At 39.4% G+C, this 57671-nt stretch carries 49 protein-coding genes and 1 pseudogene (2 of these 50 running past the window's edge); 21 read left to right on the top strand and 29 right to left on the bottom strand.

The window, feature by feature from the left end; genetic code table 11:
* On the bottom strand, window positions 1-199 hold the start of the coding sequence (locus GQR45_RS03695; RefSeq protein ID WP_007581940.1) for a hypothetical protein. Its footprint begins 317 nt before the window's first position; only the first 199 of its 516 coding nucleotides appear in the window; the start codon lies at window positions 197-199; its stop codon lies off the left edge, out of view.
* A 118-nt stretch (window positions 200-317) separates the two neighbouring features.
* Between GQR45_RS03695 and GQR45_RS03690 the strand changes: the two genes are divergently transcribed.
* Window positions 318-1244, top strand: coding sequence for a manganese-dependent inorganic pyrophosphatase (locus tag GQR45_RS03690; RefSeq protein WP_165725160.1), 927 nt, complete (start codon window positions 318-320; stop codon window positions 1242-1244).
* Window positions 1245-1443: 199 nt separating this feature from the next.
* Here GQR45_RS03690 and rpmG read toward each other — a convergent pair whose 3' ends face one another.
* The 3 genes from rpmG to radC form a co-directional block, all read right to left on the bottom strand.
* Window positions 1444-1599 (bottom strand): 50S ribosomal protein L33, encoded by a 156-nt coding sequence (gene rpmG, locus GQR45_RS03685; RefSeq protein ID WP_004335545.1) that lies wholly within the window; start codon window positions 1597-1599, stop codon window positions 1444-1446.
* A gap of 11 nt (window positions 1600-1610) precedes the next feature.
* Window positions 1611-1847: a 50S ribosomal protein L28 gene (rpmB, locus tag GQR45_RS03680; protein WP_004335549.1), complete on the bottom strand. Its 237-nt coding sequence runs from the start codon at window positions 1845-1847 to the stop codon at window positions 1611-1613.
* Window positions 1848-2121: 274 nt separating this feature from the next.
* Window positions 2122-2796 (bottom strand): DNA repair protein RadC, encoded by a 675-nt coding sequence (radC, locus tag GQR45_RS03675; RefSeq protein WP_007581936.1) that lies wholly within the window; start codon window positions 2794-2796, stop codon window positions 2122-2124.
* 144 nt (window positions 2797-2940) lie between these two features.
* Here radC and coaBC point away from each other — a divergent pair, with 144 nt between their 5' ends.
* The 3 genes from coaBC to GQR45_RS03660 all read left to right on the top strand — a co-directional run bounded on the left by coaBC (window position 2941) and on the right by GQR45_RS03660 (window position 7741).
* Window positions 2941-4134 carry a bifunctional phosphopantothenoylcysteine decarboxylase/phosphopantothenate--cysteine ligase CoaBC gene (gene coaBC, locus GQR45_RS03670; RefSeq protein WP_165725159.1) on the top strand — a complete coding sequence of 398 codons (1194 nt, stop codon included), beginning with the start codon at window positions 2941-2943 and terminating at the stop codon, window positions 4132-4134.
* A 110-nt stretch (window positions 4135-4244) separates the two neighbouring features.
* Window positions 4245-4832, top strand: coding sequence for a nucleoid occlusion factor SlmA (gene slmA / locus GQR45_RS03665; RefSeq protein WP_007581932.1), 588 nt, complete (start codon window positions 4245-4247; stop codon window positions 4830-4832).
* A gap of 140 nt (window positions 4833-4972) precedes the next feature.
* Window positions 4973-7741, top strand: a complete 2769-nt coding sequence (locus GQR45_RS03660) for a prolyl oligopeptidase family serine peptidase (RefSeq protein ID WP_165725158.1) — start codon at window positions 4973-4975, stop codon at window positions 7739-7741.
* A 76-nt stretch (window positions 7742-7817) separates the two neighbouring features.
* On the opposite strand, the gene GQR45_RS03655 is transcribed toward GQR45_RS03660, so the two are convergent.
* From GQR45_RS03655 to GQR45_RS21550, 4 genes are all read right to left on the bottom strand, one after another.
* Window positions 7818-8975, bottom strand: coding sequence for an ROK family transcriptional regulator (locus GQR45_RS03655; protein WP_007586058.1), 1158 nt, complete (start codon window positions 8973-8975; stop codon window positions 7818-7820).
* A gap of 74 nt (window positions 8976-9049) precedes the next feature.
* Window positions 9050-10291, bottom strand: a complete 1242-nt coding sequence (locus GQR45_RS03650) for a DUF4147 domain-containing protein (RefSeq protein WP_165725157.1) — start codon at window positions 10289-10291, stop codon at window positions 9050-9052.
* A 10-nt stretch (window positions 10292-10301) separates the two neighbouring features.
* Window positions 10302-11882: a sodium:solute symporter gene (locus tag GQR45_RS03645; RefSeq protein ID WP_165725156.1), complete on the bottom strand. Its 1581-nt coding sequence runs from the start codon at window positions 11880-11882 to the stop codon at window positions 10302-10304.
* A gap of 196 nt (window positions 11883-12078) precedes the next feature.
* Window positions 12079-14520: a TonB-dependent receptor gene (locus GQR45_RS21550; protein ID WP_165725155.1), complete on the bottom strand. Its 2442-nt coding sequence runs from the start codon at window positions 14518-14520 to the stop codon at window positions 12079-12081.
* A gap of 196 nt (window positions 14521-14716) precedes the next feature.
* Between GQR45_RS21550 and GQR45_RS03635 the strand changes: the two genes are divergently transcribed.
* The 4 genes from GQR45_RS03635 (at window position 14717) to GQR45_RS03620 (ending at window position 19717) form a co-directional block, all read left to right on the top strand.
* Window positions 14717-16018 carry a trehalase family glycosidase gene (locus GQR45_RS03635; RefSeq protein ID WP_165725154.1) on the top strand — a complete coding sequence of 434 codons (1302 nt, stop codon included), beginning with the start codon at window positions 14717-14719 and terminating at the stop codon, window positions 16016-16018.
* Between the two features lie 16 nt (window positions 16019-16034).
* A complete protein-coding gene (locus tag GQR45_RS03630) occupies window positions 16035-17012 on the top strand; it encodes a carbohydrate kinase (protein WP_165725153.1) in 978 nt (325 codons plus the stop codon).
* Window positions 17009-18208, top strand: a complete 1200-nt coding sequence (locus GQR45_RS03625; RefSeq protein ID WP_165725152.1) for an AGE family epimerase/isomerase — start codon at window positions 17009-17011, stop codon at window positions 18206-18208. The genes GQR45_RS03630 and GQR45_RS03625 overlap by 4 nt, the downstream gene beginning before the upstream one ends.
* 231 nt (window positions 18209-18439) lie before the next feature.
* Window positions 18440-19717, top strand: coding sequence for a cytosine permease (locus GQR45_RS03620; protein WP_165725151.1), 1278 nt, complete (start codon window positions 18440-18442; stop codon window positions 19715-19717).
* Between the two features lie 12 nt (window positions 19718-19729).
* Here GQR45_RS03620 and GQR45_RS03615 read toward each other — a convergent pair whose 3' ends face one another.
* Window positions 19730-20260 (bottom strand): Lrp/AsnC family transcriptional regulator, encoded by a 531-nt coding sequence (locus tag GQR45_RS03615; protein WP_165725150.1) that lies wholly within the window; start codon window positions 20258-20260, stop codon window positions 19730-19732.
* Window positions 20261-20455: 195 nt separating this feature from the next.
* Between GQR45_RS03615 and GQR45_RS03610 the strand changes: the two genes are divergently transcribed.
* The 3 genes and pseudogenes from GQR45_RS03610 to GQR45_RS03600 all read left to right on the top strand — a co-directional run bounded on the left by GQR45_RS03610 (window position 20456) and on the right by GQR45_RS03600 (window position 25065).
* On the top strand, window positions 20456-22597 hold the full coding sequence (locus GQR45_RS03610) for a TonB-dependent receptor (RefSeq protein ID WP_165725149.1): 2142 nt from the start codon (window positions 20456-20458) through the stop codon (window positions 22595-22597).
* A gap of 75 nt (window positions 22598-22672) precedes the next feature.
* Complete coding sequence (locus tag GQR45_RS03605) at window positions 22673-23779, top strand: DUF917 domain-containing protein (protein WP_165725148.1); 1107 nt, start codon at window positions 22673-22675, stop codon at window positions 23777-23779.
* A gap of 182 nt (window positions 23780-23961) precedes the next feature.
* Window positions 23962-25065: pseudogene (locus GQR45_RS03600) on the top strand (GGDEF domain-containing protein).
* A 2-nt stretch (window positions 25066-25067) separates the two neighbouring features.
* Here the strand turns inward: GQR45_RS03600 and GQR45_RS03595 are convergent.
* Window positions 25068-26252, bottom strand: a complete 1185-nt coding sequence (locus tag GQR45_RS03595) for an NAD(P)/FAD-dependent oxidoreductase (RefSeq protein ID WP_165725147.1) — start codon at window positions 26250-26252, stop codon at window positions 25068-25070.
* Between the two features lie 328 nt (window positions 26253-26580).
* Here GQR45_RS03595 and GQR45_RS03590 point away from each other — a divergent pair, with 328 nt between their 5' ends.
* The gene (locus tag GQR45_RS03590) at window positions 26581-28356 is read left to right on the top strand and encodes a S8 family peptidase (protein ID WP_165725146.1); all 1776 of its coding nucleotides are present in this window, start codon (window positions 26581-26583) and stop codon (window positions 28354-28356) included.
* A gap of 104 nt (window positions 28357-28460) precedes the next feature.
* Here GQR45_RS03590 and GQR45_RS03585 read toward each other — a convergent pair whose 3' ends face one another.
* The 7 genes from GQR45_RS03585 to rplU all read right to left on the bottom strand — a co-directional run bounded on the left by GQR45_RS03585 (window position 28461) and on the right by rplU (window position 33210).
* On the bottom strand, window positions 28461-28934 hold the full coding sequence (locus GQR45_RS03585; RefSeq protein ID WP_165725145.1) for a peroxiredoxin: 474 nt from the start codon (window positions 28932-28934) through the stop codon (window positions 28461-28463).
* Between the two features lie 188 nt (window positions 28935-29122).
* The gene (gene galU / locus GQR45_RS03580) at window positions 29123-30007 is read right to left on the bottom strand and encodes a UTP--glucose-1-phosphate uridylyltransferase GalU (protein ID WP_007586080.1); all 885 of its coding nucleotides are present in this window, start codon (window positions 30005-30007) and stop codon (window positions 29123-29125) included.
* 298 nt (window positions 30008-30305) lie between these two features.
* Window positions 30306-30683: a DUF3718 domain-containing protein gene (locus GQR45_RS03575; RefSeq protein ID WP_007586082.1), complete on the bottom strand. Its 378-nt coding sequence runs from the start codon at window positions 30681-30683 to the stop codon at window positions 30306-30308.
* 78 nt (window positions 30684-30761) lie between these two features.
* A complete protein-coding gene (gene folA / locus GQR45_RS03570) occupies window positions 30762-31253 on the bottom strand; it encodes a type 3 dihydrofolate reductase (protein ID WP_024593608.1) in 492 nt (163 codons plus the stop codon).
* A gap of 73 nt (window positions 31254-31326) precedes the next feature.
* A complete protein-coding gene (gene cgtA / locus GQR45_RS03565; protein ID WP_007586086.1) occupies window positions 31327-32484 on the bottom strand; it encodes an Obg family GTPase CgtA in 1158 nt (385 codons plus the stop codon).
* A gap of 140 nt (window positions 32485-32624) precedes the next feature.
* Complete coding sequence (gene rpmA / locus GQR45_RS03560) at window positions 32625-32882, bottom strand: 50S ribosomal protein L27 (RefSeq protein ID WP_002957747.1); 258 nt, start codon at window positions 32880-32882, stop codon at window positions 32625-32627.
* Between the two features lie 16 nt (window positions 32883-32898).
* Window positions 32899-33210: a 50S ribosomal protein L21 gene (gene rplU / locus GQR45_RS03555; RefSeq protein WP_002957748.1), complete on the bottom strand. Its 312-nt coding sequence runs from the start codon at window positions 33208-33210 to the stop codon at window positions 32899-32901.
* A gap of 422 nt (window positions 33211-33632) precedes the next feature.
* On the opposite strand from rplU, the gene ispB reads away from it, so the two are divergent.
* Window positions 33633-34604 carry an octaprenyl diphosphate synthase gene (gene ispB, locus GQR45_RS03550; protein WP_007586099.1) on the top strand — a complete coding sequence of 324 codons (972 nt, stop codon included), beginning with the start codon at window positions 33633-33635 and terminating at the stop codon, window positions 34602-34604.
* Window positions 34605-34690: 86 nt separating this feature from the next.
* Here the strand turns inward: ispB and mdh are convergent, their stop codons facing one another.
* Entirely contained in the window at window positions 34691-35623 is a 933-nt protein-coding gene (gene mdh / locus GQR45_RS03545; RefSeq protein ID WP_007586102.1) for a malate dehydrogenase, read from the bottom strand.
* A gap of 225 nt (window positions 35624-35848) precedes the next feature.
* Here mdh and argR point away from each other — a divergent pair, with 225 nt between their 5' ends.
* Window positions 35849-36316, top strand: a complete 468-nt coding sequence (argR, locus tag GQR45_RS03540) for a transcriptional regulator ArgR (protein ID WP_002957753.1) — start codon at window positions 35849-35851, stop codon at window positions 36314-36316.
* 7 nt (window positions 36317-36323) lie between these two features.
* On the opposite strand, the gene GQR45_RS03535 is transcribed toward argR, so the two are convergent.
* From GQR45_RS03535 to GQR45_RS03520, 4 genes are read right to left on the bottom strand one after another with little or no spacing between them, the layout of a single operon-like run.
* Window positions 36324-37223, bottom strand: coding sequence for a Dyp-type peroxidase (locus GQR45_RS03535; protein WP_024590635.1), 900 nt, complete (start codon window positions 37221-37223; stop codon window positions 36324-36326).
* A gap of 48 nt (window positions 37224-37271) precedes the next feature.
* A complete protein-coding gene (locus GQR45_RS03530; protein ID WP_165725144.1) occupies window positions 37272-38321 on the bottom strand; it encodes an ABC transporter ATP-binding protein in 1050 nt (349 codons plus the stop codon).
* Window positions 38322-39953, bottom strand: coding sequence for an iron ABC transporter permease (locus GQR45_RS03525; RefSeq protein ID WP_165725143.1), 1632 nt, complete (start codon window positions 39951-39953; stop codon window positions 38322-38324). It abuts the gene before it with no gap.
* The gene (locus tag GQR45_RS03520) at window positions 39953-40957 is read right to left on the bottom strand and encodes a Fe(3+) ABC transporter substrate-binding protein (protein ID WP_165725142.1); all 1005 of its coding nucleotides are present in this window, start codon (window positions 40955-40957) and stop codon (window positions 39953-39955) included. The genes GQR45_RS03525 and GQR45_RS03520 overlap by 1 nt, the downstream gene beginning before the upstream one ends.
* Window positions 40958-41898: 941 nt before the next feature.
* On the opposite strand from GQR45_RS03520, the gene GQR45_RS03515 reads away from it, so the two are divergent.
* Complete coding sequence (locus GQR45_RS03515; RefSeq protein ID WP_165725141.1) at window positions 41899-42414, top strand: hypothetical protein; 516 nt, start codon at window positions 41899-41901, stop codon at window positions 42412-42414.
* A 10-nt stretch (window positions 42415-42424) separates the two neighbouring features.
* On the opposite strand, the gene GQR45_RS03510 is transcribed toward GQR45_RS03515, so the two are convergent.
* The 7 genes from GQR45_RS03510 to ampD all read right to left on the bottom strand — a co-directional run bounded on the left by GQR45_RS03510 (window position 42425) and on the right by ampD (window position 52277).
* Complete coding sequence (locus GQR45_RS03510; protein WP_024590630.1) at window positions 42425-43105, bottom strand: tRNA-uridine aminocarboxypropyltransferase; 681 nt, start codon at window positions 43103-43105, stop codon at window positions 42425-42427.
* A 363-nt stretch (window positions 43106-43468) separates the two neighbouring features.
* On the bottom strand, window positions 43469-44893 hold the full coding sequence (gene lpdA / locus GQR45_RS03505) for a dihydrolipoyl dehydrogenase (protein WP_007586124.1): 1425 nt from the start codon (window positions 44891-44893) through the stop codon (window positions 43469-43471).
* 175 nt (window positions 44894-45068) lie between these two features.
* Window positions 45069-46988: a pyruvate dehydrogenase complex dihydrolipoyllysine-residue acetyltransferase gene (gene aceF / locus GQR45_RS03500; RefSeq protein WP_165725140.1), complete on the bottom strand. Its 1920-nt coding sequence runs from the start codon at window positions 46986-46988 to the stop codon at window positions 45069-45071.
* A gap of 10 nt (window positions 46989-46998) precedes the next feature.
* Window positions 46999-49665, bottom strand: coding sequence for a pyruvate dehydrogenase (acetyl-transferring), homodimeric type (aceE, locus tag GQR45_RS03495; protein WP_010553346.1), 2667 nt, complete (start codon window positions 49663-49665; stop codon window positions 46999-47001).
* A 90-nt stretch (window positions 49666-49755) separates the two neighbouring features.
* On the bottom strand, window positions 49756-50505 hold the full coding sequence (pdhR, locus tag GQR45_RS03490) for a pyruvate dehydrogenase complex transcriptional repressor PdhR (RefSeq protein WP_007586129.1): 750 nt from the start codon (window positions 50503-50505) through the stop codon (window positions 49756-49758).
* 352 nt (window positions 50506-50857) lie between these two features.
* Complete coding sequence (ampE, locus tag GQR45_RS03485; RefSeq protein WP_165725139.1) at window positions 50858-51709, bottom strand: beta-lactamase regulator AmpE; 852 nt, start codon at window positions 51707-51709, stop codon at window positions 50858-50860.
* A 13-nt stretch (window positions 51710-51722) separates the two neighbouring features.
* Entirely contained in the window at window positions 51723-52277 is a 555-nt protein-coding gene (gene ampD / locus GQR45_RS03480; protein ID WP_165725138.1) for a 1,6-anhydro-N-acetylmuramyl-L-alanine amidase AmpD, read from the bottom strand.
* A gap of 235 nt (window positions 52278-52512) precedes the next feature.
* Between ampD and nadC the strand changes: the two genes are divergently transcribed.
* The 6 genes from nadC to pilB all read left to right on the top strand — a co-directional run.
* Window positions 52513-53364: a carboxylating nicotinate-nucleotide diphosphorylase gene (nadC, locus tag GQR45_RS03475; protein WP_165725137.1), complete on the top strand. Its 852-nt coding sequence runs from the start codon at window positions 52513-52515 to the stop codon at window positions 53362-53364.
* 483 nt (window positions 53365-53847) lie between these two features.
* Entirely contained in the window at window positions 53848-54300 is a 453-nt protein-coding gene (locus GQR45_RS03470) for a prepilin-type N-terminal cleavage/methylation domain-containing protein (protein WP_277344595.1), read from the top strand.
* 73 nt (window positions 54301-54373) lie between these two features.
* Window positions 54374-55603 (top strand): type II secretion system F family protein, encoded by a 1230-nt coding sequence (locus GQR45_RS03465; RefSeq protein WP_165725136.1) that lies wholly within the window; start codon window positions 54374-54376, stop codon window positions 55601-55603.
* A gap of 129 nt (window positions 55604-55732) precedes the next feature.
* Window positions 55733-56623 (top strand): A24 family peptidase, encoded by an 891-nt coding sequence (locus GQR45_RS03460; protein WP_165725135.1) that lies wholly within the window; start codon window positions 55733-55735, stop codon window positions 56621-56623.
* Between the two features lie 5 nt (window positions 56624-56628).
* Window positions 56629-57270 (top strand): dephospho-CoA kinase, encoded by a 642-nt coding sequence (coaE, locus tag GQR45_RS03455; RefSeq protein WP_165725134.1) that lies wholly within the window; start codon window positions 56629-56631, stop codon window positions 57268-57270.
* Between the two features lie 126 nt (window positions 57271-57396).
* Window positions 57397-57671, top strand: the beginning of a protein-coding gene (gene pilB / locus GQR45_RS03450; protein WP_024608869.1) for a type IV-A pilus assembly ATPase PilB. The gene runs 1402 nt beyond the window's last position; 275 of the gene's 1677 nt are visible here — the first part of the coding sequence; it begins with the start codon at window positions 57397-57399; the stop codon falls past the right edge of the window.

Here is a 57671-nt window from a genome sequence, read left to right as displayed (position 1 = left end):
GCCAGCTTGTTCCTATTCGCTCAATTTTTTGATCAACAAATTGCAGTGTCAGTACAAAACTTTGCTGGGGGAGTACGGCTTGTAATGTTGGTTTATCCTCCCCTCCCAAAAGTTGCTTATGCCAGCCATTTAAGAAGAAGATCATAATCAACATCGAAAATATTATAACGTTGTTCCAACCTTTACGGCCCAGTCGCATATTAATACACCTAGTAAATTCAAGATTTTAAAGTGTAACTAAAACTTAATTGCGCTGTCTATATGTTAAAGGCCGCAGACTTTGTTAGAATATCGGCAAATTTAAAGGAGTTCCGTCAATGTCTATGTATGTAGTGGGCCATAAAATCCCAGATTCAGATTCTATTTGTGGTGCAATTGCACTGGCTTATTTAAAAAACCAAATCGATGAGCCTGCAATTCCAACTCGTCTTGGTGAAATTTCACCTGAAACTCAATTTATCCTTGATAAATTTGGCTTCGAAGCACCAGAGCTTAAATTAAGCTACGCGGGTGAAGATGTGTATATTGTAGATCACACAGAAAAAACACAAGCACCCGATGATATCGACCAAGCTCGCGTTGTTGGCGTGGTAGATCACCACAAATTAGGTGACTTAACATCATCTACTCCGCTTGAATGTTGGATTCGTCCTGTTGGTTGTTCAAACACCATTATTAAAATGATGTACGACTTCTACAGCGTAGAAATCCCTAAAGACATCGCGGGCATTATGATGTGTGCAATTTTAAGCGACACAGTCATATTTAAATCACCAACATGTACCACTGCCGATATTAAATGTGTTGAAGCGCTAGCTGAAATTGCAGGCATCGAAGACTTTAAAGAACTTGGTATGGATATGTTCCGCGTTAAATCTGCGGTAGAAAACACACCAGCACGTGATTTAGTAATGCGTGACTTTAAAGATTTCAACATGAACGGTAACCTAGTAGGCATTGGCCAACTAGAAGTAATCGACCTTGCTGTTTTTGACGATATTAAAGCAGACCTTGCAGCCGATATTGCTAAGCTAAAAGTTGAGGGTAATCGCCACTCTGTATTTTTACTGCTTACCGATATAATGAAAGAAGGCTCAGAAATGCTAATTGTATCTGACGATGCAAACTTAGTTGAGCAGGCTTACGGTGTAAAACCAGAGAATGATAAAGTATGGTTAGATGGTGTACTGAGCCGTAAAAAGCAAGTAGTACCACCACTACAAGATGCATTCACAAAAATCTAATGATACCAAGTTTATTAAAAACATGATTATTTTATCGCATTAAATAGCTCACTAATTTAATGCTATTGGTATAACGTTTTTTGATTTAAAAGCCTTGTTGGTTATGCCAACGAGGTTTTTTATATCAATTCACTAGTCATATTTTTAAAAACAAAAAACCCAGCCTAAGCTGGGTTTTTAAATTCTAAAAGAACTAAAATTACTTAATTTTAGCTTCTTTAAAAAGAACATGTTTACGAATCTTTGGATCAAACTTTTTGATTTCCATCTTCTCAGGCATGTTACGTTTGTTTTTGTCAGTAGTGTAGAAAAAACCAGTACCGGCAGTTGAAACTAAACGGATTTTATCGCGCATGATTCAGATCCTTAAACTTTAACGCCGCGAGCACGGATTTCTGTAAGAACCGTGTCGATGCCTTTTTTATCGATAATACGCATACCTTTAGTAGTAGTGCGTAATGTTACAAAACGTTTTTCACTTTCAACCCAAAAACGGTGTGTTTGTAGGTTAGGTAGGAAACGACGTCTAGTCGCGTTTCTCGCGTGTGAACGGTGATTACCAACCGCAGGACGCTTACCTGTAACTTGACATACTTTAGACATGTCTATATATCTCCAATAACTTCGCTCGAGCTTAATTTAATCTAAGGCCGTGTATTTCCGCCCTAGAGATAAATCGAAGGGCGCTCTTTATACAGCTTTTACAGGCAAAGATCAAACACTGATCTATCCAATCAGCTCATATATGTAAATTTGATAGCGGCTAATTATAAAGATCGAATGCCCTTAGGGAAAGTAAAAACTGCATTTAAATTAAACTAATTTGCCAAAACACGTTAAACCGCTCATTTTTAACACACTTCTGTATCTAACAAAGCTAAATCAGGCCTCGCTCGGCAAACGAAACACACGTTTCTCCACCAACAATGATGTGATCGAGCACACTTATGTCGACCAATTGCAGTGCTTGCTGCAATTTATTAGTAATAAGTTTGTCTGCTTGGCTCGGTTCTGCAATACCACTTGGATGATTATGCGCAAAAATAACAGCGGCTGCATTATTTTTAAGGGCAGCCTTTACAACTTCACGCGGATAAACACTGGCAGAATTAATTGTGCCATAAAAAAGTATTTCATCTTTTACTAATCTATTTTGGCTATCTAGGTATAACACCATAAATACTTCTTGTTGTAAGCCCCGCATTTGAATTGTTAGGTAATCGTAAACTGAGTTTGGCGAATTAAACACGGCGTCTCGTTGGCAACGCTCCTGCATATAACGTTGGCTTAGCTCTAACACAGCTTGTAGCTGAACATACTTAGCGGTCCCTAACCCCTTTTGAGAGCAAAACTCCTCAATGCTGGCATTAAACAAATTATGAAGTGTTTTATTCTCGTTTAATAAATGCTGAGCCAACTCAATTACATTCATTCCTGGCAACCCTGTTCGTAAAAATATGGCAAGAAGCTCTGCGTCAGTCAGCGCCTTAGCCCCCTTTGCTATGAGCTTTTCACGAGGTCGAAGTGAGTTTGGTAGTGAAGTAAGTTGCATTATTCATCCTTGAGAGGCGAAAGTGTCTTATAAATGTAATGCAAATTTGAAATTTAGCCTGTTATTTCGAATTAAAAAACTTCGCTGTATGGGTAAAGATTTGTTATTTTAAGCCCAATATTTAATAAAAACTGATGAACATCCATGACTAACTTAACAAACAAAAAAATTGTACTAGGTATTACCGGCGGTATTGCAGCTTATAAATGTGCAGAACTCGTTAGGCGATTAAAAGACTCTGGTTGTGAAGTAAAAGTAGTTATGACCGAATCAGCTAAACACTTTATTACACCACTGACCATGCAAGCCGTTAGTGGAGAAACAGTCTCTGACTCATTACTAGACCCTTCTGCTGAAGCTTCAATGGGGCATATTGAATTTGCAAAATGGGCTGACTTAATTTTAGTTGCTCCAGCGACGTGTAATATTATTGCTAAAATGGCAGCCGGCATTGCTGACGACCTACTAACGACGTTACTGCTAGCAACGCCTGCAAAAGTCGCAGTTGCACCAGCCATGAACCAGCAAATGTATGCACACGCAGCAACACAAGCTAATTTAGCCACATTAAAAGCACGTAACGTACTTATTTGGGGCCCGGGTAAAGGTGAGCAAGCGTGTGGTGATATAGGCGCTGGACGCATGTTAGAGCCTCATGAGCTAGTTGCGCTATGTATAGCAAAAGAGCAACCGCAATTACTTGCAGGAAAAACAATTACAATAACAGCAGGCCCAACGCGTGAGCCTCTCGATCCGGTACGTTTTATATCAAATCACAGCTCTGGAAAAATGGGTTATGCACTGGCAGAAGCCGCTTTGCAACTCGGTGCTAAGGTTAATTTAATTTCGGGTCCGGTCACTATAAAAGCCCCTACTGGCGTAAACCTTATCAATATAGAAAGCGCTGAGGAGCTATTAACTGAGTCACTTACCTATGCACCACAATCAGATGCATTTATTGGCTGCGCTGCTGTAGCAGATTATCGAGCTGCAAACATTGCGACTCAAAAAATGAAAAAGCAAGGCGACGAACTCACTCTTACTTTAACTAAAAACCCTGACGTAATTGCAGCTATTGCCAACCTTAAACAAAACCGTCCTTATACTGTGGGGTTTGCCGCCGAAACTCAAAATGTAGAAAGCTACGCTAAAGGTAAACTAAAGAATAAAAATCTAGATATGATTTGCGCTAATGACGTATCAAAAAGTGGCTTAGGGTTTAATTCCGATCATAATGCTTTAACACTGTACTGGCACAATGAACAACTAGAATTACCAACTACAAGTAAAATAGAAATAGCTCGCAAGGTGATCGAACAGCTGGCTAAACATCTATAAAAGGCTGGAAACAAACTGAATAAAACATTAACATACGCCAATCATTTGAACAAAAAATGACTAGGGTTCTTAACTGCGCCACTAAGAATAACTAATAAAAAGGAATGTTCATGCCTGCGACAAAAAGAAGTAATCGCAAAGAGCAAATACTGCAAGCACTCGCTCAAATGTTAGAAACTAATTTAGGACAACGCATCACCACAGCAAAACTAGCTGCTGAGGTGGGTGTGTCTGAAGCCGCGCTATACCGTCATTTTCCGAGCAAAGCGCGTATGTTTGAGGGCTTAATTGAGTTTATTGAAGATACCCTTTTATCTCGTATAAATATTATTATTGAAAACGAAAAAGAAAGCCAAACGCGCATTTATAACATTCTATTATTACTTCTAACCTTTGCTGAAAAAAACCCAGGCATTACTCGTATTTTAACTGGCGACGCATTACAAGGTGAGCAGGAACGTTTACGCGAGCGGGTACAAAGTCTGTTTGAAAAATTAGAAACTCAGTTTAAACAAGTACTTCGTGAGCGTAAATTACGTGAAGGTAAAAACTTTCAAAGTGATGAGCTTACACTTGCAAACTTTTTACTTGCCTACGTTGAAGGCAAAATGAATCAGTTTGTACGTAGCGACTTTAAAGCAAAGCCAAGTGTTCAATTTGAAAAACAATGGCTTGAGCTACAAAAAATTTGGCTGTAATTACTGCTCAATTAATAAATTAAATACCAAAAAACGACCTGCGGGTCGTTTTGTCGTATGTAGCTGCCATTTATCTGATCTGCTCGAATTATGAACCAAACTCGTTACAATGAAACAATGTCATAATACGAGAATCAATAATGAAAACAAAACTCACCTTATTAAGCACGGCACTCGTTGCCAGCTTAACTAGCACCGGCATACACGCCAAAGAATCGCTACAATTTAAAGACGTTTTTAGTTTTAAATCAGCTAAAAGCACGCAACTATCTGACAATGGTCAAGTACTCACTTTTAGTGCAACGCCGTATCGTGGAAGTGCAACTGGCCAAGTTTACTCACTACAAAGCAATACTCTCATCGCCGAAGTAGAGCGCGGCACTAAGCCTCATATTAATAAAGCCGCTAACTGGGTCGCTTTTACACAAGTACCTACCTTACTTGAAAAAGAAACAACCAAAAAAAAAGACACATTTAAAAACAATCTGGTACTCGTAAACACACAATCAGGTGCTCAACAAAGCTTTGCTGATGTAAAAGATTACACGTTATCTGATGACGGTATGTGGCTTGCTTATCGTTTAAATAAAAAAGACGATGACGCAAAAGTAGAAGATAAAACCGATAGCACTAAAAACGAAGAAGACAACGCTATCACGCCCGATAAAAAAGATAAGAGCTATGCGCTTGTTATCGTAAATTTATCTGATAAACGCTCCCATACAATAGAAAACGTATTTAGCTACGCTATTAACTCAGCTAACAGCCAGCTATTAGTGAGTCAAAGTTACAGCGATGGTAATAACAACCAAATAGCGTTAATTGAGCTCAGTGACTTTAATAGCAGCGTATTAATTGATGAACCGGGCGTAATCGCAAATAAAATAGCGTGGCACCCAACTGACAATATTGCAGCGTTTACATTGGGTAACTATGTAAATGATGACACCCGCCGTCGAAGCTACACTTTACAGCTATATAAAAACGAGAAGCTCTCAACTATAGATTCACCTAATAAAACCTGGGTTTTAGGGAAAACAGCCACCCTTGAATGGTCAGAAAATGGCGAGCGCTTATATTTTGAAAACCATCCAAAATTAGCAGCCAAAGTAAAAACTAAAGAATATACCGACGAAGCCTCACTGTATGATTTTGACACCATTGTTGAACACAAAGGCCTTAATGTATGGCACAACAACGATGCGCAAATAAAACCACGTGAAGAGCAGCAATGGAACGAAGTTAATAAAAATCGCCATTACAGTGCGGTGTATCACGTTAACTCGCAAAAAGTTGCGCAACTTAGTACACCAAACATGCCTGAGGTTGCACTAAACCCTCAGCGAGATGTGTCTTTACTTGGCTCATCTAACATCCCCTACCTAGAAAAAATAATGTACGGCGGTTTTTTTGCTGATTACTTTGCAGTAAATATAAATACCGGTAAACAAACTCCAATTATAAGTAACTACCCGTTTAGACCGAGCCTTGCCCCTAATGGTGAGTTTGCGGCTTATTTTAGCGATAGCCAAATACAGTTAAAAGATTTAAAAAATAATAAAGTAACATCGCTTACAAAAGCGATTCAGGCAACCTTTGCTGATGATAAACACGACTACCCATCTACTCAACCTGGTTATGGTTTTGCTGGTTGGATGACCGATAGCAGCCAAGTGCTTGCTTATAGTAAATACGATATTTGGGCATTTGACGTAAAAACTAAGCAAGCTAAACGCCTAACTAATGGTAAGCAAAGCAATACGCAGTACCGTGTTATTAAGCTTGATAAAACCCAAGTGGGCTTTAAAAAAGGCGATACATTACTTGTCTCTGCTATTAACTTACAAACTAAACAAAGCGAAGTTGCAAAGCTCGACTTAACCACTAACACAATAACTAAGGTGCTTAGCGATAATAAACGCTTTGATATGGTTAAAAAAGCCAAAAAGGCTGACAAGTACTTATTTACCTCGCAAACTTATAGCCAATTTCCTGATTACTACCAAACAGATTTTAGCTTTAGCGCACCAAAACAAGTGACTACCCTAAACCCACAAATTAGTAATTTTGCCTGGGGCGAAAAGCCAGAACTAATAAGCTATAAAGGCTTTGACAGCGAAGATTTACAAGGCGTACTAATAAAACCAGCGGGATATAAAAAAGGCGATAAAGTACCTGTGGTTGTGTATTTTTATCGTTACATGAGTCAGCGCATGTTTGATTTTCCAAAAATGGAATTAAACCATCGCCCTAACTTCCCTATGTTTACCTCAAACGGTTATGCGGTATTTTTACCTGATATTCGTTTTGAAATAGGTCACCCTGGTAAATCGTCAACGCAAACCATGATAAACGCCACCCAAAAATTAATAGATTTAGGCATAGCCGACCCAGATAAAATAGGCTTACAAGGTCACTCTTGGGCAGGTTATCAAAGTGCGTTTATGATAACCCAAACAGATATGTTTAAAGCGGTTGTATCTGGCGCTCCAGTATCAAACATGACAAGTGCTTACAGTGGCATACGTTTAAAATCGGGCCTTGCTCGTCAATTTCAATACGAAACAGGACAAAGCCGTATTGGCAAAAACTTATTTGAAGCACCAGAACTTTATATAGAAAACTCACCAGTATTTTTTGCAGACAAAGTTAATACGCCTATCTTAATAATGTCTGGCGACAAAGACGATGCAGTACCTTGGCATGAGAGCGTGCAGTACTACTTAGCTCTGCGCCGTGCAGGAAAAGATGCTACATTTTTACAATACGAAGGTGAACCACACCACTTGAAAAAGTTTCCTAATCAGGTCGATTTTTCAGTACGTATGATGCAGTACTTTGATCATTACTTAAAAGGCAAACCAGCTGCGAAGTGGATGACACAAGGCGAGGCATTCGTTGAAGAGTAAATAACCCACACAAAAAAAGCCGATATTACATAAAACAATATCGGCTTTTTTGTTTTTAAAATGTGTATTTTTTACCCTACAAACACAACTCTCTAAATGGCAATGTGGCTGCGCCAATTGATACCGGAAAATTATCAATATTAGAAACCACCAGCTTTGGCATAGGGCGTTTAGCGCCACGTCTAAATTGTGCATAAACCTCAGTTCGTGCAATAACTTTTTCAGCCAACTCTTTTGGAATATGGCCACCAATAATAATCGCTTCAGCATCTAATAATGCAGAGCAACAGGTTGCCACTAAATCAAATGAGTCTTGAACCTTAAACAGCCACTCTTCAACGCCAGGCCAATCGGGGTCAAAGTTGTCATGCAGGTCGTAAATAGAAGTAACCGCTACGCCATTTTTTTTCAAAATACGTTTTAGTAATTCAAGATTAGGGTGGGCATATAATTTAGGCGGTAGCATGTCGCCAAGCTCACCTGCGTTTCCGTATGTACCGCGCAGTACGTCGCCATTATTTACAATACCACCACCAAATGCGGCCGACACAAACATATAAACAAAGTTTTTATATTCACGACCAATACCAGCAACACCTTCACCTGCGGCTGCGCCTGTAGCATCGTTAACAACCCAAGTTGGGAGCTGAAAATGCTGCGACACAATATCGATAATATCAACCTGCGACCACTCTTCTAGCATATGGTGGGTATTCATTTTCCCATCCATTGAGCTAAAAAAGCCAGAGATACCCACGCCCATTCCCAGTACTTTTTCACTTGGAATGTCACGCTCAGCGCTTATTTCTTCCACCAGCTTTTGTGCACATTTAAGCACATTATTAATGCTCATATCCGACATTAGCTGCATATGGGTGTAAACCACCTTTCCCGTAAAATCCATTACAGCAAGCGAAATAGCATCAAGTAAAATAGCTAAGCCAAAGGTAAATCCGTAATCGGGGTTAAGGGCAATGCCAAACCCCGGCTTACCTTTTTTATTAGGAATAAGCGTATCGCTTTGTACAATTACACCGTGCTGGGTTAACGACTTAAGTAAACGCGACACAGTTTGCTGTGGAATACGAGTTGCGCTCACAATATGACTTTGAGTTACGCACTTTTCCCAAAACACCACTTTTATAATATCGCGCTCAATATCTTGAAATAGCTTTTCGCCTTTTCCAAGCTCAAAACCAGAGCGTAATAAGTTACTGTTGTTTAACGAAAACATAGGTATTAACCCTAACAAAATTGGAGCACAAGATTACGTGAAACCATTATAAAGAACAAGTGGGCAAACTGCGCCTACTCAATCACTATCACTCTAAAATCGTTCACATTTGTGTTAGTTGGCCCAGTAATAATTAAATCATCAATTGCTTTAAAAAACTGATGGCTATTATGCCCTTCTAATTGCGCTTGAAGGCTCTCTCCTGCGCTTTGTGCCCGTATAACCGTTGTGCTATTTATGTAAGCACCCGCTACATCTTTACTACCATCTACACCATCTGTATCACAAGCAAGTGCGTAAATACCCGCTTCGCCATTAAGTGCCTCAGCCAACGCCATTAAGTATTCTTGATTGGGCCCGCCATCGCCATAAACATCAGCAACGGTTACTGTAAGCTCGCCACCTGAGAACAACATAACGCGCTTGCCTTGGGCTTTTTGCTCAAGAGCGATAGCCGCATGTTGCTTTGCAACTTCTTTAGCCTCGCCTTGAATATCATACCCTAGTACCTGGGTTTCCCAGCTTTCGTGCTGTGCAACACTTATAGCACTATCAATAGCATGCTGCGCATTTGCAACAATAAAGTACTCACCCACGGTGTCAGCAACTCGTTCTTGCTCTGGTTTTAATAAATGCGCTTCAACCTCTGCAATTACCGGCCAATTGTACTTTTGTAAAATAGCCAGTGCATCGGCTTTAGTACTGCCATCGCTAATGGTAGGGCCTGATGCTATATCACTTGGTTTGTCCCCTACTACATCTGAAATAATAAGCGTAACGTAATCCGACTTAGCGGCCTGCGCTAACTTACCGCCTTTAACAAGTGACAACTGCTTACGCACTACATTTATTTCATCAACGCTTGCACCACTTCTAAGTAAAAACTGATTAAGCTTTTGCTTTTGTGAAAAAGGCACATCATCAACAGGTAGGCACATCAACGACGAACCGCCCCCCGAAATAATAAACAAAATAGGAATATCAGCCGGATTATTTTTTACAAGCTCCAATAACTCTTTGCCAGCAGCTAAGCTGTTATCGTCTGGTGTTGGGTGGTTTGCACTAAGCACTTTAATTCGCCCAGTATCGCCGCTACTTTCGTAGCCATAACGCGTTACCACTGCGCCAAAACATTTATCACCATAAAAGCGATTAACTTCGGCGGCCATTTCAGCGGCGGCTTTACCCGCCCCTACTACACACAAACCTTTGCTTGCATCTATATTTTCTAAATACTTACTCATGCAAGCACTTGGTTTACAGGCATTTACCGCAGTGGTAAATAAATCAATTAAAAACGACTTTTTAGAATCCATTAGTCACAGCTCACGAAAAAATTGAAGGAATAGCTAAACAAATTAATATCATCACAATAAACATGCTAAGTAGCATAACGATATCTTTGCCAGTTAAAATTGAGTTTGATACTGTCTCGGCATTTTGTACTTTTGTTACTTCGTTTACCTCTCTTGGAATTAAACGACTCGTAACATAAATAATCACAGCAGCGCTTACAAAACCGATAAAATTCCACCAAAACCAGAAAATATCAGGCGCAAATACCGACACCAACAAGTTAATTAATACACCACTAATTAAGCCAATATTGGCATGCAATGCAGCACTGCGTTTACTTAGTACAGCAACTAAAAATACTGCCAGTATTGGGCCATAAAATAACGAGCCGACTTTGTTAATAGCTTCAATAATGGTCGGCGCTATGTCACCGGCAAAAAGTGATAGTACTAAGGTAATTGCGCCCCATGCTAAACCTAAGTATTTAGCTAACTTTAAGTAAGATGGTTGGTCTAGCTCTTTATTAGATATACGGCTGTAATCTTCAATACTTACCGCCGAAAGTGAATTAATTGCAGAGCTAAGTGACGACATCGCTGCCGACAAAATAGCGACAACCAATAAACCAATTAAGCCATGCGGTAGGTAATCTAAAATAAATATAGGCATCATCCAATCAGGGTTATCTGCTGGAATTTTTGCTAAAAATTCAGGGTTACTCATTGCCAGAGTGCCAACAATTAAACCCGACACGCAATATAAAATAGTAATAGGAAAGCGCACTACACCATTTGCTAAAATCATGTAGCGTAGGTTTTTAGGATCTTTTGCACTGAGCGCACGTTGCGCTTGCGTTTGGTCACACCCATAGTAAGAAGCGTAAAGTACCACACCACCAAAAATCATCGGTAAAAAGCCAAAGCCATCATCACTAAAACCAAATGAATCAAACTTAATCGCTTCTAATCGGCTCGAATCAACATTGGCAATAAAGGTATCAACCCCACCCAAGTGATATAGTCCAAACCCAATACAAGCAATAGTACCCAATACAATGATGATCATTTGAATCGCATCACCGTACACTACGGCTTTCATCCCGCCTTGCAGTGAATATAAAACGGTTATAACGCCTGTTAGTACAATAGCTTGCCATGCTTCTATTCCCATGGTGCCTTGTAAAATAAGCGATACCGCGTAAATCATAATGCCGGTCGCAAACGCACGGCTAAATTGAAAAACCACACTAATAAGTACACGGGTTGAGCGCCCAAAGCGCATCTCTAGATAGTCGTAAATACTGACAATGCCGCTTTTATAAAGCTTGGGTAAAATAGTCGCTAAAATTAAAATCATCGCCAGCGGAACACCCAGCTCATACGAGAGCCATTGCATACCACCACCTTCACGCAAACCAACAAATGCAGGAGCCGAAATAAAGCTAATAGCCGAAAGCTGAGTGGCCATTACCGACAAAGCCAAAGGTTTCCAACCTAAGCTTTTACCTCCTAAAAAGTAATCATTTTTATTGGTTTGTTCGCGTAGCATAAATCCCATTACCAATAAGGCACCAAGATAAAGAGCAACTATTGAAAAATCTAATATATTCATAATTAATTCGCGTATTCACAATATGAAAACACTGCGCCTTTTCAAAAATAAAATACCAAATGGCTACCTGCCCTTATCTTTTTAATAAACGAGCCTAGTTAAAAAGATAAACCTGTAGCTAACTTAGCTGAAAAATGCATCACAATGCAAAAAGCCTATTAACCCCAAAGTGAGTTAATAGGCATAAAGCATTTATTTAAAAGTCGTATTTAACTCTTAAAGTAACGCGTCGTGGGAGAATTGGGCGACCGACAAAGTATGGGTTATCTGCCGTTTGGCTATTACCTAGACGAGGTGAACCTTCAGTAACACCGTCAGAATCAAACAGGTTAAATACCCCAACGCTTAAGCGTACTGTTTGCTCTGGTGCAACTTGCCAGTTATAGCCTGCATCAAATCTAAATAAGTGGAATGAATCAAGTTCTACAGAGTTTGCATCGTTAGCAAAGTTTTTACCTGTAAAGTTATGATAAATAGAAGCATCCCAGTTATCTGCGGTGTAGCTAATAGATGAGTTAAATAATATTTTTGGTTTACGACGTAATTCGTTACCAATAATAGAAGGGTCTGAGTCAAATTCAGTAAATTCGTGATCGGTATAGGTCATATTGGCATCAACAGCCCACTCATCGGTAATATCGTAACGACCGGTAAGCTCAACACCCGTTGCTTTAGTTGATTGCATAACTGGCAGCTCTAATACACCCCCATTACCATCATTTACAAAGTCTACGCTGCGTCTGTCTTTTAAGTCAGTTCTAAATAACGCAATGCTACCGCTAAAGTCGTTATCAAAAAACTTAATACCAAGCTCGCCTTGCTCAACAATTTCGGCTTCGTAGCTGGCAGGCTCGCCTAAATCATTAAACTGAATACCTCTAATTTCTGGGAAGAAAAACCCGCGAGATGCATTGGCATATACATTTAAATTATCAGTTAAGCGATATAACGCCGCCCCTGATACAGCAAATTCAGACGTGTCGACTTCGCCGTAAGTCATTACACCACTGCCCGTAGTGTTAACTTGTAAGTTAGGTGCAAGCGTTGGATCATCTGAAATCTGAACTACTTGGCTGCCTTCGCGACTAATTTTGCCTTCAATTTCTTCGTAGCGAACACCAAAGTCAAAAATCCAGTCGTCACTTTCCATTTGATCCGCTACGTACAATGCTCGGCGGGTAGCGCTAATGGTTTGATTAGTATAAGAAATGCCTGGACCACTAATACCATTTTGAGTGTACTGAACCTCGTCGCCATTAACATCTGTATACGTTAAGTTGATTAAGCGAGGGTTGTTATTAAATTCACCTAAATAAGTTGTAATAACGTTATCGTCGTCGGCTTCACTGTGCGAGAAAAATGTACCAACTGTAATATCGTGGCTAAAATCACCTACAAAAATACTTTTGATGATATTAAACTCTGCAGAAAAATCTTCAGCTGGGCGATCGCGGTCTAAAATACGGTTAGCAAATAGTAAGTCATCACTTGCAAGTGCGACACCTGAATTAACATAAGAAAACTCAGCACCGCTTGCATCACCTAGCCCTCTATTAGCTAAAAAGTCGTCTTGGCTTTCAGGTACATTAATAATACCGTCGCCGTCTAAAAATAGATTAAATTCGTGTTGGTATTTAGCGTATTTACTGCGCATATTAATGGCAAAATCGTTAGCGAGCTCTTTTTCAAACACCACTGAAATAGAGCCACCTTTAGTAACTACACCATCGCTGATTGGCGATTCATAACGACCATTTGCTGTATCGTACGTTAAGTTAGATACTTGCGCCGTTTGCAGTGATTCGACTTCACGACCATCGTTACCAATTAAGCGCTCGCGGCTGTCGCCATCAAGTGGAATAGGTAAGTAAAACTGCGCTTGGTCGTCAATGTACTGTCCGTAAACAGTAAATGAGCCAGAGCCATCATCAAATTCTTTACGAATATTACCACGCAACTGTGTACCTTTAGTCTCAAGGCCTGTATCTAAAGGGCCCTCGTCGTAACGGTAAAAACCAGAAAGCGCATAATATAAGCCGTCTTCGTTAAGCGGGCCGCTCGTTGCAAAATCTAAGCGAGTACGCCCTTGATCAGAAAGCTCCATTTGTACGTTGCTTTGCGGATCGTCACTGCCCGTTTTAGAAATATAGTTAATAATGCCGGCCACAGAGCCTTGGCCAAATAAATTAGATACACCACCACGCACAAACTCTACGCGTTCAATACCCAAATCATTACGGTAATACACATCAAACGCCGATGAGTTCAAACCAAAAACACTCAGCGTAGGTGAACCATCATAAGATAGCGGCGTAAATTGAAACTGACCCGATGAAGGTAATCCTCTTACTTGTAGGTTAGTAGCGACTTCACCGCCACCGCCTTCTACTTTAATACCCGGAATATAGCGAAGCACATCCGCTTGGCTACTTGAGGACAGCTTTACCAGCTCGTCTTCGCTAATAGATGTTACTGATTGTGGAGTGTCTGAAATAACACGCCCTTTACTGGTACCAGAGACGATAATACGCTCAACGTTGTTAGCTTTTTTTGCTGTATCTGGTGCAGCTTCTTCTGCTGCATAAGCGCCCTGTGCAAGGCATAAAGATACAATAGAGGCGATCGTTGTTTTATTCACGGGTATTCTCCAATTGTGCTAGTTGTCTGTGTGTATTTACTTAGAGTGTGGCTAAGCAAAGCCGAAATAATCAAGTAAACATGTTAGTTTTTTGTTACTTCGAACAGGATTTAAGCACAGAAAAAAAACATTTACAACCCATAATGAGTGCTTTAATATTGTCCAAATCGGAAATAACACACAAAGAGCACCCAATATGACTACTATAAACAGCGGTAAAATTGACTCAGCAACGGCTTCATCGCTTGCAGACCTTGCTACTAAAACACTTATAGCAAACGACTTAGGTGGCTATACAGTACCAACACATGGCCTATACCCGTTTCAGTGGAACTGGGATTCAGCCATTACAGCGCTAGGCTGGATGAAATCAGACGAAAGCCGCGCATGGCAAGAAATTGATGTGTTATTTTCAGGCCAATGGGATGATGGCATGGTGCCGCACATCTTGTTTCATAAAGATTCTGATACTTATTTCCCTGGCCCTGACGTATGGGGTTCGGATAAAAAAATTAAAAGTACGTCTATTTCACAGCCGCCAGTAGTCGCCACCGTAATGAAAGAAATGCTTGCCAGCGCTAAAGATAAAGCACTTGCAGAACAAAAAGTTAAAGCGTTATTTTCACAAGTAGTTGATTATCATTTATGGTGGTACAACGACCGAGATCCTGAAAAAACAGGCTTAGTAGTAACCTACCACCCGTGGGAATCGGGCATGGATAACAGCCCATCATGGGATGACGCTCTTCATGCTGTGCCATGTGTAGATTGGGAATATACGCGCCGTGATACAAGTCATGTAGATTCTTCTCAGCGTCCACATAAAAGTGAGTACGACCGCTTTTTATACCTTGTAGACTTTTTCAAACGTAACAATTTTGACAGCAAAGTAATTTACGAAACCTGTCCGTACAAAATGAATGACCTAGGTATTATTGCTATTTTGCATCGTGCAACCAAAGATTTACTCAAAATGGGTGAACAACTTGGCTTAATCGATGCTCGCACTGATTACTTAGCACAGCGTTTACAAATAACAGAGCAAGCCATAAATACTTTATGGTGTGAACAAAGCCAGTACTTTTATTGCAGAGATGTTTTAACTAACAGCTTGGCTAAAGTTAAAACATCAGCCGCGCTATTAACTGTATATGCAGGTTTAACAAGCGATGAGCAAACTAAAATAATTAATACAGCCACCAAAGACTTTATTGAGTCGAGCCAATTTAGTGTGGCTTCTACTCACCCTAAAGAAGAAAAATACGAGCCACAACGCTACTGGCGTGGCCCGATTTGGTTACACATCAACTGGATGATAGCCATAGGCCTTAAAGAAGCCGGCTTTGTAACAACCGCCGAAAAAATTCAAGATGATACGCGCAACCTAGTTGTTAAGTCAGGCTACTACGAATATTTTAACCCAGAAACAGGTGCAGGCTGTGGTGGTAAAGATTTCTCGTGGACAGCTGCAATAGCATTACATTGGCTACTTGACTAACAACTAAGGCAAGATCATGAAACACACAATATGCTTTGGTGAAGTACTGGTTGATTTACTTTCAAATAAATTGAGCCAAAACAGCAACGAACACGAAGCGTTTACAAAGTTTGCAGGCGGTGCGCCTGCAAACGTAAGCGTTGCCATTGCAAAGCTAGGCGGTAATGCCTACTTTGCAGGAATGCTAAGCACTGATAGCTTTGGCGACTTTTTACATAATGCATTAAAAGAGCAAGGTGTAAAAACCGACTTTATGCGTTTTACCAACCAAGCCAAAACCGCCCTCGCGTTTGTATCACTCGATAACGATGGCGATCGCACGTTTGAGTTTTACCGTGATAACACCGCCGATTTGCACTTTAGTAACGATGACTTTAGTAGCGAATGGTTTGAGCAATGCGATATTTTTCATATTTGCTCAAACACATTAACCGACAAAAACATCAGAAACACCACCGCTTACGGTGTTAAATTTGCAAAACAAAATAACTCAATTGTGAGCTTTGATATTAACTTGCGCCTCAATTTATGGCCAAGCGATGCCAACCCTCGCGAGTATATTTTACCGTTATTAAAAGACTGCTCAATTATTAAAGCCTCAAAAGAAGAGCTTGAATACTTAGCGGGTGAGCAATCGAGCGATGAGTTTATTGCACAAACACTTAATAACGGTTGCGAGCTATTTGTAGTTACCGATGCATGCAACCCTATGCATTGGTATACAAAAAATGCCAAGCAAACGCTTCACCCTAAAAAGGTTACTATGGTTGATGCCACTGCTGCAGGAGATGCGTTTGTTGGTGGTTTACTATACCAGCTTGGTTTACACGCATTAACACCAGCGAGCTTTAGTACCCTTTGTGAAAATAATGCAAAGCTAAATACTATTTTTGAATTTGCTTCGTTATGTGGTGCCCATGCCGCATCTTACAAAGGGGCATTTAACTCCCTACCTAACCAAAAGTCTCTATACGATTTTAGGAGCGAACTATGAAAAGCACACCTGACAACTTTAAAAGCCGTGAATTTTTAACGCAGCACATTAGCGACACGTTAGCGTTTTATGAGCCAAATATTGACGATGAACACGGTGGTTTTTACCAAAACTTTTCTGATAACGGTGAGGTATTTGATAAACACACGCGCCACTTAGTAAGCTCTACTCGTTTTGTATTTAACTATGCGCGTGCGTACCAAACCTTTAATGACGAAAAGTACCTAAACCGTGTTAAATCGGGGATTGAGTTTATTCGTAAGCATCACCTTGTTGAGCAAACTGGTGGCTACAACTGGTTATTAAAAGTTGAAAACGGTCAAGCTACCGTGCTTGATAACACCAATCATTGCTATGGCTTTGCATTTGTTATTTTAGCGTACAGCTGGGCATATCGCGCAGGTGTTACAGAGGCGCGCGAATACCTAAACGATACATTTCAAACAATGGAAACACATTTTTGGGATGCAAAAGCCGGTTTATATAAAGATCAGCATAACAGCGACTTCACAAAATGTGATTCATACCGCGGCCAAAATGCCAATATGCATACTTGTGAAGCACTTATTGCCGCTTATGAAGCCATAAAAGACGAAATATTTTTAAACCGTGCGCTCACACTTGCCGACAACATGGTTAACCGCCAAGCTAGTTTAATGGGCGGATTAATCTGGGAGCATTACGATATAAATTGGCAGGTCGATTTAGAGTACAACAAAGACGATCCTAAAAATTTATTTCGTCCGTGGGGCTTTCAACCTGGCCATCAAACAGAGTGGTCAAAACTGCTTATGTTTTTAAATAAGCATAAGCCACAAAAATGGCTTATTGAACGCGCTCAAGCCTTATTTGATAACTCAATAAATGTAGCGTGGGATAAAAAACACGGCGGTATTTGCTACGGCTTTGCCCCTGATAAAACTATTTGCGATGACGATAAATACTTTTGGGTGCAAGCCGAAACTCTGTGTTGTGCCGCGTATCTTTATCAAGCAACAGGGGATGAAAAATATCAGCAATGGTATGACAAAATTTGGCAGTATTCGTGGCAGCATTTAGTCGATCATAAATACGGAGCTTGGTTTAGAATTTTAACCGCTGACAATAAAAAAATAGACGCTATGAAAAGCCCAATAGGTAAAACTGATTACCATACAATGGGTGCCTGTTTTGATGTGCTCGAACTATTAAAGTAACTATGTAGTTATAACTTTTACAGTATTGTGTAGACCTTTTAACCGCCAGTTTGGCGGTTTTTTTTGCGCTGGATTTAATTCACCTCAAAAAGGGTTATCAACTTAACAAAATAATATTTTTTTACAGCCATTTTTTAAACCTAATCTTTTGAATACCACACCAATAATAGAAAATTTTGCACGCCAGCAGCGTATAGTAATATTAAAGATATAAAAATAAGAGAACAGGTAATGCCCAACGAGAAAGATCCCCACGCCATATGCACAAGCGAACAAGTTGCTTGGCCACGTATTGCCGCAATTGCTGCAATGCTAAGCTTTTCATTACCCACATTTATAACCGGCTTAGAAATTCATCAAAGTTCAAGTGTGAGTAATACACTTTGGGCGTTAGTCATTGGATCTATCATTTTAACCGTAATTGGCGGTGCGATGGGTACGATAGGTGTAAAAAGCCGCTTAAGCTCTTATCTGTTAGTAAAAATAGCGTTTGGTAATGCAGGTGCTGGCATTGTAAATATAGCTTTTGCTTTGTCATTAATTGGCTGGTTTGGAGTAAATATTGACTTATTTTCGAATGCAGTAATACGCCTACTGAGCGCTGAATTTAATATTATTATGCCTGAGTGGCCAATTGATATAGCTGCTGGCTGCGCCATGCTCATAACGACGTTATACGGATTTAAAGCTATTAATGTACTAGCCTCTATTATGATCCCCATTTTAGCTGTTGTGACTGCAATGATGCTATTTGGCGCATTAGATAACATGCCATTTATTGATTTTATTAATTTAGAAAAGTCGGCAGACTTATCACTTGAAGATGGTGTAGCCGCTATTGTTGGTGGCGTTATTATTGGCGCAATTATCTTGCCCGATATAACCCGTTTTTCTAAACAAAAACGTGGCGGCATATACACCTCTTTTATTGCTTATATGATTATTGAACTGCTCGTTATTTTTGTAGCTGTATTTGCAGCAGCTGCCATGCAAGAAACCGAAATATTGAGTTTAATGCTTGCGCTCAACCTAGGATTTTCGGCTTTTTTTATTGTGATTGCAGGAAGTTGGATTTTAAATTCACTAAACTTATACAGTACCGCACTCAGTGTAGAGGCAACTTTTCCGCATTGGCATAAAAAGTGGGTTATTGTTTTATTAGGGCTAGTAGGAGTTGGCGCGGCATTTATAAATATTTTAGATATGTTTATTAGCTTTTTAGCATTTTTGTCAGATATTTTTGTGCCCGTTGCAGGCGTTATTATTGTTGATGCATTATTTATAAAGCCTGACGCGTATAACGCCAGTACGCTTACTAATAACGCGCGCTTTTCGGTACCTGCATTTACGGCTTGGTTTGTAGGTGCGGCATTTGCTGTGTGTAATGGGGCGATATTTAACGTGTCATTGAGTGGCATTACTGTTATTGATGCCATTATTTTAACCGCAATTATTTATACTTTTTTTGTAAAGTTAATTAAGCCAAAACCAGTTGATAAGCACTTATAACTAATCAAGGCGCTAATCAGCGCCTTGTTCGTCTTCTTCTATTTTCATTTCGTCTCGCCATCTTAGCTTTTCAAGCGGGTAGCCTAAAAAGAACTTGGCTCGCTCAAGCACGATACGTGTGGTTAATTTTTTAATCGTATAATTACTACTGCCCGTTAACCTATCGCACATTGCGTTAAGCGCCTGAATATCTGCAAAACAACAAAACGAAATATAATCAATATCACCACTTAACTGCATGCAATCCATTATTTCAGGGATATCGTGTATTTCAGCTAAAAACTTACGCCTAGCAGCTAAATTATTGTCCTCAAGAGTAAACTCCATATAGGCAAACACATGCTCACATATTTGTTCAAGATTAATATCGGCATGAAATGTACGAAAATACCCAGCTTCTTTTAATGCTTTAACGCGTTGAAAACAAGCGCTGGGAGAAAGGTTTACTCGCTCTGCTAACTCTATATTAGTGAGATCAGCAGTAAGATGCACTATTGCTAATATTTTTTGGTTATATCTGTCTATTTTTATCGTTTTTTTCATAACTGGTTTCACATTGAAAAATAATTAATTTTGTAAACCTATTGTCAAAATGTACATAAAACTTAGCGCCTGCTAGATATTTTCACAATATGTTTGTGCTCATTTGAGGTTTTACAAAATATTATTTTGTCTGAAAAAGCGACAATGTTTGTACGTTAAAAACATTACCTTAGTCGTGACATTAGGACATATAACATGAGCAGATACAATAGAACAAAATTCCATAAAACGCTTTTAGCATCGGCGGTGAGTTTATCGTGCTTGTCACACGTTAATGCACAAGAACAAAATAATACAGCTAACACTATCGAAAAAATTTCTGTTATCTCTCGAGGACGTGTTGAGTCAATTCAAAACGTGCCAGACTCTGTTACCGCCTTTAGCGCCGATACGATTGAAAAATCTCGTATTACCAGCTTTCGTGATGTTGCTAATTTAACGCCTAATCTATCGCAACTTGATAACTTTAGACCCGGCCTTGCGCGCATAACTATTCGAGGGTTAATTACACCGCAAGTAGGCGATCCGCCACTCGCATTTGTTGTTGATGGTGTAACCGCCCCCGATTTAGAGTTTATTAACCAAGACTTAGTAGATATTGAGCGCATTGAAGTTATGCGTGGTGCGCAAGGCGCGTTGTACGGTAGAGGCGCTATTGGTGGCGCGGTTATTGTTACGACAAAAAAACCTATTGAAGACTTTGAAGGTAAAGTTAAAGGCTCAATTGGTAATGGTAATACCTATAACCTAAATGCGGTTGTATCAGGGTCTTTAAATGATGAAAACACAGCTTATTTTAGAGCCGGTGGTTATATAAAAGATACCGATGGCCTTATTAAAAATACTTATACGGGCGATAAAGCCGATCCATTAAAAGAACAATCTGTATTTTCGCAATTAGAATTTGAATTGACTGAAGACACATCAATAAACCTTAGAGGTAAATACACGTCAAGCGAAGCAGGTTTTGCTTACTATCAAAGCGTAAACAATGACACCATTGAAGACTTCTCTATTAATACCTCACAAAATATTATTAACGAAGATGAGCGTGATGTATATGAGCTAAGCGCTAAGCTGACGCAACATTACGATTTAGGTAAGTTTGAGTTTGTAACTGCCTACAGCAATTCAGAAAACGAGCACTTTTACGATGGCGACTACTCTGCCGATGCAACTTTTATTGACGAAGACGGTTTTTTTAGAGCACCGTTTGGTACTGAGGGATTATACGATGTTGAATCGTTAACTGTTGAGTCTCGATTTATATCTCAGTCAGATCAGGAGTTTAGATGGTCTGTGTCGGCATTTTATCAACAGCGTGACCGCGACACTGCGGTACTTTTTTATGATGACTTTACGGATGCACAAATACTCACCCGTAAAGACTTTGTAAACGATGAACCTTACTTATCTATTATCGATAATAACAGCAGTGATGCGTGGGCTCTTGCGGGGCAATTTAACTACGATATTACCTCGCAGTTAGAGCTAACCGGCGCACTACGTTACGATCACGATACTCGCGAGTCGTTTGACCCAACTAATAAAATAGATACTTACGCTAAAAAGTCGTTTAGCCAACTACAGCCAAAAGTAACTTTAGGATACCAAGTTACGGATGATTTTTTACTTTATACGGGTTATTCGCACGGATTTAGAAGTGGCGGCTTTAATGAGCCTGCAGAAGGAATTAGCCGTACCTTTGATCAAGAAGTGTCTGATAGCTACGAAATGGGTTTTAAAACATCTTTGTTTGATAGCAAAGTAACCCTTAATGGAGCTGCGTTTATTATTGACCAAGACGATGCTCAGTTTACGCAATTTAATGTAGATACCTTCACCCTCGAAAATCTATCAATTGATGAAGTACAAACCAAAGGCTTAGAGCTAGAAGCCGCCTATGCAGCCACCAGCAATTTAAGCATAAACCTAAGCGCCGGTATTATTGATTCAGAAATAAAAAGCTTTGCACTGCGCCCTGAGCTTACTGGCAGACCACAGTTTTGGGTTCCTGAATACAACTACAGCATATCGGCCAATCATAATACGCAATTAAACGGCCAGTGGTCACTGTTTTCCCGCGCTGAGGTATTAATAGAAGGGCCTAAAACCTTCAGCATTGATATTCCAGATGTAGAGTCATCACGCTACACCTACTTAAATGCGGGGGTTGGTGTTAAATCTGAGCAATGGACAGTGCAAGTTTACGTAGACAACCTCACTGATGAGCGTGCCATTGAAGATATATTTTTATATGGCGATGGGATTACTGAACTTGCGCGCCAACCTAATAAACCACGTAGTTACGGCGTAGAGCTAAGCTACGACTTTTAATTTCAACTCTCAAATAGCTGCTTTAAACAATCTTAAGGCAGCCTCTTTTTTTAGATAACCAATAGCGATACACACATGCAAATTCTTAATCGTGAACAACTAATTGATATTTTATACGGCTGCGCCATTTTAGGTACCGGTGGTGGCGGTGAGCTAAGTGAAGGCATAAATTACATTGACGAAGCCCTTGCACTAGGTAAAACGTTTAAACTTATTAGCGCAGATGAAGTACCCGCAGGCGAACTTGTATGCACACCTTATATTTTAGGGGCAATCTCGCCACTAACAGATACGGAAGAGCGCGCTTACGCTAATCTCCCACGTACAGGTAAGCATTCTATTTTAGCGGCCTACGATCGCGCCCTTGAGTACATGAATAAAGAATCTATTTACGGAACGATTTGTTGCGAACTAGGTGGCGCTAACACTGCGGTATCGTTTTATTTAGCGGCTATGTTTGACGGCTACATTATTGATGCCGACCCTGCTGGACGAGCAGTTCCTGAAATTACCCACTCAACCTATTATTTAAATAATTTACCCGCAGCACCAATTATTACCACGAACGAATTTGGCGAATGCTTTATTTGTGAAAACGTTATGGATGACTTACGCGCTGAAACCGTAGTGCGTGCCCTTGCCAAAATAAGCCGTAACGACATCGCAGCCATTGATCATATTCTTCCTATTGAACAGATGAAAGATGCGGTTATCCACGGCACGATAAGTAAAGCATTAAAGCTTGGAAGAGCCATGCGTGAAGCCAACAACTCAAATGAAAACACTATTAATGTAGTTGCCGAGCAAGGTAATGGATTTGTCGCGTTTGAAGGAATTGTTAGTGAGTTTGAATTTAAAACACTTGAAGGCTTTACCATAGGGGAAGTTATGCTTGCTGGTACTGGCGGGTTTGCTGGTAACAGTTATAAAATTACGGTTAAAAACGAAAATATGGCTGCGTTTTTAAATGGAGAAGTACACGTTACCATCCCTGATTTAATTTGTTGCCTAAACACACAAGCGGGTACGCCAATCACCAACCCAAATTATGAAATAGGTATGCCTGTATCCGTTATTATTTTGCCAGCACCTGTTGAGTTTACAACGCCAAAAGGACTTTCTATATTTGGCCCTAATTACGCAGGCGTTAAGAGTGATTATCGCCCTGCTATAAAGAGTTAACTATTCAGCTATAACCTGAATTATTATAAAGCTTAGCGTGGTTAGCGCTTAACTCGTTAAGCTTTTATATAAATAATTGACTTCCAACCTGCAATACTCTTTTTAATCAAAGTTAAAAAGCTATAGTAAAAATCTTATATAGGTAATAATCACTAAATTCAGAGGTTAAAGAGTCGTTCATTATGCTAGGTTTTTGGTACAAAGAGTTTCCACAATACCCTAAAGATCATAAGGATTTTTGGCGTACTCGCTTAATAGCTCACTCTTTACTAATAACTACATGTTACTTTTTAGTTTTAACACTCCTCAATCTTTTTTATTTTGAAAGCTATGACATTGCTTTAATTGATGCCTTAGGACTTACGATATCGTTAGGTATTTATACTTAGTTTAATAAAACAGCCAACGTAAATGCAGCAGCGTGGGCTGTTACCCTTATGGTTATTAGCTTAATAATGATGTTTGTGATTTCTGTAGGCGGACATGCGCATTCTTTATTTTGGGCAACGTTAATCCCGCCTTTTAGCTTTTTTTTAGTTGGAAGAAACTGGGGAAGCCTATTTAGTACAGTCGCTTTTGCTATTTGTGCGTATCTTGTGTATTTACAACAACAGCAAACCGTAACAATTGGCTTAGGCTCTTTATTTAATTTTATAGAGGTAAGTCTTGCTCATATTTTAATTTTTAGATTTTACGAAAAAACACGATTTTCGGCATACACTCGATTATCTATCCGTAACTTAGAAATTCAACACTTAGCAGAAACCGATAAGTTAACGGGGCTTTATAACAGGCAAAAATTTGATTTTGAATTATCACAGTTAATTGCTAAAAATGACGTTTTTAAAACCCCGTATTGCTTACTTATTTGCGATATAGACCACTTCAAAAATATAAACGATACCTACGGGCATTTAGTTGGCGATAACGTACTCACTGAATTTTCTAAAATATTAAAAATGCGTATGGGAAATGATGCACTTATTGCGCGATGGGGCGGAGAAGAATTCACTATTATTTTATCGAACACCTCTTTAAATGATAGCGCTAAAAAAGCTGATGACCTGAGAAAATATATTGCCGAAAACACCATTACAAATATAGCATTTACTATAAGTATTGGGTTAGCAACGATACAAAAAGACGATACAGTGCTAAAACTATTGGAGCGGGCTGATACAGCGCTATATAAGGCTAAAAATAATGGACGCAATAAAGTATGTGTTAGCAATAACGATTCAACCGTTATCGCTCAATCAACTTACTTAAATGGGTCTATAGCCTAAACTTAAGCGTACTGCCCACAAGCAAATCCACAGCTCCAAGCATACTGGAAATTGTAGCCCCCTAACCAACCCGTTACGTCAGTTACTTCGCCTATAAAGTATAGGCCTTTAGCTTTTTTAGCTTCAAAGGTTTTTGAGCTCAACTCGTCGGTATCTACACCGCCCAAAGTTACCTCAGCAGTACGATAGCCCTCGGTCCCATTAGGCTTTATTTGCCACGCATGAATATAATTTACTAACTCATCTATTTGAGCATGTGTAAGCTGATTAATATTACAATCTGGTATCGCTTTGCTTTCGTGCAGTATTTCTATAAAGCGTTTAGGTAAAATAGTCGAAAGGCTGTTTTTTAACGACTTTTGGGCTTGTGTTTCACGCCAATCAGCAAGTTGCTGCCTTAAATCAATTTCAGGTAATAGGTTTATAGTGACAGCCTGCCCTGCTCGCCAAAATGAGCTTATTTGCAATATTGCAGGGCCCGATAACCCTCGGTGAGTAAAGAGGATATTTTCTTTAAATACGGTGCCGTCTTCGCTTGAAACTTCACATGGAATACTAATTCCCGAGAGCCCTTCAAAACGCTCTTTATCATGCTGATGCAGAGTAAACGGTACAAGTGCTGCCATGGTTGGTAACACGCTTAAGCCAAACTGCTCTGCAATTTTATAGCCTATTGGTGTAGCCCCTAGTTTTGGCATGGTTAAGCCACCCGATGCAATAACTAACGACTCACAAATTAAGGTTTCTTGCTCTGTGGTAACGCTATAGCCGGTTTCGGTTTTTGATACGCTGATCACTTCACTGCGTAGCTTTATATTTACTCCGGCCCACTCACATTCGGTCAGTAATATATCAACAATGTCTTGTGCATTGTTATCGCAAAAAAGCTGGCCTAGTGTTTTATGGTGATACGCCAAGCCATGTCTGTCCACCAGCTCAATAAAGTCATGCTGTGTATAACGACTTAAGCATGATTTAACAAAATGAGAGTTTGTGCATAGGTAGTTATCCGGGGTTGCATTTTCATTTGTAAAATTGCAACGCCCACCACCACTTATTAAAATTTTACGACCTGGTTTTTTCCCCATATCAAGTACTGTAACGCTTCGGCCACGGTATCCAGCTTGCGCTGCACACATTAATCCTGCTGCTCCCGCACCTATTACAATTACATCTACTTGGGTCATTTATTTATCTCATTAAAAAATTTGCTCGATTATAGCAAAGTTTAATAGCTAACAACGCAGCATTTGAATTATTAGTAATAACACAACAAAAACACATCAGTAATAAGTGGGGAATAATTACCCTCACAATAAAACAATCCTTTATACTTATTTTTAATTTACATGACAAATACTAAACAACGAGTAAACCGCTAAAAACCTGGGTTATAACTAAATGAAAGAGGTACATAATAAATTGATATTTTAACCTGGTTAACAGATGATTTACTTTTGTTCCCGCATCGTGATCTTATATCACGAAATAATAAATAAAAATCTAGGGATAATTATGACAACTAGTAAAACTTTTAAAAGATGCGCAATTGCAATTACAGTTAGTACGCTTTTTGCAGCAACATCTGGCATGGCTCAATCAGTTTCAAGTTCAATGGCTGAAACATCGGCTAAACTACAAAGCCAAGGCAGTTTCGAAACTCAGTTCATTATTAAATATAAAAATAATAACGAATTGGCGAGCTTTTCAACTGCTGACGCAAGCCCGTCTAGCATGAAAAAGCGCGCACAAAGCTTTGTTAAAAACTTCGCTTCTAAAAAAGGCAAAGTAAAAGCAAAATATATTCGTGCAATGGCACTTAATAACCACCACGTAATGCGTGCTGATAAAAAATTAAGTGCGGCAGAGGCCCAAGAGTTTATGCAAGAAATGGTTGATTCAGGCAATGTTGAATACATTGAAGTGGATCAAATGTTAAAGCCGTTTTCAACTCCTAACGATCCACGCTTTGATGACCAATGGCACTACTACGAGCAAGCCGGTGGTTTAAACTTACCTACTGCATGGGATACCGCAACGGGTAGCGGTGTAGTTGTAGCTGTACTAGATACGGGTTACCGCCCACATGCCGATTTAAATGCTAACATTTTACCGGGTTACGATATGATCTCTAACCTATCGGTAGCTAACGATGGCGGTGGTCGCGATAGCGATGCACGTGATCCTGGTGATGCAGTTGCTGCGAATGAATGTGGCACTAACGGTGCACAAAACTCTAGCTGGCACGGCACGCACGTAGCCGGCACAGTTGCTGCGGTAACCAATAACGGTGAAGGTGTTGCAGGCGTAGCTTATAACGCAAAAGTAGTGCCTGTTCGTGTACTTGGTAAGTGTGGAGGTTTAACCTCTGATATTGCAGACGGTATTATTTGGGCATCTGGCGGAAGTGTTTCAGGCATTCCTGCTAACTCAAACCCTGCAGATGTAATAAATATGAGTTTAGGTGGCAGCGGTTCATGTAGCTCGACAACTCAAAATGCAATTAACACCGCGCGTAGTAACGGCACTGTAGTAGTTATTGCTGCAGGTAACGATAACGATAACTCAGCAAACTACAACCCAGGTAACTGTAATGGTGTAGTAAACGTAGCATCAGTAGGTCGTAATGGCGGTCGAGCTTATTACTCAAACTACGGTAGCAATATTGATGTTGCAGCACCGGGTGGCGCGCAAAGTTTTGCAAACGACTCTGAAGGTGTTCTATCAACTTACAATTCAGGTTCGTCTACACCTTCAAGCGACAGCTACGGTTATTCGCAAGGTACATCAATGGCTGCGCCTCACGTAGCAGGTGTTGCGGCACTTATTAAGCAAGCAAAACCAGATGCAACGCCTGACGAAATAGAAAGTATTTTAAAATCAACAACCCGTTCATTCCCTGCTACATGTACTAGCTGTGGTACGGGTATTGTTGATGCAGCCGCAGCTGTTGCAGCAGCAAGTGGAACCAGCACGACGAAGCCTGAAGCTGGTGGTGGCTCTGTAAGTGATGTAAGTATTAATGCTGGTCAATGGAAACATTACACTTTAGATGTCCCTGCTAACATGTCTACATTTACGGTAACAACCTCAGGCGGTAGTGGGGATGCTGATTTACATGTTAAATTTGGTAGCCAACCAACAATTTCAAGTTATGACTGTCGCCCATATGAAGGCGGTAATGAAGAAACATGTACATTTAACAGCCCGCAAGTAGGTAAATGGCATATAAGCATTAACGCATTCAGTCGCGTTTCCGGTTTAACAATTAGCGGGCAATACCAACCGTAATTTAAAGTTTGAGCCGTAAATAAAAAACCGATGTTGTTTCCAACATCGGTTTTTAAATAGTAGCTAGCTGACTAATAAAAACTAAAATCTACACTTTATTACTGTTATAGCTTCTCTAATACTGATTCTGCACGGCTTACAATAAACTCTTTGTCTTGCTCTACAAATAAACCAGTTACTACTGCATTTTCAACAATCATAGCGTAGCGCGTTGAGCGTAAACCACCAAAACTAGCAGTATCTTTATCAAGCCCTAACGATTTAGTGAAACTTCCATCGCCATCGGCAAGCATTGTAATTTCTTGCGCGTTTTGCGAGTCGCCCCATGCTTTCATAACAAATGCATCATTAACAGATACACAGTAAATAGCATCAACACCTTTTGCTTTAATTTTATCAGCAAGAGTAATAAATTCAGGTAAATGTGCATTTGAACACGTTGGTGTAAATGCACCTGGCACTGCAAATAACACGACTTTTTTACCTTCAAACAACTCTTTATTTGTAAGAGATTGCATACCGTCGTCAGTTAATTGCGTTAACGTAACCGATGGTAATTCTTGGCCTTGCTCAATCATGGTGGTTCCTTTAAAAGATCTATACAGAATAAGTAACAATCATACTACGTAACCTATTACAGTGTAGGTAAAGTGTAACTAACTTAGTAACCCAGAGTAGTCTACTCTGGGTTTATAGACCGAGTTCACTACATTTTATGAAAACTATTTTAGCTTCTATAGTTTTCATAAAATTTATTGCTCTGTAGTTAAGGTAAATTCAAATCATTTATAAAGCGAGAAAAGTCATTACCTAACTTTTTATCTCGCATGCTGTACTCTACAATTGCTTTTAAATAGCCTAACTTATCTCCGCAATCGTGAGAGCGACCACTCATATGGAATGCTTCAACGGTTTCTTGTGCCATTAATGCGTCAATAGAATCTGTAAGTTGTATTTCACCGCCAGCACCTACAGACGTTTTTGCGAGTAGAGGCCAAATATTCTTACTCAGTACATATCGCCCTACAACAGCAAGATTTGAAGGTGCTAAATCTGCATCAGGTTTTTCAACCATTGCTTTAATTGCAGCACTTTTACCTGGCATTAACTCAACACCGTTTATATCAGCAATACCATATTTACTAACGTCTTCTTTAGCTACTGGCTCAAGCATTATTTGACTTGCTTGAGTTTCTTTAAAGCGTTTAATCATGGCCGCTAAGTTTTCAGTTTTTTGGTCCGCTGTATAAGCATCAAGTATCACATCTGGCAGGAGCACTACAAAGTTATCGTCACCAACTATTGGCTTAGCACACAAAATAGCATGCCCTAGCCCTTTAGCTTCACCTTGGCGTACACTCATAATGGTGACATCAGGCGGACAAATAGAGCGAATCTCATCTAATAAAGCACGTTTAACACGTTTTTCAAGAGTAGCTTCTAGCTCGTAACTTGTATCAAAATGGTTTTCGATTGCATTTTTAGAGCTGTGTGTAACTAATACAATATCTTTAATACCGGCAGATACACATTCGCTGACAATATATTGAATTAGAGGTTTATCAACTATAGGGAGCATTTCTTTTGGAATAGCTTTTGTCATAGGGAGCATTCTCGTCCCTAAGCCTGCTACTGGAATTACAGCTTTCATATCTATCCTTAGTGATTAAGTTTGTAAATAAACTAGCAGATACAAAATAGATACCAGCTGAATAAAGTTACTTCTTTTGAAGGAGTAAATTTGAAGCTGCTTTTAAAGTGAAGACTCTACACTTTGGGAATATAAAATAGATAGGTAAATAGTGAACTTATTAATGATTTTGTTGGGGTGGGGGGTGAGATTACATTAGCTAAATAAAAAAGCCTGAGATTGTTATTAATAACAACTTCAGACTAATCAATATTTAACAATACCTTACTGAAGGTAGAGTTATAAAACCTTTTTATAATTAAAGACCAGCGCGATCTTTAATCACTGCAATAAGTGGTGAGCTAGCAAAGTTGCCTTCAGCCCAAGCAATATCAGCACCATCTGTTAACGCACTTTTTGATAAGTTTTTAACTATATACTCACCAGTATCCACTGCATTACTAGCAACAGCATGGCGTAATAAGTTATTACCATTACATTGTACTGCATCATAAATATTACGAATTTTTACACGAGAGCTTTTAAGCTTGCTGCGTAATCGGTTTTTATCGTCTGCCGCAATATATTCACAAATAGATACTGCTAATTGATCTTCAGCATTTGCAGGTGCTGTATACGAAAAAGAACTTACAGCGACAACAGCAGTAAGTGCAACTAGCTTTGGTAATTTAAACATGACAAACCCTTTATAATACTTTGTTCTTATATAGACTATCAAATATTATATCAATCTATCAAAAATTACGCAATAATGTTAATGTTCTTTATACAAAGTTACGAATTTATAACTAGATTTGTTTTTTTCATCAGGGAGGTTTTCTTGCTCTTCTTTCACGTCCCAATTAGCAACTTTATTGTAATCAGGAAACTGTGTATCGCCTTTAATATCTAAATCAATAAAGGTTAAATACAAGCGTTCTGCTTTTGGTAAAAATTGCTCATAAATATTACCGCCACCAATAATCATTACTTCTTCAACAGCACAAACTAGTTCTAATGCGGCCTCTGGTGTAGTTACCACTTCAATACCCTGTGCAGTATATTCGCTGTTTCGAGTAATAATAATATTACGACGCCCAGGTAAAGGACGGCCTATTGACTCAAAAGTTTTACGACCCATGATCACAGGTTTACCCGTAGTTACTTTTTTAAAATGCTGAAGATCCGCAGGTAAATGCCATGGCATTTTATTATCTAGGCCAATTACACGGTTATTTGCCATTGCTGCAATCATTGAAATTATCATAATAAACACCTAGTACTTTATTCTTAAACAAAGAAAAAGGAGCATAAGCTCCTTTTTAATAAATTCTATTTAATTAACGCTCGTAGACAACTTCTACGTCGTAATCATCTTCATCCCAGTCGTCCCAATCATCATCATTGCCTTTACCTTTAGTGGCTTTTTCATGATAGGTATCCCACTTGAATTCAACTTCTTCATCTTCAACTTGTACAAACTTCTCTTTAGGCATGCTATCAAGTAGTGTCATTATGTTGTGGATTAAAGGTTGAGTATTAAGTTTATTAATTGCTGAAATGTGATAAATATTTTCAGTTTCGCCCAGCTCTTCTGCAATCGCTTCGCATAGCGCTTTTGCTTCATCTTCTGGTAATAAATCTATTTTATTAAACACTAACCAGCGTGGTTTTTCAGCTAATTTAGGACTGTATTGGTGTAGCTCGTTAATAATCGAGAATGCATTATCAACAGGGTTTGAACCATCTACCGGCATTACATCAATAATGTGCAATAACACACGACAACGCTCTAAATGCTTCAAGAAGCGAATACCTAGGCCTGCACCATCAGATGCACCTTCAATTAGACCCGGAATATCGGCTATAACAAATGATTTATTTGCTTCAGGACGTACCACACCTAAATTAGGAATAAGCGTCGTGAATGGGTAATCAGCTACTTTTGGTCTTGCTGCAGATACACTGCGGATAAACGTAGATTTACCTGCATTTGGTAATCCTAGTAAGCCTACATCAGCTAATAATAGTAACTCTAACTTTAAGTTACGTACTTCACCGGGTGTGCCCAATGTTTTTTGACGAGGTGCTCGGTTAGTACTTGATTTAAAACGTGCATTCCCCAAGCCGTGGAAACCACCTTTTGCAACCAAAATTCGTTGACCATCTTGAGTTAAGTCACCAAGTCCCTCTTGGGTATCAACATCCATGATGCGCGTGCCTACAGGCACCATAACAAATAAGTCATCGGCTTTTCGGCCTGTACAGTTACGGCTACGACCGTTAGTACCACGTTCAGCTCTATGAAAGCGCTCAAACTGATAATCAATTAGGGTATTTAAGTTTTCATCAGCTTGTAGATAAACACTACCACCGTCTCCACCGTCACCGCCGTCTGGTCCACCATCTGGAACATATTTTTCACGACGGAAAGACACGATGCCGCTGCCACCGTCTCCAGCTTCTGCGCGAATTTCTACTTCATCTACAAACTTCATGATTACTCACTTTAGGGATTGGCTTGTTTAATAACTCTATTATATACCCAAGCCAACACAAATGCAGGCTTGGGTATATATTTTGACTGACTACAAAACAAAAAACCCCGCAAAGGCGGGGTTTTTAACTACCTTACTGATTACTCAGTTACGATAGTTACGTATTTACGGTTTAAAGGACCTTTTTGTTCAAACTGAACTTTACCATCTGCTTTTGCGAAGATAGTGTGGTCTTTACCGATACCTACGTTAGTACCAGGGTGGAAACGAGTTCCACGCTGACGAACAATGATGCTACCCGCTAGAACTGATTCGCCACCAAAACGCTTAACACCTAGGCGTTTGCTTTCTGAATCGCGACCGTTACGAGTACTACCAGCTGCTTTTTTATGTGCCATTTCTAAGTACCTCTAATTAAGCGCTAATGCTAGTGATTTTAACTTCAGTGAACCATTGACGATGGCCCATTTGCTTACGAGAATGCTTACGGCGTCTAAATTTAACAACCTTAATCTTCTCACCGCGACCATGTGAAACAACCTCAGCTGTTATCTTGCCACCGTTTACGAACGGTACACCGATCTCGATTTTCTCACCATCAGCAACTAAAAGTACTGAATCAAATTCTACTGCCGCACCAGTTTCAACGTCTAATTTTTCAAGACGAATCGTTTGACCTTCAGTCACACGATGCTGTTTACCACCACTTTGGAAAACCGCGTACATAATTAACTCCGTCTGTGCACCCTCAAATCGGCGCAACTAAAATATTCTTCGATAGGGCGCGAAGTTTACGCTAACGCGAAATAACTAGCAAGCCTATTTTGTAATTAAAATGAATAAAAAGTAGCTGCTTTGAGAGCAATTCAATATTTACCCCATTTTATATTAATTAGCCCTTTTGCCAAGCGCTTTTTAACTCTTAGTCGAAATAAATTAATGTACTCAAATATGACCCTCACAGCTTAATATCTAAGCACACCACAAACTGTATATTGATTATCAATTAATCAGTTATCTTGGCTAATTCAGTCTAAATTAAGTACTTTAATAGTGTTTTTTCAATCAATCGTCACAAAATATCGAGCTAGTGCATTTTTTGTTGTACAATCTGCGCCGTTCACACATAAAAATTGGCTCGGAGATCAATGGATATAAAAGCTATCCAGGCGTTAATCGAAAGCGATATGAATGACGTCAATCAACTTATACATGCGCAAATGCGCTCAGATGTGGCGTTAGTTAATCAGCTTGGTTTATATATAGTTAGCAGTGGCGGCAAACGCGTTCGTCCAATGCTGGCGATTTTAGCAGCCAAAGCGCTCGGTTATCAGGGTAAAGATCACATAACACTTGCAACAATTGTTGAGTTTATTCATACAGCAACGCTATTGCATGATGATGTTGTAGATGAATCAAACTTACGACGTGGCACACCTACAGCAAATGCTGAATTTGGTAATGCTGCTAGCGTATTGGTTGGTGACTTTATTTACACTCGTTCATTTCAGCTTATGGTTGGCCTTGGAAAAATGCAGGTTATGCAAGTACTTGCCGATGCAACAAACATTATTGCTGAAGGTGAAGTATTGCAGTTAATGAACTGCAACGACCCAGATACAACCGAAGCCAGTTATATGCAGGTTATTTACTCTAAAACAGCTAAGTTGTTTGAAGCAGCGACAGGGCTTGCTGCCATTATTACTGAGCAAGACCAAACTACTCTCGATGCACTAAACCTATATGGTATGCATTTAGGTACTGCGTTTCAGCTAGTAGATGATGTACTCGATTACAATGCAGATGCTGAGCAGTTGGGTAAAAACATTGGTGATGATTTAGCTGAAGGCAAACCAACGCTTCCACTTATTTATGCTATGCAACATGGTAGTGAGCAGCAAACGCAGCTTATTCGTGATGCGATAGAGCACAGTAATGGTATGGAGCATTTAGAAGACATTCTATCGGCACTAAAGCAAACTAATGCGCTTGAATTTACAATGCAAAAAGCAGAGCTTGAAGCTGACAAAGCTATTGCGTGTTTAGACTTTTTAGCTGAGTCTGACTATAAGCAAGCACTCATAAGCCTTGCTCGTATTGCGGTTGACCGCGACCACTAGTTTTAACTAGTTACACAGTGTGAAATTAATTCTGAGCAATAAAAAAGCCTGCAAATGCAGGCTTTTTTGTTATTCTACTTTGGCTATTACGCCATGAAATCAACACCTTCTTTGATGTCTTTTTTCAGTGTTTCAAGCATGTCATTTTTTGCTTTTGTTTCAAATGCGCTTAGTTCGCCGTAAGAAAGAATTTCTTCTACGCCGTTTTTACCTAAACGTACTGGATGTGCAAAGTACTCTGCATCGCCATTTTCAACAGCAACGTAAGCGTAATCTACAACTTCTTCACCTTGTAGGCCTTTAACTAAAGACATACAAAAACGAGCTGCAGCAGCACCCATAGATAGCGTAGCTGAACCACCGCCTGCTTTAGCATTTACAACTTCAGTACCCGCATTTTGGATACGTGGAGTAAGTGCAGCAACTTCTTCATCAGTGAAAGAAACACCTTCAACTTGAGAAAGTAGAGGAAGAATAGTTGTGCCTGAGTGACCACCAATTACTGGTACTTTAACAGTTGCTACGTCTACGCCTTTAAGTTCAGCAACAAATGCTTCTGAACGAATAACGTCAAGCGTAGTAATACCGAATACACGTTTAGCGTCGTAAGTACCTGCTTTTTTGAATACTTCAGCAACGATTGGAACTGTGCCATTTACTGGGTTAGTAATAATACCTACTAACGCTTTAGGACAGCTAGCAACAATGCCTTCTGCTAAAGTTTTGATGATACCAGCATTTACATTAAATAAATCAGCACGATCCATACCTGGTTTACGTGGCATACCCGCTGGGATAAGAACGATGTCAGAGCCTTCAAGCGCTTTGTTTAATTCGTCTGCGCCAAAGCCTGCTACTTTAACATCTGTTGGGATGTGAGAAAGGTCAACCGCAACACCTGGTACTACTGGTGCAACATCATAAAGTGATAATTCAGAGCCAGCTGGTAAGCCTGTTTTTAATAATAAAGACAACGCTTGGCCGATACCGCCTGCAGCACCTAATACAGCAACTTTCATTGGAATTCTCCGTAATTTGAGGTAGGAAACATTTGTGGCTCTTAAGATAATGAAATTAGCGACTAAAAACAAATTTATCCTGTCTATTTCAAGTATATTTTCGACCATAGTCGTAAACTTTTGTGATTTAACGCATCAAACTGGCAAGTTAACTAAACAACTGCTGCATAATTATTCATTTTTGTGTAGAATTTGCGGCATAAATAACAAAAACGAATAAAGACTATGCAACCACAAGATAAACAAGAAGCACTGGTAAAAGCATTTAAATCACTATTAAAAGAAGAAAATTTTGGCTCTCAAGGCGAAATAGTTGATGCATTAAAAGATCAAGGCTTTGACAATATAAGCCAAAGTAAAGTATCGCGCATGCTAAGTAAATTTGGTGCTGTACGCACACGTAACGCCAAACAAGAAATGGTTTACTGCTTACCAGCTGAAATGGGTGTACCTACGGCTAAAAGCCCATTACGCCAATTAGTAATCGACATTATGCACAACGAAATGATGATCATTATTCGTACCAGTCCAGGCGCCGCTCAGCTTATCGCTCGTTTATTAGATTCATTAGGTAAAGCAGATGGCGTACTAGGAACAATTGCAGGCGACGATACTATTTTTATCGCTCCTGCTAAAATATCTGAAATAGATGTAACACTTGAACGTGTTCGCATTTTATTTGATACGGTTTAATAGCAAACTAAATTTGTTTTAAAAACCCGACTGAAGGCGCAAAGAAAGCAGAACCCATATCGGCTTGAGTAAAATCAAGCCAGTGGTCGTAACAATCCCCTTCCCCTAAACGACTATTAAGTACTTTTTCAAATGCGGTGCCCGTACAAGAGCATGTAATTGATAACATTCCCTGCTCATACACATCGCCATAAGGCATGCTCTGATTTAATAATAGCGGTTGTCCGTCTTCGTCTTTTAGCTCGCTACGTGAAGCATGGCTGGTTTCGATCGCAGGGGTAATTAGCGTGTTATCAAGGCGCGTACGTCCCATTATTTGTTCTTGCTCGCTCAATGATAAGTGCTGCCACATAGTTAAGTCATGCTTATAGCGCTGTACATGAATATAACTCCCCTGATCTTCAAAATTGCCAGGGTTACTAATTAAAGCCGTAGCGCGCTTTTTTCTTCCATGAGCTGTATCGCCACCATAAATAAAACCATTAAAATCACGACCATCTAAAAAGCGAAAATTACGAATTTGCTCCACCAGCTCAACATCGGGGGCAAATAGTTTTAAAATTTGCAGCGCAAACAAATGATTAACGTCTTCACGGTCAGAGCGAATTTGCACAAACAAATCGCACGGTTGTACGCTCATTTGATGATCGCTATGGTTTATATTAGGAAAGCTCTGTAATTCGCTTGGGATGTATTCAGGGAGGATATGCGGCCAATATTGCGCACCAATAGCAACCATACAAGAGAGCATTGATTCTGAGAACTGATCGCTAAATTCTTCTTCAATAGCGCTTACTTGTTTTAACTTTGCGCGAAGTGATTCATCTTGACCATCAAACACATTAAAAAATAAGTGCAAACCGTGTAAGTTTGCTTCAGCACAAATCCCTGATTGCGCTTGCGCCATTGTTATTCCTTAGTTTTACAGATAAAAACACAGCGAATAACAAATTAATTACGATTCGAAAAAATTCACCGTGTGAGGTTTTATTTTTATTATAACCTGTTCATTATTTTCAAATGACTGGCCATATTGTGCAGCAACTTCAATTTCTTGTTTATCAATAACAACCGAATAAACATACGCCGAACCAATAAATCGACGACTTATGATTGTAGCTCGCTTGCTGAGTTTGTCACTTTGGTTATCTGCCACTAATTCTATTTGATGAGGGCGCACATATATAAGCCCTACGCTTACGTCATGCTTACTCTCAACATAAGATTCGACTAAACCAAATGGTGTTTTGTATTCAGTTGCTGTTAATACTTCTGCGCTCAAGTATATGCCTTGACCCAGAAACTCTGCAACCTCCTTTGAACATGGAGCTGCAAAAAGCTGCTCAGGCGTGCCTTGTTGCTCAATTTTACCGCGATGCATAATGGCAAGTGTATCTGAAAAGGCAAACGCCTCTTCTTTTGAATGTGTAACAAACACAGCAGATACTTGGGTTGCCTTAATAATTCGACGTATATCGGCAATTAATTCAAAGCGTACTTGTGTGTCGATATTTGAAAAGGGCTCATCAAGTAGCAATAAACTAGGCTTATAAGCTAATGCACGAGCAATAGCTACACGCTGCTGTTGGCCACCCGATAACTGATGCGGGAACCTGTTGGCACAGCCAATTAAATGTACCAGCTTAAGCATTTCATCAACGCGTTGCTGCTTTTGAGCTTTACTCATTTTACTAAGCCCAAATGCGATATTATTTGCTACCGTTAAATGCGGAAACAACGCATAGTCTTGAAACATCATGCCGATGTTACGGTGCTCAGGCGAGACAAACGATTGCTCATCACTCACTAATTTACCGTCTATAAAAATAGACCCTTGCTTAGCTTCAATTAAACCTGCAATCGCTTTTAACGTGGTCGTTTTACCGCACCCACTCGCTCCGAGTAGACAAACAATTTCATCTTTACCCACCGTTAAATCTAAATCGTGAATAACCTTTGTGCCGTTATAGTGATAGCTCACGCCTTGTAAAATTAAACTACTCATTTAACTACGCTGCTCCATAGAACGATTAATAAAATACAAAGGAATAAACCCAACAATAACAATAAATAATGCCGATATAGAAGCAAGCTCTAACTGCTCGTCACTCACATACTGAAATACATGAGTAGCTAAGCTTTCAAAATTAAACGGCCTGAGCAATAGCGCAGCCGGCAGTTCTTTCATGCACTCAATAAATACCAATAACGCAGCAGTAAGCAATCCTCTTCGCAGTAAAGGTAGGTGCACTAAACGCAGTGTTTGTCCTTGGCTTTTACCCATTGATTGGCTTGCCATATCAAGTGATGGGCTAATACGTAAAAAACTCGACTCAATTGCTCCGTGTGCAATGGCGTAGAACCTAACAATATAAGCAATAATAATAGTAAGAATGCTACCTGTAAGCAGTAAGCCAATATCTAAATTATACGGCTCGAGCGCTTTGTTGATGGTGTTCTCTAACAATGTAAGAGGTAACAAGACCGCAATAGCGAGTACTGTGCCAGGCAACGCATAGCCTGTGCTTGCTAAACGCCCAGGAATAAGCGGATACGTTTGCTTTGCCACACGCTGATAAAAAACCACAAAAACACTCAATGTAATGGTTATAACACTTACAACCCCAGCCACTTTTAAACTTTGCCAAGCGTAACTAAAAAACTCTACATTCCATGCTTTATCAAAGTAGGTAATGGCGTAATTTATAAGTACTGCAATAGGGATCACAAACGCGATAAGTAAAATAAAGCTGCAAAATGCCGTTGCGAGCCAAGCTGACTTTCCTTTTAATACATAGAGAGATTCGCTATTTACACTTGATTGGCGCTCAAATACCGCTTGGTTACGACGACTAAAGCGCTCTGCCATTAATGCTAAAAATAACAGTAATAACATCACACCCGATATTTTAGCTGCCGCTGTAAGTGAGTAATAACCAAACCACGTATCGTATACGGCAGTCGTTAATGTACTTACGGCAAAATAACTCACTGTTGCAAAGTCAGCCATGGTTTCCATACTTATAAGCGCAAGAGCCGCCACAATAGCCCCACGAGAGAGTACTAAGCTTACTTTAAAGAAACTTTGCCAAGGAGATAATCCCATTAACTGGCTAGCTTGTACTAATTTGAATGACTGCTCGCGAAGAGCCGTTTTAAAAATCAAAAATAAATACGGATAAAGCACCAAGGCAATCATAACGATGGCGCCGGGTAATGTACGTATATCAAAAAACCAATAGTCATTAGGCGATTGCCAACCAAACCATTCTCTCAGCGCTATTTGCACCGGGCCCGCATAATCTAATAAATCAGTGTATACATAGGCAATAATATAGGTGGGCATAGCAAGGGGCAGCATAAGTGCCCATTCAAACTGTTTTTTACCCGGGAAACTACAGTAAGCCGTTAGCCATCCAAGTGGCAAAGCTATGGCGCAGCTAAGGACGCAAACACCTAAAACAAGCAATACGGTATTGGTTATGTAATCCCAAAGCACGGTATCCCACAGGTGAGAAAACACCTCAGAGCTACCTTGTAGAGATTCAAAAAGAAGAAAAAACAACGGGGCCGATAGAATTAAGCCAGTCGACCACGCAAAGAGCTGCCATTTAGACAGCTTAAATTTATTAGTCATTAAAGATCGAACTTCACCTCATCAATTAGCTTAAGTGCTAACGGACGATATTTACTAATCTCATCAAGTGGCAAGCTGTCTTCTTTAAAACTCCCCCAAGAGGCAACCAAACTTGATAGTTCAACACCCGACTTAACTGGATACTCCATATTTAATGAGGCATACATGTTTTGTGCTTTGCTGTCGGTCATATATTCTATGAGCTTTAATGCATTTTCAGGGTTTTTAGCATATTTGGTAATAACCGCACCCGAAACATTTATGTGTGAGCCACGATTAGTTTGATTCGGAAAGTTAATATTTACGGCCTCTGCCCAACCTTTTTGCTCTTTATCTTCTAGCATTTTACCAAGATAGTAACTATTACCTAATGCCAAGTTACATAAACCTTCTTTAACTGCTTTAACTTGAGCACGATCGTTACCTTGAGGTTTACGTGCTAAATTAGCCTTAACACCTTCAAGCCACTCTTTGGTTTGCGCTTCACCATGGTGTGCAATCATAGAAGCCACTAAACCTAAGTTATATGGATGTTTGCCAGAACGCGTACAAATTTGTCCTTTGTATTTAGGATCTGCTAAATCTTCATAAGTGAGCTTAGGTAACTCACCAACTCGCTCTTTTGATGAATACACATTACGCACTCGCTTAGTAAGCGCGACCCATTGGCCATCACCGTCACGAAAAGCTGCAGGCACGTTATTATTTACACTGTCACTTTTTATAGTTTGTGTTAATTTTAAATCTTCTAATTGAATAAGCGCACTAAAATTAGAGGTTAATACTAAATCGGCTTTACTATGTTTACCTTCACGTTTAACACGCTCAATTAACCCTTTTTTAGCAAAAACAACATTGGTTTTTATTCCCGTTTGTTTTGTAAAATCTTCTAAAATTGGCTGAATCAAAAACGGCTGACGAAAAGAATAGATATTAACAACGTCACTTGCAAAGGCTGGTGCCGATGCTGCTAATCCTAAAACAAGTGTAAATACTGTCTTCATTATTTCACCTAAATAATTGTTATTATCATCGAATTCTACCGCGCTCATTCAAAAAGTGCACACTTTAAATAAATGTAAATATGTAAATAACGCCCAAAAAGGAAATGCAGTGTAAGAGATGTCTCACGGATGTGACAGCTAATGAGTAAAAATCAAGATAAAAAACACACAAAAACAACCTAATAACCTGTATTAATTGAACTTTTACATTATTACTATTGCATAAATACTAATTGAATGTAGTTTTATCCCTATTTTAGTTGCTCTATTGCACTATAATTTACGCATCAACCAAGCAATGACGCTTCTTATTGAGTAAAAGGAAATGGACTGCTTACTCAACCAACCAATGATTAGGTTACCAGGACAACACGGATTTTAGGACAGGCTCAGGATGAGTATCACAACGCAATGTTGTAAAAAGGACAGCGTCAGGAAGATGCGAAAAGGACAACAACACGGCTAAGTTGTTTAACAGGGTGTTTAAGGAATAAATGGACAGGCCTTTTAAGGCAACACAATGGATTGGTTAAAATAGGGATACACTAGGAAGTGTAATTAAGGATTTGGTAATAGTATTTACCCTACAGGATGTTTAGGAATTTAAGGATACAGGCCCGGATGGTCTACATTACATAGAACTAAAAAGTAATATAGTAATAAACATGGATTAGTAAAAATTGGAGTTGATTAAGTTCAATTGCAGGATGCAGAAAATTAGAAGATTCCGCAAGCGCGCCTAGAGATAGAGCGCGCTTTTCTTTGCCTAAAATTTGGGTTTAGTAAAGCTCTAAGCAACTACCACTAACTTTTGCAGGGTAATACTGCATCCCAGCTAATCAATATTAATACCTTCAAATACTTTATTAATATTTTAAATTTCGCTAAGTTTTTCATTAATTGCGCCGATAACTAAGTAACGCAAGGATCATAAATACTCAATGGATATGAATTTTAAAATGCCGCAAAGCAATACCTTTTTATGTAAAGTATCAGACGCAAGTACAGCAAAACCAATTGGTGTTTTTAGTGCCCAAACTCCCAACGAAAATCCGTATAAAGCTTTATTTAGCCCCAAAGGTTATAACTTTTTAAATATGCCAATGAGTGAGTTTAAAAACATACTTAACGTAATTATCCAGTTAGAAAGCGATATTTCTATTAGTAAATGGGGTGAGGGTTCTCGACCTGATGAATTTAGTTATCAGCTTAATAGAATAGAAAATGCTATTGCGACTACTCACTTTAAGGGAAAAACCGATATTAGCTGTTACTTTTTAAAGCGAGTCGAAGAGGCTAAGGATATGATTGGTGAGGACTGCACCTCGTTTATTCAGGCTCACAATAGCGTAAGCCAATTATATAATACGGTTTTACAATTAACATCTGAAGAAGGCTTCAGAGCAATTCAAAATAAAGCACTTGCTCACTTAAAAGAGCAGCAAGCTTTCGCTTAACTGCGTAAAGCTACTCTTCTAGCGGTCGGCCTTTATTGCGCTTACCAAGCAAATACGCATCACGAAACTTAATAAAATGCTGTTCTAATTTAGAAGATGCATCCATTTCTCCCGCAAGCGCTAGCACCATAATAGCCACTTCAGCAGTGCCTAGTTGATGCGCATGAGGGGCAACACGTAATCGGTAATCAGATAGTTTATCAGCAGTAACAGAAAGTACAGGCAAGTTATCTAAGTATGGGCTTTTGCGAATCATTTTTTTAGCTTCACGCCAGGTACCATCTAAAAATATAAATAGCGGTTTTTTACCCTCTTCAATACTTATTTCGGTAATGGCCCTGCCCTCTTCTACATCTTCAGCAGGGAATACTACCATTGGCTGATATTGTGAATCGCTTATCAAAGCTAAAAGAGCGGGGTTAGGGTCTGTTCTGTCCCACCTAAAGGCGTGGTTATCTGGCACTATTTCAGCAATTAAGCGCCCAGTATTAGAAGGTTTAAAACTTTCATTGTGATACATTAATAAGCACACAGCTGCTTTACAATCTGCATGCTCAACACCTTTACAAATACAGTAGTGCTTAGCTATTAAGCATTGCTCACAGCGATCTAATTTACCGCCTCGAGCATTAAACTCTCGACGGGATTCACTTATTTGTTGAGCGCGTAATGCTAAAACTGAGTTTTTCACTGTATTTACCTTCAATTAATTAAGCGCGCATTGTAGCTATATTTGGTGATAATAGATATGTGAGGGCTGTGACGAGAATTTTAGCAATCAGTAATAAAAACCCGTAGTCGCGAGTTTACCTCGCGCAAGTTTTTAATTTAACAAGCGCGGCATAAAGCCGCGACTACAACAAACGTCACCCCAACCACAGCAAACTCCCATCTCGTAGTCGGAGCATACCTCGCTCAATTTTTTGAATTTAAAAAACGCGGCATAAAGCCGCACCTACACATAATTAAAACACTGTAATTTAAAACCTGCTCTTTCACCCATAAAAAAACCCAACCGAAGTTGGGTTTTTCAAACAAATGCTAAAAAGTTAAATTACTTCTTTTTAACTGCTTTTTTGTTTGGTAAGTCAGTGATCGAACCTTCAAAAATTTCAGCTGCAAGGCCGATTGATTCATTCAATGTAGGGTGAGCATGAATAGTAAGCGCTAAGTCTTCACCATCAGCACCCATTTCAATACCTAAACCGATTTCGCCAAGCATTTCGCCCGCGTTAATACCGATCATAGCACCACCGATTATACGGCCACTTTCTTTATCAAAAATAAGTTTAGTAGAACCTTCAGTACGAGATGATGCAATAGCACGACCAGAAGCTGCCCACGGGAATACCGCAGTTTCAATTTTTAGGCCTTGCTCTTTTGCTTCTTTCTCAGTAACACCTACCCAAGCGATTTCTGGGTCAGTATACGCAATCGAAGGAATACATTTAGGGTCGAAGAAATGCTTCTGACCAGAAATAACTTCTGCAGCAACATGACCTTCATGAACCGCTTTATGCGCAAGCATAGGCTGGCCAACTAAGTCACCAATTGCAAAAATATGACTTACGTTAGTACGTAATTGCTTATCAACATTAATAAAGCCACGCTCATCAACGTTTACGCCCGCTTTTTCTGCATCAAGTAAGTTACCGTTTGGAGTACGGCCAACTGCAACAAGCACTTTGTCGTAACGTACAGGTTCTGCTGGTGCGTTTTTACCTTCAAACGTTACGTATAAGCCATCTTTTTTAGCTTCAACACCAACAACTTTAGTTGAAAGCATTACGTTGAATTTTTTGCTTACGTATTTTTGGTAAATTTTGATAATGTCTTTATCAGCTGCTGGAACTAATTGGTCAGCAAATTCTACAACATCAATTGCAGAACCTAGTGCACGGTAAACCGTACCCATTTCAAGACCGATAATACCACCACCAAGTACAAGTAGTTTTTCTGGTACATCTTTAAGCTCTAGCGCGCCAGTTGAATCAATTACACGGTCATCTTGTGGGATGAAAGGTAAGTTAACTGGTTTAGAACCTGCTGCAATAATCGCGTTATCAAACGTGATAGTTGTAGAGTCTTTCTCGCCTTCAACTACTAAAGTATTGCTGCCAGTGAATTTACCGTAACCAGATACAACTTTCACTTTACGCATTTTAGCCATGCCCTCTAGTCCACCAGTTAACTGGCCAACTACAGAATCTTTCCAAGTACGAACTTGGTCAAGATCGATCTTTGGTGCGCCAAAAGTAACACCATGAGATGACATTTCAGCTGCATCATCAATCACTTTAGCTACGTGTAAAAGTGCTTTTGAAGGAATACAACCAACATTAAGACATACGCCGCCTAATGTTTCACGAGATTCTACCAATGTAACTTCTAAGCCCAAGTCAGCAGCGCGGAATGCCGCAGAGTAACCACCAGGACCACCGCCTAGTACAACAACTTGAGTTTTTAATTCGTTGCTCATGCTATTACCTTAATTGTTTGAACGGGACACTGCCCTAAAGTTTAACTGCCATGTTTCTGCAAGGCAGAAAGTGAGAGCAGATCACAAATTTGTGCAAAGATTGTATCATTGCAAATGGTAAAAATCCCAGCTAAAAACAACTGGCTGGGATTTGATTCTATTCATTGTCCAGCGATTACATCACCAATTGGCGAATATCGCTCATGTAACTTGCAAGAGTCACAGTAAAGCGTGCAGCTAAGGCTCCGTCAATAACCCTATGGTCGTATGACATAGACAGCGGAACCATTAGTTTTGGTTCAAACTCTTTGCCATTCCATTTGGGTTTCATTTCAGATTTAGACACACCTAAAATAGCCACTTCTGGTGCATTAACAATCGGCGTAAATGCCGTACCGCCAATACCGCCAAGGCTAGAAATAGTAAAACAACCACCTTGCATATCAGACGATGTAAGCTTCCCGTCACGTGCTTTAACAGATACTTCCATTAATTCGCGTGATAGTTCAATAATGCCTTTTTTATCAACATCTTTAAACACTGGTACAACTAAACCGTTTGGCGTATCAACTGCAACACCAATGTTAATGTACTTTTTAAGGATTAAGCTTTCGCCGTCTGCAGAAAGCGATGAGTTGAATTTTGGAAATTCAGCAAGTGCTTTTGCAGCTGCTTTCATTACAAACACAAGTGGCGTAATTTTAACACCCAGCTTTTTCTTCTCGCTAAGCACATTTTGCTCTTTGCGGAATACTTCAAGGCTTGTGATATCAGCTTCGTCAAACTGTGTAACATGTGGGATTTGCACCCAGTTACGGTGTAAGTTTTTGCCTGATAGCTTTTGAATACGAGACAGCTTTTGCTCTTCAATTTCGCCAAACTTAGCAAAATCAACTTTAGGCCATGGAATAAGACCAAGCTCGCTACCACCAGCGCTACTACCTGCTGACAATTGACCAGACTCAACTTGCTTAACTAAGTTTTTAACGTAGTTTTGCACGTCTTCTTTAACTATACGGGCTTTGCGACCAGTGCCTTTAACATTAGCTAGGTTAATACCAAACTCACGCGCTAAACGGCGAACAACAGGTGATGCATGAGCATACGCGCTGTTTTCTGTGAAGCTTTCATTACTTGCTTTTGCAGGTGCTGCTTGAGCCGGTGCCGACTCAGTTTTAGCCGCAGCTGCAGGTGCTGATTTTTCAGCTGGTGCAAGTGCTGCTACTGGCGCGCTGCCTGCAACTTCAAATACAAAAATTAATGAGCCAGTCGATACTTTATCGCCAGCGGCTACTTTAATTTCTTTAACTGTACCTGCAAATGGAGCTGGTACTTCCATTGCAGCTTTGTCGCCTTCAACGTTTAAGATTGATTGATCTTCTTCAACCGTATCGCCAACTGCAACCATAATTTCAGTTACTTCAACTTCATCGCCACCAATATCAGGTACATTAACTTCTTTAGTACTTGGTGCTGCATTTGCTGTTGAGCTAGCTGCTGGCGCTTCTACAGGAGCCGACTCTTTAGCCGGTGCTGCAGATTCACTTCCTGCTACTTCAAAAACAAACACTAATGAGCCAGTTTTAACTGTATCACCAGCGGCTACTTTAATTTCTTTAACTGTACCGGCAAATGGAGCTGGAACTTCCATTGCTGCCTTGTCGCCTTCAACGTTTAAGATAGATTGCTCTTCTGAAACGGTGTCGCCAACAGCAACCATGATTTCAGTTACTTCAACTTCATCATCGCCAATATCTGGTACGGTTACTTCTTTAGTTGAAGAACCTGTAGAAGCAGCAGGTGCTGCCTCTTCAGATTTAGCTGGAGCAGCGGCTGATGCTTTTTCTTCACCAGTGCTTTCACTCTCGCCTTCAAACAAAAATACTAAAGAGCCAGTTGTAACGATGTCGCCAACGTTTACTTTAATTTCTTTAACTGTACCCGCTTGCGAAGCAGGTATTTCCATTGATGCTTTGTCGCCTTCAACATTTAATAATGATTGGTCCACATCTACTTTGTCGCCAACGCTTACTAATATTTCGGTTACTTCTACTTCATCGTCACCAATATCTGGTACTTTAATTTCAATACTCATTGCAAACCTCTTATGCGTACAGTGGGTTAAGTTTGTTAGTGTCGATGTTGAACTTTTTAAGTGCTTCAACAACTACTGACTTCTCAACTTCACCGCGTTTAGCAAGTTCAGATAACGTAGCAACAACAACGTAGCCCGCGTTAACTTCAAAGTGACGACGTAGGTTTTCACGGCTATCAGAACGACCGTAACCATCTGTACCTAGCACTTTGTAGTTGCTGCTTGGAATAAATGAACGCGCTTGTTCTGCGTAGTTTTTCATGTAATCCGTTGCTGCAACAGTCACAGAGTCGTTTAATACGCTTGTGATGAATGCTGTTTTTTGCTCGCCTTCAGGGTTAAGCATGTTGAAACGTTCAACATCTTGACCTTCACGCGTTAATTCGTTGAAAGACGTTACAGAGAACACGTCAGACGCAATGCCATACTCTTCGCTTAGAATCGTAGCGGCTTTACGTACTTCAGTCATAATAGTACCTGAGCTTAATAGCTGTACGTTGGCTTTTTTACCTTCGTAACTTTCAAGCTTATAAATACCTTTACGAATACCTTCTTCAGCGCCTTCTGGCATAGCTGGCTGATGGTAGTTTTCGTTCATAAGCGTTAGGTAGTAGTAAATATTTTCTTGGTCATCACCGTACATACGACGAATACCGTCTTGTACAATAACAGCTACTTCAAACGCGTAAGTTGGGTCATATGAAATACAGTTAGGAACCGTATTAGCAAGAATATGACTGTGACCATCTTCGTGTTGCAAGCCTTCACCATTTAGCGTTGTACGACCCGCAGTAGCACCTAATAAGAAACCACGTGCTTGTTGATCGCCCGCCATCCATGCCATGTCACCAACTCGTTGGAAACCAAACATAGAGTAGTAAATGTAGAATGGGATCATTGGTAAATCGTTAGTGCTGTATGAAGTTGCAGCAGCAACCCATGACGACATTGCACCTAACTCATTAATACCTTCTTGAAGCACTTGCCCTGATACAGTTTCTTTATAATAAGAAACAATATCACGATCCTGTGGCGTATAGTTTTGGCCATGCGGGTTATAAATACCGATTTGACGGAATAAACCTTCCATACCAAATGTACGCGCTTCATCGGCAATAATTGGTACGATGTTTTTACCAATGCCTTTATCTTTTAATAAGATATTAAGTGCACGAACAAAACCCATAGTGGTTGAAATATCACGCTTTTGCTCTTCAAGTAGCGGCTTAAACGCGTCTACTTCTGGCAACGTAAGTTTTTCACTAAAACGTGGAATACGCTTAGGTGTATAACCTTTAAGTTCATCACGACGAGCATGTAGATATTTATACTCAGGTGAACCTTCTTCAAGCTCTAAATAAGGTAGTTCTGCAAGTTGCTCTTCAGATACTAAATCATCAAGACCAAGGCGTGAACGTAAATGCGCAACATGCGACATGTCCATTTTTTTCACTTGGTGCGCAATGTTTTTACCTTCAGCTGCTTCACCCATGCCGTAACCTTTTACAGTTTTAGCAAGAATTACAGTTGGACGGCCTTTAGTGTCTTCTGCTTTTTTAAATGCAGCAAATAATTTTGATGACTCATGACCACCACGCTTAAGCGCGAAAATTTCGTCATCTGTCATGTCAGCAACAAGTGCTGCTGTTTCTGGGTAACGACCAAAGAAATTTTCACGTACGTACGCGCCATCTTTAGCTTTATATGTTTGGTAATCGCCATCAACAGTTTCGTTCATTAACTGTAGTAATTTACCCGTTGTGTCTTTAGCTAGAAGAATATCCCAACCGCTGCCCCACACTAGTTTAATTACGTTCCAGCCAGCGCCTTTAAACAAGCCTTCTAGCTCTTGAATAATTTTACCGTTACCCATAACTGGGCCGTCTAAACGCTGTAAGTTACAGTTAACTAAGTAACAAAGGTTATCTAGTTTTTCACGTGCAGCAAAAGAAATAGCGCCACGTGATTCTGGCTCATCCATTTCACCGTCACCTAAAAACGCGTATACACGTTGGTTTTTAGTATCTTTTAAGCCACGACCATCTAAGTATTTTAAGAAGCGCGCTTGGTAAATAGACGAAATAGGACCTAAGCCCATTGATACCGTAGGGAACTGCCAAAATTCAGGCATTAACTTAGGGTGTGGGTACGATGGTAAGCCTTCGCCATCAACTTCTTGGCGGAAGTTATCTAGTTGTGCAGCCGATAAACGACCTTCAACAAATGCACGTGCATAAATACCAGGAGAAATATGACCTTGGTAATAAACTAAGTCACCACCGTCTACATCATTTGGCGCTTTAAAAAAGTGGTTAAAACACACTTCATAAAATGCAGCAGATGATTGGTAAGACGCCATATGGCCGCCTAAGTCGAGATCTTTTTTAGATGCACGTAGAACGATCATAATCGCGTTCCAACGTATAATTGAACGAATACGACGCTCAAGATTTACATCACCCGGGTAAGCAGGTTCTTGATCTACAGGAATAGTATTAACGTAGTTCGTGGTAATACCCGTTGGCATATCAACGCCGTCTAAACGGGCTTGCTCTAATACTTGCTCAAGTAAAAACTGAGCTCGTTCAACACCTTCTTCGCGCACAACTGATTCAAGAGCTTGTAACCACTCTTGTGTTTCTAGCGCGTCTACGTCAATTTTATTGACTTCAGACATATGGAGGTTTCCTTATGTTTAAAATACGAATATTGTTAATTTAATATCACAGCTACTTAATTTGTGTGTTCAAAGTAGTTATGTACTAACTTAATTTTGTTTAGTGCGTCTTAAACTACGTTCAATTCGCGAATGTTCTTTGCCTGCTTCAAGTAGTGCTTCTTCTATAAATGCTAAGTGCGCATTACTTGCTAAACGGGCTTGTTCTGGATTACCGTCAATAACGGCATCCATTAATAAACGCCTGTGTTGGGCTAATTGACTGCTAATATCTGACTTTTTTAATAAAACAGTTAAATTTTGCAATACATTTTGCTCAAGCAGCGCTTTCATGCCTCTTACTAAATGCAGTAACACCACATTATGCGAAGCTTCTGCCACGCTAAAGTGAAATGCATTAATTGCTTTTGCTTTTTGCTGTAAATCATCATTAACTAGGGCAATTTTATCAAAGCTTTCTTTCACTTTGCTAAAATCGTTGCTGGTCCCGCGCAGTGCCGCGTAGTAAGCAGCAATCCCTTCTAATGCATGACGAAATTCAAGTAAATCAAACTGCGACTCAGGGTGTTTACTAATCAAATCAAAAAGTGGATCAGTAAGCCCTTCTTCGAGCTGATTTTTTACAAACGTGCCGCCACCTTGGCGACGCGTAACTAAACCTTTCGCTTCTAATTTTTGAATTGCCTCACGCAGTGACGGGCGAGACACTTCAAATTGCTTTGCTAGTTCACGCTCTGGTGGCAACTTTTCACCTGGTGCTAACGAGCCTTCAAGAATCATGTTCTCGAGTTGCTGTAAAATAACATCAGATAACTTTGCTGCTTTGATCTTTAAAGACATGAATCAACGTCCGCGTTGTATAAATACAAAGAGCCCATAAAGCGGGGCTTTGAGTAGTATGATTTACCCAAAAGGTAAATTGGTCATACCAAAAATTTTCAATACGGTATCAAAAACCTTATTAGCTGTCAATTTACAGGTAATTTGAGCAATTAAAGTAGCGTAACGCATTTTGAACGAAGATTAAACAATGCGCAATTTACAAAAATTGTTATAACGTTAATAGGATGAAAACAATTGGTCTGACCAGAAGGGGTTAGAATATTAGCTCTATTTTATTGTGTTCAAAAATTGCAGGAAGAGATTAAAGCACCTTACCTTGCATAAGGTACTTTATTAAAAAGGTATTAACCTAAGACAGTCCACCAAATAATGTAAGTAGCGCTATAAGTACTAAGTAAAATAATACATTGCGCTTAACAAGCTTAATCATACAAGTGGCTTCGTAGGTACAGCCGTAATAACGCTTTTCAACTTGCTCTGCAGCAAGTGCAGTACATGTTACGACTTCTCGGTTTGGAGATTTAAAGTTAAGTACGTAACGTAACCAACAGCTCGTGCCTTTATTAAAGTTACCTATTACTAAATAACCAAAGCTTGTAATACGTGCAGGTAACCAGTCGAGCCAAAACAATAGTTTATGTATAAGTTTAAAACGCTTAGCAAATATTACTTTATGATCTTCTCGTACTAAATCAGCTAAAGTACGTACCAGTGCATATAAAACCGCACCTGGAGCACCTAAAACAACAAACCAAAAAATAACCGCACAGTAAAATCTAAAATTTACCCACGCCAATGTTTCCCCAAAGGTTTCACCACCATCGATGTCATCAGTACGCTTTTGACCTATTTGCAACGCATATAAAGATGCAGCAGTACCGTCATCTCGCGTTAACGCATTTAAGTACGACTTATATAAAGCACGCTGCTTAGCACAACCAAAGCAAACCAAAAGCACCGCGATATTAATGCCCAGCTGCCACAATACAAAATCTGACAAACAATAAATTAGTGCCACCGCAATCACTGGGAGTAAAAGCCAAATTAAAAAGCCCGGTGCTGAGCTAAATAAGCCCTTATCACCAAGTAATTTATTAGAGCGATTTAAATAACCATTTGCGTAATAACTTATCTGCCAGTAATTAGACCGAGCCCCTAAGCGCTCTAGTATTAATGCAATTATTATAGAAACTAAAATCATGGGAATAACTCTCTTAACTTAGCTGTTCAAGCATATTAAAAAACAATGGCCAATTAAAGCTACTACCAGGATCGGTTTTACGCCCTGGAGCAATATCGCAATGTCCAACAATACGCGAAGGGGTAATTTTTGGATAGCGTTGCATTATAGATTTACTAATAATAGTTAATGTTTTGTACTGCGCTAAAGAATATGGTGCGGTGTCGGTACCTTCAAGTTCAATACCAATACTAAAGTTATTACACGCAGGCGCGTCCTCAAACTCAGATTGCCCAGCATGCCAAGCACGTTTTTCAAAAGGCACGTATTGTATAGTCTCACCGGTGCGCTTTATAAAACAATGGGCCGATACACGTAAACTCTTTAAGTCACTAAAACTTGGATGAGCATTACAGTCAATGCTACCCATAAATAAGTCATCAATGAAAGGTGTACCAAACTGCCCTGCTGGCAATGATATATTGTGAATCACCAATAAAGAAATATCAGCCTCATCAGGGCGCTCATCAAAATGCGAACAAGGCCGCTGCGCTACCGTACTTAAAACACCGTTTAAATCTATTTTCATGATACGTTTATTATATAAATATCAAGAGATACATAGTACTGATGCTAAAGGATTTATTAAAAAAATGATAGTAACAAGCGAGGTATAAAACCTCACCTACAAATAACTCAAACCCACACGTAGATACTAATTTACTATACGCGCTTATCTTTACATTGGTGAAAAGGCAATCGCTTCTCTTTCTTTTATAAACATAGTAAAATTTGCTTAATTTATTAACGCTTATGAGCATCCTATGTCTATTTCGCACTCCCTCATTACTCAACTAGTCACTCTTGCACTTGACGAAGATTTAAATTATCAAACCGCGCAAGAAGGCGATATTACCGCGCAATTGATCCCCAAAAATGAGCAAGCAAACGCTAAAGTAATCACTCGCGAAGACTGCATTTTTTGCGGAAAAGACATCATCCTTGAAGTATTCAAACAAGTAGACCCAAGCGTTCAGGTTAACGTACTTATAAATGATGGCGACGCAGTTAAAGCAAACAGCACATTATTCACCGCTATTGGTTCAGCTCGTTCAATATTAACTGCCGAACGTACTGCACTTAACTTTGTACAAACGTTATCAGGCACTGCAACTACTACAGCGCGTTACGTAAAAGAGCTAAGCGGCACAACTACGCAACTACTCGACACACGCAAAACAATTCCAGGTCTGCGCGCTCTTCAAAAATACGCAGTAAAATGTGGCGGGGGGGCAAACCATCGTATTGGATTATTTGACGCTTTTTTAATTAAAGAAAATCATATAGCGGCTTGTGGCACAATAAACAAAGCCGTAGCTCAAGCTAAACAAAACCACCCAAACAAACCTGTCGAAGTAGAAGTAGAATCACTCCCTGAACTCAAGCAAGCAATTGAAGCTGGCGCCGACATAGTTATGCTAGACAACTTTAGCGTAGAGCAAATTAAACAAGCCGTAATTTTGACCAACAAGCGTGCAAAATTAGAGGTTTCAGGCAATATGACCCTAGAAACGCTCAAAACTTATTCACAAGCAGGTGTCGATTTTATATCAAGCGGAGCATTAACAAAAAACTTACAATCAATCGATTTATCGATGCGTTTTGAACAATTTTAAAACAAAAACCGCCGATCAATACCGCTAATTAGTTGACAAATGAAGTAAAAAAGCATTAAATAATCCGAAAGGCTTACTTTGTAACATTTTGTTAAATAAAATCGCTTTTTTATAAGAATATGCGTGCTAAATACTAAATTAAAATGGTAGACTCATTATGTTGTACTATTTCATTTCAAAAGGTAGTCATAAATAACTAGTACCTTAAGTTTTTAAAAACATAATTAAAAACTTAAGCAACTAAACGACTTACTTTATGTCTATACTATTTGTTGCTACAACGTGTAGTGCTCTTAGTAAACTTTTATAGTTAGTACTAAACATAATGAATTCACATACGGCTTTTGTGTTTCATACCCTAAAGCTAAAGTGTAATAAAATTAATTTTAAGTAAAACTGTAAAGTAAATCAGTTAAATTAAGTGAGGCATTTTGCCGCTTAAGTGATTTAAGTTACAAAAATCTATCCTTTAGGAGAGGAAACATGAAAACAATGACTCAAAAACAACAGGGTTTCACCCTAATTGAATTAATGATTGTAGTAGCAATCATCGGTATTCTTGCTGCAGTAGCACTGCCTCAGTATCAAGACTACACACAGAGAACTAAAGTTAGTTCAGCGTTGGCAGGAATTGCTTCATATAAAACAGCTGTTGCCCTTTGTAGTCAAATGAATGGGAACTTAACTTCTTGTGACGGCGGCTCAGAAGATATCCCTGCTAACATCGCTACAGATGATGGCGCAACAATTAACTTCGTTGACGCTGTATCTACAACTGATGGTGTTATTTCTTTAACAACAACAGGCACAGCTAGCGATGGTAGTAAAATGGCTTTAACTATTACTCCTACCGTCACGAATGGTAGCCTAAAATGGGTTATGACTGGAACTGGATGTACCGTAGACGGTAGAAGTATTAATTGTTCAGTAAAATAATTACCTTAAAGGAGTGATTAGTTTCCTAGCACTCCTTTAAACTATATTTCTGAAACACTTTAAGGCTGTCTCAATGCCTAAGAAAAATGAAAAAAGTAATTTAGATACTTTCCAATGGGTTGGTGTTAGTGCCAGAGGTAAACGCTTAGAAGGAGAAGTTACCGGCTCGAGCATAGCCTTAGTAAAAGCTCAGCTTCGAAAACAAGGCATTACACCCTCAAAAGTAAAGCGTAAAGCAAAACCGTTATTTGGCATTCAGAGTGTACAAAAGATAACTCCTAAAGATATTGCTCTCGTTACTCGACAAATAGCGACTATGTTGATGGCGGGCGTTCCGCTAATACAATCAATCGAAATGATTGGCAGCGGCTCTTCAAATAAAAGTGTCGCTAAATTAATGGAAAAAATTGCTGATGAAGTAAAAGCAGGCCAGCCATTATCGTCAGCACTAAGAAAACATCCCCGTTATTTTGATGATTTATATTGCGACCTAGTAGCATCGGGCGAGCAGTCGGGTGCGCTTGATAGAATATTTGATCGTGTTGCTATTTATAAAGAAAAGTCTGAAGCATTAAAGTCAAAAATTAAAAAGGCGATGTTTTACCCTATTTCAGTATTAGTTATTGCACTTATTGTTACCTCAATTTTACTTATCTTTGTAGTACCCCAGTTCCAAGATATTTTTGCAGGATTTGGGGCAGAGCTGCCTGCATTTACCTTATTCGTAATTAGCATATCTGAATTTATGCAAGAATATTGGTGGATGATGCTGATAGCGATTGTTGGTGCAGGTTGGCTTTTTAAAGAAGCTAAACTAAAAAGCTTAAAACTCAGAGATGCTACAGACAGAGCAATACTAAAACTCCCTGTGATCGGTATGATTTTAAATAAAGCGGCTGTTGCTCGCTATGCGCGAACTCTTTCGACCACGTTTGCCGCTGGTGTGCCACTGGTTGATGCACTTGATTCTGCCGCAGGCGCTTCAGGTAATGCTGTTTATCGTTACGCTATTTTAGATATTAAAGCAGAGGTTAGCTCTGGTAATCAGATGAACTGGGCAATGCGTAACTCTAAAATATTCCCTGATATGGTAATACAAATGGTCGCGATTGGTGAGGAGTCTGGCTCACTAGATGGCATGCTCGCCAAAGTGGCTACTATTTACGAGCAAGAAGTTGATGATGCTGTTGATGGCCTATCGAGCTTGCTTGAGCCACTTATTATGGCTGTACTAGGTGTACTTGTTGGTGGCTTGATTGTTGCCATGTACTTGCCTATTTTCCAATTGGGCTCTGTTGTTTAATACCTTTAAAAAATATAAACACCTATTTAAAAACACACGTAGTCGCGATTTTATATCGCGTTTTTAATTACGATTTTACATCGCGCTGTTAATTGGTATTATTAAAAAATTTTAGTTTTAGGTAAACAAATGCAAAGTATTATTGAAGTAATGCAAAGCCAATTGTGGTTTTATTTAACCACAATTGGCTTAATTAGTTTATGTATTGGTAGTTTTTTAAATGTGGTTATTTATCGCTTACCGCTAATGATGCAACGTGAGTGGCAAAGCGAATGCAGACTACTGTTAGAAGATGAACTTACAGGGAATAAACCTAAACAAGCCAATATCAACGAGCCTTTTAACTTAGTAAAGCCCAACTCTACCTGCCCTAAATGTAAAACTGCCATTAAGCCTTGGCAGAATATTCCTATTATTAGTTGGTTAATACTTAAAGGTAAATGTGCAAGTTGCAGTAATCCTATTTCTGCCCGATACCCTGCTGTAGAGCTAATTACTGCCATATTAAGTTTAATTGTTGCCTATAGCTTTGGTGCGACCGAGCAAGCCCTTTTATATATTTTTGTAACGTGGATATTGGTAGCACTAACCTTTATTGATATTGACCACATGCTGCTGCCAGATCAACTTACACTTCCGCTTGTATGGCTTGCACTTATTGCCTCTGTAATGGGTTACACAATTACACCAACCGATGCAATTATTGGCGCGGCTTGCGGTTATTTAAGCTTATGGAGCGTATTTTGGCTATTTAAGTTATTAACCGGTAAAGAAGGCATGGGCTATGGCGATTTTAAATTGCTTGCAGTATTTGGGGCATTACTTGGCTGGCAGTCATTACTCACTATTATTCTGCTTTCGAGCGTAGTAGGTGCCATCATAGGTATTGCACTATTGAGCATACAAGGTAAAGACAAAGCGACCCCTATCCCTTTTGGGCCTTATTTAGCGATAGCTGGCTGGATTGCAATGCTTTGGGGCAACCAAATTCAAGGCGCTTATTTTAATTTAATTGGTTAATTAGAATGAGTGAGCAAATAACTAAAGTAAACAGCTGGGTATTAGGATTAACTGGTGGTATTGGCTGTGGTAAAACAGCCATTAGTAATATGTTTGAAGAGCTTGGTATTACAATAGTTGATGCCGATATAATTGCGCGTCAAGTAGTAGAGCCAAACAGCAAAGGGCTAAAAGCAATTACCCAACACTTTGGCAAAGATATTTTATTGCCTGATGGCACATTAAATAGAGCAGAGCTGCGTGCAAAAATATTTACTAACAACAATGACAAAGAATGGCTTAATGCGTTACTGCACCCTCTTATACGGATAAAAATACTAAACGATTTAAATAGCGCAGCAAGCCCTTATGTTGTTTTAGTAGCGCCTTTATTGTTTGAAAACAACCTTGATAAATATTGCGACCGTACCTTACTTATTGACGTGCCAATCTCTGTTCAAATAACGCGTACAACAAAACGTGACAATACAAGTATTGAGCAAGTTAAAAGTATTATTGCCTCACAAATGTCACGAGCCAATAAACAGCAAAAAGCAGATGATATTTTAAATAATGACCGAAGTTTAAACCTAGTGCATATAGAACTTGTTGATCTTCATAAAAAGTACCTACAATATGCATTACACAACAAAACTAACTCACATTAACACTGTCCTAACTCACACAAACTCGTATTTTAGTTAGTAAAATCACAACAAAGAATGAAAGGTGATGTAATCACCTTCTTTTTTCTGATAAATTGCTTACTATTGAAGGAATAAAACAGGTGCGCAATGAATATTAACTCACCGTTATTGAGAAAATTTATAACCCTTGGCCGCATTGATGCCGACACGGTTAAAAACAAACAAAATGAATTTGCCTCAACAGCTGAGCTTATTTCTAAATGTGGAAAAATCGATAGTAAAGATTTAGCTGAACAATGTATTGATTTGTTTCGCGTACCTTATTTTGATTTAAAAGACTTTGATCCTACAAGAATCCCGGCCGATCTCGTAAAAGAAAAACTTATACGTAAACATCATATTTTGCCGCTTGTTCAAAAAGA

The organism is Pseudoalteromonas sp. SA25, assembly GCF_011378705.1.
Lineage (GTDB): Bacteria > Pseudomonadota > Gammaproteobacteria > Enterobacterales > Alteromonadaceae > Pseudoalteromonas > Pseudoalteromonas arctica.
This window is presented reverse-complemented; position numbering and strand designations above follow the sequence as displayed.

Coding starts and splice junctions, on each gene's coding strand:
- GQR45_RS03690 (WP_165725160.1), top strand. CDS start 318: ATGTCTATGTATGTAGTGGGCCATAAAATCCCAGATTCAGATTCTATT.
- rpmG (WP_004335545.1), bottom strand. CDS start 1,599: ATGCGCGATAAAATCCGTTTAGTTTCAACTGCCGGTACTGGTTTTTTC.
- rpmB (WP_004335549.1), bottom strand. CDS start 1,847: ATGTCTAAAGTATGTCAAGTTACAGGTAAGCGTCCTGCGGTTGGTAAT.
- radC (WP_007581936.1), bottom strand. CDS start 2,796: ATGCAACTTACTTCACTACCAAACTCACTTCGACCTCGTGAAAAGCTC.
- coaBC (WP_165725159.1), top strand. CDS start 2,941: ATGACTAACTTAACAAACAAAAAAATTGTACTAGGTATTACCGGCGGT.
- slmA (WP_007581932.1), top strand. CDS start 4,245: ATGCCTGCGACAAAAAGAAGTAATCGCAAAGAGCAAATACTGCAAGCA.
- GQR45_RS03660 (WP_165725158.1), top strand. CDS start 4,973: ATGAAAACAAAACTCACCTTATTAAGCACGGCACTCGTTGCCAGCTTA.
- GQR45_RS03655 (WP_007586058.1), bottom strand. CDS start 8,975: ATGTTTTCGTTAAACAACAGTAACTTATTACGCTCTGGTTTTGAGCTT.
- GQR45_RS03650 (WP_165725157.1), bottom strand. CDS start 10,291: ATGGATTCTAAAAAGTCGTTTTTAATTGATTTATTTACCACTGCGGTA.
- GQR45_RS03645 (WP_165725156.1), bottom strand. CDS start 11,882: ATGAATATATTAGATTTTTCAATAGTTGCTCTTTATCTTGGTGCCTTA.
- GQR45_RS03635 (WP_165725154.1), top strand. CDS start 14,717: ATGACTACTATAAACAGCGGTAAAATTGACTCAGCAACGGCTTCATCG.
- GQR45_RS03630 (WP_165725153.1), top strand. CDS start 16,035: ATGAAACACACAATATGCTTTGGTGAAGTACTGGTTGATTTACTTTCA.
- GQR45_RS03625 (WP_165725152.1), top strand. CDS start 17,009: ATGAAAAGCACACCTGACAACTTTAAAAGCCGTGAATTTTTAACGCAG.
- GQR45_RS03620 (WP_165725151.1), top strand. CDS start 18,440: ATGCCCAACGAGAAAGATCCCCACGCCATATGCACAAGCGAACAAGTT.
- GQR45_RS03615 (WP_165725150.1), bottom strand. CDS start 20,260: ATGAAAAAAACGATAAAAATAGACAGATATAACCAAAAAATATTAGCA.
- GQR45_RS03610 (WP_165725149.1), top strand. CDS start 20,456: ATGAGCAGATACAATAGAACAAAATTCCATAAAACGCTTTTAGCATCG.
- GQR45_RS03605 (WP_165725148.1), top strand. CDS start 22,673: ATGCAAATTCTTAATCGTGAACAACTAATTGATATTTTATACGGCTGC.
- GQR45_RS03595 (WP_165725147.1), bottom strand. CDS start 26,252: ATGACCCAAGTAGATGTAATTGTAATAGGTGCGGGAGCAGCAGGATTA.
- GQR45_RS03590 (WP_165725146.1), top strand. CDS start 26,581: ATGACAACTAGTAAAACTTTTAAAAGATGCGCAATTGCAATTACAGTT.
- GQR45_RS03585 (WP_165725145.1), bottom strand. CDS start 28,934: ATGATTGAGCAAGGCCAAGAATTACCATCGGTTACGTTAACGCAATTA.
- galU (WP_007586080.1), bottom strand. CDS start 30,007: ATGAAAGCTGTAATTCCAGTAGCAGGCTTAGGGACGAGAATGCTCCCT.
- GQR45_RS03575 (WP_007586082.1), bottom strand. CDS start 30,683: ATGTTTAAATTACCAAAGCTAGTTGCACTTACTGCTGTTGTCGCTGTA.
- folA (WP_024593608.1), bottom strand. CDS start 31,253: ATGATAATTTCAATGATTGCAGCAATGGCAAATAACCGTGTAATTGGC.
- cgtA (WP_007586086.1), bottom strand. CDS start 32,484: ATGAAGTTTGTAGATGAAGTAGAAATTCGCGCAGAAGCTGGAGACGGT.
- rpmA (WP_002957747.1), bottom strand. CDS start 32,882: ATGGCACATAAAAAAGCAGCTGGTAGTACTCGTAACGGTCGCGATTCA.
- rplU (WP_002957748.1), bottom strand. CDS start 33,210: ATGTACGCGGTTTTCCAAAGTGGTGGTAAACAGCATCGTGTGACTGAA.
- ispB (WP_007586099.1), top strand. CDS start 33,633: ATGGATATAAAAGCTATCCAGGCGTTAATCGAAAGCGATATGAATGAC.
- mdh (WP_007586102.1), bottom strand. CDS start 35,623: ATGAAAGTTGCTGTATTAGGTGCTGCAGGCGGTATCGGCCAAGCGTTG.
- argR (WP_002957753.1), top strand. CDS start 35,849: ATGCAACCACAAGATAAACAAGAAGCACTGGTAAAAGCATTTAAATCA.
- GQR45_RS03535 (WP_024590635.1), bottom strand. CDS start 37,223: ATGGCGCAAGCGCAATCAGGGATTTGTGCTGAAGCAAACTTACACGGT.
- GQR45_RS03530 (WP_165725144.1), bottom strand. CDS start 38,321: ATGAGTAGTTTAATTTTACAAGGCGTGAGCTATCACTATAACGGCACA.
- GQR45_RS03525 (WP_165725143.1), bottom strand. CDS start 39,953: ATGACTAATAAATTTAAGCTGTCTAAATGGCAGCTCTTTGCGTGGTCG.
- GQR45_RS03520 (WP_165725142.1), bottom strand. CDS start 40,957: ATGAAGACAGTATTTACACTTGTTTTAGGATTAGCAGCATCGGCACCA.
- GQR45_RS03515 (WP_165725141.1), top strand. CDS start 41,899: ATGGATATGAATTTTAAAATGCCGCAAAGCAATACCTTTTTATGTAAA.
- lpdA (WP_007586124.1), bottom strand. CDS start 44,893: ATGAGCAACGAATTAAAAACTCAAGTTGTTGTACTAGGCGGTGGTCCT.
- aceF (WP_165725140.1), bottom strand. CDS start 46,988: ATGAGTATTGAAATTAAAGTACCAGATATTGGTGACGATGAAGTAGAA.
- aceE (WP_010553346.1), bottom strand. CDS start 49,665: ATGTCTGAAGTCAATAAAATTGACGTAGACGCGCTAGAAACACAAGAG.
- pdhR (WP_007586129.1), bottom strand. CDS start 50,505: ATGTCTTTAAAGATCAAAGCAGCAAAGTTATCTGATGTTATTTTACAG.
- ampE (WP_165725139.1), bottom strand. CDS start 51,709: ATGATTTTAGTTTCTATAATAATTGCATTAATACTAGAGCGCTTAGGG.
- ampD (WP_165725138.1), bottom strand. CDS start 52,277: ATGAAAATAGATTTAAACGGTGTTTTAAGTACGGTAGCGCAGCGGCCT.
- nadC (WP_165725137.1), top strand. CDS start 52,513: ATGTCTATTTCGCACTCCCTCATTACTCAACTAGTCACTCTTGCACTT.
- GQR45_RS03470 (WP_277344595.1), top strand. CDS start 53,848: ATGAAAACAATGACTCAAAAACAACAGGGTTTCACCCTAATTGAATTA.
- GQR45_RS03465 (WP_165725136.1), top strand. CDS start 54,374: ATGCCTAAGAAAAATGAAAAAAGTAATTTAGATACTTTCCAATGGGTT.
- GQR45_RS03460 (WP_165725135.1), top strand. CDS start 55,733: ATGCAAAGTATTATTGAAGTAATGCAAAGCCAATTGTGGTTTTATTTA.
- coaE (WP_165725134.1), top strand. CDS start 56,629: ATGAGTGAGCAAATAACTAAAGTAAACAGCTGGGTATTAGGATTAACT.